Here is a 57,030-nt window from a genome sequence, read left to right on the forward strand (position 1 = left end):
TAAAGGCTTTGCGATTGTATTGATGATTGGTATTGCCTCCTCTTTCTTCTCAGCGGTATTCATCACTCGCGTGATTGTATCCTGGATGACCAAAAAAGGAGATAAGAGCAACATCAATTTCTCTGCTCCATTTGCTAAAAATGCACTTTCTGCCCTACAAGTTGATTTCTTGAGCAAGAGAAAAGTAGCTTACCTGATCTCTACAGGGATTATCATCATCGGTTTGGCTATTGCAGCCATCAATGGATTGAAATTTGGAGTTGACTTCTCCGGAGGTAGATCTTACATCGTAGAGTTCAACCAGCCGATGGTTCCATCCGACTTGAAAGTTGGCTTGGACGGTGAGTTTGACGGCTCTGTGGAAGTAAAAACTTACGGTTCAAACAATGTCCTGAAAGTAACCACCTCTTACCTGATCAATGAAGATGACGACGCTTCCAACTTAGAAGTAGAAAACAAAGTGAAGGAAGGAATCGCCAATGTGACCGGATTTAACTTTATCGAAAACGCTGAATTGTTGGGTGAAAATCAGTTTGCAATCACCGGTTCATCCAAAGTAGGAGCTACTGTAGCAGATGATATCAAGGCTTCCTCCCTGGAAGCCATGATGGTCGCTTTGATTGCGATCTTCCTCTACATCTTGTTGAGATTTAGAAAGTGGCAGTTCTCTTTGGGTTCCATTGTGGCTTTGATTCACGATACCCTATTTGTAATTGCTGCCTTTGCTATCGCCAGTGCATTCGGAGCAACATTTGAGATCGACCAGGTATTCATTGCTGCGGTGTTGACGGTGATCGGTTACTCTATCAACGATACGGTGATCGTATTTGACCGAATCCGGGAAAATATCGAAAACAGAGGCACGCACAAACTGGTGAAAGTATTCAACGATGCGATCAATCAGACTTTGGGCCGTACCTTGATCACTTCCTTCACTACCTTGATCGTGGTGATCGTCTTGTTGATTTTCGGCGGGGAAGTACTGAGAGGTTTCTCTTTCGCCCTGTTTGTAGGTATCGGAGTGGGTACTTACTCCTCTATTTTCATCGCGACTCCAATCGTAGTTGACTTGATGAAAAAGGAAATCGAACAAGAGTCTGGACAAAAAGAAGCTAAGAAAACAGCTTAATCCAAACAAAATACACAAGAAAGGAGCAGACCATCATCTGCTCCTTTTTTTGTGGTATAAAATTCAACTATATTTTGGAATCTAAAACTTAACATCACTTCATCAAGCAACCATGAAAATCAGCAAAGAAGACTTTGAGCAAATGAAAGCCAAGTATGACAAGGAAGTAAAAAAAGGCAAGGCTGGAAAAGACAAGAATAAGGAGATAGATGATCAAACCAACTGGATTTATTATACCAAAGAGGACATCATGGAAGCTTTGGGACAAGAAGGAGCAACAGGAATAAAGTTTCACTTTATTGAATACACCGAAGAAGTCGCTAAAAAATATTATGGCGATGATGCTGACCTCTATGTGGGTAGACTCGGACTGGTATTTTCACCGATTTTCCCGGCCGATTCAAGGGTGAGTTTGCAAAATGGAGACGAATACTTTGACAGAGGAAACATGTGCCCTCCAAAATGCGAATAGACGAACTTTTATATCATGCATTCTTTGAAAGGGACTTCTATTACATAAAGTTGATAGTCTTCTTTGGATTAGTGGGGTTGATTGGCTTTTTGTTTCTAAGTAAAGAAGATAAAACCAATCCTACCCTGCTTTATTCCCTAGGGATCTTGATCCTTACAGCTTTCTATGAATTTTTTGCCAGTATATTAGCCGCTCAGGGAATTGATAATCATTGGGTCTACAACATTTTCAATGGACATATCGGAGCTATTCTCTTTTTGCTTTTGATTCGAAGTTTATTGAAAAAGAAAGCTCACAGAAAGGTTGTTCTGTATTTCAGTGGAGCATTATTGGTGATTTCTGGTGCTCTGCATTTTATTGGAATTGCCTCACTTCATGATGGAGGAGAATACATTGCTTTAGTAAATACCGTGTTTATACTTTCGTCCTGCGGCTTGTATTTTTTCGAATTGATCACCATGGATGAATTTTTGGCTATCAATCCCCTGAAGTCTTTCAGTTTTTGGGTTACCACTACTATATTATTCTATATTTCCTCCTCATTCATGATCTATATATCTTACGTCTACTTGTATACACACCACTTGGAAGTATACTATATGGTGTATGAGATTCCAAGACACATGGCCTTACTTTGTAACCTACTCCTTTGCTTTGGCATTTATTCCTATGTATTAAAGCAAAGATTTGAACTAGAAACCATTCATGTCTGAGCAGGAAAGCCAGTTTATCCTTATCCTTTTTGGAGGAATATTTTTCGCATTTTTCATGTCAGTGTTTGTGGTGGCTATCGTGGTTCTCCACCGACAACGACAGGTTCAAAATCAGGAAAAGCTAAAGCAGCTTAAGGTTGAATACGATAAAATGCTTTCAGATATTGAGATGGAAATTCAGCAAGACACACTGACCCATGTGGGGCGAGAACTTCATGACAATATCGGTCAGCTTCTTTCTTTGGCCAAGCTCAATCTCAACTCCTCCAAACCCGAGCGCCAAGCTGAAGGAAAGGAGTTTTTGAACCAAATCATTCAAGAGGTAAGAAATCTATCCAAATCCCTGAATCTAGACTGGGTGGAATCCATCACGGTAGATGATTTTATTCAAGGCCAATTGGGTAAAATCGAGTCTACTGGCTATTGCAAAACCTCTTTCCACACGGATCAATCTTTTAATCAACTCGCAAAAGACAAAAAACTGGTGCTGATTCGGGTGATTCAGGAATGCCTCAATAATGCCATCAAACACGCCAAGCCTACCGAGCTTAAGATCTTGATTTTTCAAAATGGATCTTCCCGACAAATTGAAATACACGACGACGGGGCTGGTTTTGACACTTCCAAGGCATCTCAGGGAAGTGGGATGTATAACATCAAAAAAAGAATGGAGACCATCGGTGGGAAATTGGATATTGAGTCAAAAATAGGCGCCGGCACCTTGATCCGAATTCAGCTACCCTCCACAGTTTGATTGAAAGCATTTCCTTTCCTTGACGTGGCAAATAGGTTTGATTTTTAATAAATTGAAGTGATTCCTGTTTAGAATTGGAATTCGGGGCTGTTTCTTCCAAATTAGAATTTTATCCGCTCAGCAATTTTGGGCCATTTGAAAAACTCCAAACCATGCGTATCCTTTTTTCTATTCTAGTCATTTTGCATGGACTGATCCATCTTTTGGGCTGGCTCAAAGGATTTGGTCTTAGGGAAATCAAAGAACTAACCCTTCCCATTTCAAAACCTTTGGCTGCTATTTGGCTATTCTCTGCCTTGCTTTTGCTGGTTTATGCGGCATTGTACCTAGTCCAATCCAAATATTCTTGGATTTTCGGAATACTTGCAGCCTTGGTCTCCCAAGTCTTGATCCTGATCTTTTGGAAAGATGCCAAAATAGGCACGATTCCAAATATCCTGATTTTCCTGGTTTCGCTTATGGCTTGGGGACAGCATCGATTTCAGCAAGTCGTGAAACAGGAATCCTCCGAAATCTACAGGAAAAGTATTCAAGGAGAAGCCCCTTTAGTCGAGGAAAAGCAGCTGGAGAAGCTGCCAGGTCCAGTCAAAAATTGGCTTAAACAATCCGGAATGATGGGCAAGCCTTTTCACAAAGGAGCCAAAGTCACCCAATCCGCTGAGATGAAGATGAATCCCGATCAGGAAAAATGGATGAAAGCCTCAGCTTGGCAATACACGAGCATCGATCCTCCTGCCTTCATTTGGACAGTGGATGCTCAAATGAATGCGTTTCTGGGCTTTAAGGGAAAAGACCGCTTTAAAGATGGCAAGGGTCAAATGCTGATTCGTCTCAACTCTCTGATTCCTATCGTGGATGAAACGGGAGAAAAAATGGATGAGGGTTCCATTCAGCGGTTTTTGGGTGAAATGGTCTGGTTTCCTTCTCTTGCACTCAGTCCGTATATCCGTTGGGAACAAATCGACAACATGTCCGCAAAGGCCACTTTGGACTATCAAGGCACCTCCGGAAGTGGTACATTTTTCTTCAATGAAGAAGGAGACGTGATACGTTTCTCTGCACTGAGATATCGAGGAAATGAACCGGATGCCCAGCGACGGGAATGGATCATGGATATTCAGGAATACAGCACCTTCGAAGGAATCCGCGTTCCTTCAAAAATGACCTCCACTTGGAGGCTGGGTTCGGGAGATTGGACCTGGCTGAAACTGGAGGTAAATGACATTAAGTATAATCCTGAAAGAATGGAATTCTGACCGTCAGGAGAAAAAGCAACATGATTCAAATCACTAAAAATCATTAACTTCCCTCTATTCAGGAATGAGAATGATGACTTTTTGCGCTGCTTTCGATTTCCTTTAGTACTGAATTCTCTTTTTTCAAAAACTTAACCTAGCACCTTATGGAAAATAAAGCCTTAGCCTTTGACTATCTGAAAAATCTGATGCTAGTCAACGAAGACGCGGATAAGCTGGCCTTGGAAGACACCAATTTATCAAAAGAAGACAAAGAGACCCTGATTCCGCTGATGACCTTAATCAAAGAAGTTTCGGCAAAAGCCAGGGAAACAGACTATCTGAAGTCGGAAAGTGGAAAAAAGCTCAGCGAAGAACAGGTAAAAGCACAAATCAGAGGCTTTGAACTCAATACCCGAAACATGGAAAACACCTACGACACCATCATGAGTATCAAGAGTTCCCTACAGATGGTCGTCAAGGATGCCACCCGCGCCTATAACTACATCATGGCGATGTACATTACCGCATTTATTTTGGGAATCGGGCTGATCGCTACTTCCATCTACTTTGCAGCACAGGACAAAACCATCTTGGCCATTGCCTTTGGGTCGGTTGGCTTTCTGGATTTGGTCACGACCTTCTTCTTCAAGCCTCCTTTGGAAATCCAAAACAGCCGATCCAATCTGTCCCAACTCATGATCATTATCACCAACTGGTTTGCCGAACTAATGAATATGAACAGCTACATGGGTCAGCGGGGAGCTGAGATTACCTGGCAGGAAATGAAGGATATCTCCGATGCGCTGAATGAAAGCACCAAAAAGATGGTCACATTGATTGAGGAGTATTCAGAGGTTAGAAAGTAGTCGATCTAAAAAATCATTTCCAAATCGTCCTTTTTCCATTTTACCTAGCAAAGGCATGACCAGAAAAGAATTTGTCCGAATCTGTGGTTTCTTGGGATTGTCGCTTCCTTTTCAGCCGATTATTTCTTCCAAGGAACGGGATCAAAACGTATTAATCATAGGTGCCGGGGCCGCAGGCATTACAGCCGGGTATTTATTGGGTCAGCAGGGGATATCGTATCAGATCCTAGAAGCTTCTATGAACTATGGAGGACGAATGAAAACCAACCGTGATTTTACAGATTTCCCAATTCCCTTGGGGGCTGAGTGGATTCATGTCTCAGACAAAGAGCTGGAAAAAATCATCAACAATCCCAACCGGACCATTTCTACGCAACTAAAAAAATACCCAAGAAAGGAACAAGTAGGGTACTATGAGTCTGGTGAAATGACCTATCGGACTATTCCTGCGGTCTTTGGGCCTTTTTACAAAGAACAGAAGTTTGTCAATTCTACCTGGCTGACCTTTTTTGAAGATCATCTTCTTCCCGAAGTCCGGGAAAAAATCAAATATGGCCACCAAATCCTTGAGGTAGACTACTCGGGGAAAAAAGTAAAACTGAGGGATCAAAATGGGACTGTCTTTAATGCAGACCGTGTGATTTTAACCATCCCACTCAAGCAGCTGCAGAAAGGAATGGTCACCTTCTCTCCAAGTCTCCCGGATTACAAAACCCAAGCAATTCAGCGAGCAGAAATTTGGGGCGGAATAAAAATATTTATCAAGTTCTCCGAAAAATTCTACCCGGCTTTTACACTCTTTCCTGATTCGGATGCAAGCAATGGACAAAGGCTTTATTACGATGCTGCCTTCGGCCAAAATAGCAATAGTGCGATTTTAGGTTTGTTTGCCGTCGGAGAACAAGCCAAACCCTACCAATACCAGGTCAATTCAGAGCAGATTAGTTATGTTTTGGATGAATTGGATCAGGTATTTAATGGCAAGGCCTCCGAAAACTACGAGAAGCATATCGTACAGAATTGGGATAGGGAGCCCTTTATCGAGGCGGCCTATCTCTCCGATTATGAATCCAACGGGCTAACCCGAGAACTTTCGCATCCCTTGGAGGATAAAATTTTCTTTGCCGGTACGGCATATACCCGTGAAAACGACTGGGGAAGTGTACACAATGCCACCCGGTCCGCTCATGGCGCAGTCAATGAATTATTGAAAGCCATTTCGGCAAAACCATAAATAATCATGATAAAGTCAGAACTATCATTGACCTCTCCTCCAACTCTTTTGAATCAAAAGTTCCTAGTCCTTCTTCTGGTAATCACTTTTATGGGATGGGCTTGCCAAGAGCCCAAAGATGAGGAGGAAATTAAAAAGCAGATAGAGGAGTTTTATCTCCTTCCTCAGGATATTTACTCGGAAACTCCAAATTCAAATATTCTGTCTAGCGAATTGGTAAGGCGAATAGAAATCGCAAAGGAAGTGACCGAGAAAGACAGAAAACGTATCCAGGAAAGTGACCATCCCACTGACAAGCCTCTTCTCCTCGAAGGCTGTGTTTTTGCCAGTTTATATGATGGTTTTCATACTTTTCATATTAAGGAAATAGCCATTGAAAACGATACTGCAAAAGCGGTAATAAATCTCGAATACGCATCTGATCCTTCCGAAAAATGGTCTGATCTTCTGATCTTGGTAAATGAAGGAGGATGGAAAGTTGATAATGTAATTTTTGCGCCTTCACATACGGGAGATCGGGATCTTTGGCAAAGATTAGATCTAACCCGGTTTTAACGAGAGGCAGAATGTGGATCACACGTAAGTACCCATTGGGCTAATTTTTCTCCCTTCCAACTCATCAGATATTGATCCTTTTGCAAGGGATATCTTTTTGGAATCAGGAGAACTAAATTTTGGAAAACACAAAAAAACCCCGAAATCAATCAGATTTCGAGGTTTTCTGTCCTTGGAAAATTAAAGTTTTCCTACAACAACTCATTCGCAAGATTTGCCAGTTCAGACCGTTCGCCTTTCTCCAGCTTGATATGGGCATAGAGGGGATGGTCCTTTACCCGGTCGATCAGGTAAGAAAGACCATTGGACTGAGAGTCTAGATAAGGCGTATCGATCTGGAAAACGTCACCTGTAAAGATGATTTTGGTGTTTTCACCTGCACGGGAAATGATCGTCTTAATTTCATGCGGAGTCAGGTTTTGCGCCTCATCCACGATAAAGAAGATATTGGAAAGAGACCGTCCCCGGATATAAGCCAAGGGCTGAATCACCAATTTTTCCTGATTGACCAGTTCGGTGATTTTTTGGTACTCCTTATCTGTTTCCTTGTATTGGTTTTGGATAAACTTCAGATTGTCCCAAAGAGGCTCCATATAAGGATTGAGCTTGGATTTGATGTCTCCGGGAAGATATCCGATGTCTTTGTTGGAAAGAGGCACAATAGGTCGGGCCAAAAAGACCTGCTTGTATTCCCGACGCTGTTCAAGTGCACCTGCCAAAGCGAGTAGCGTTTTCCCTGTTCCGGCTACCCCTTGGATAGAAACCAATTTGATCGCCGGATTCATGATCGCATGCAGAGCAAAAGTCTGCTCGGCATTTTTGGGCTTGATATTGTAAGCCAATCGCTTATCTACCCGCTCCAGGACATTTTCTTCTGAATTGTAGAATGCCAGAACGGAGTTTTTGTCACTTTTCAGGATGTAATAGGCATTGGACTTTCGCTTGCGGGTACCCAATACCAGCTTGGCCTCAATATAGCCTTGCTCATACAGCTTGTTGATCGCATCGGGGTCAACCGACTCCATGACGTATTTGCCGGTATTTTCGAGCTCGGTGATATTTTTGATCTTGCCCGTTTCGTAGTCCTCTGCATGGACATTCAGTGACTTGGCTTTGAGGCGAAGATTGATGTCTTTGGATACGAGGATGACTTTTCGGGACTTTTCTGTTTCCTGAAGGTGAACTGCCACATTGAGAATTTTGTGGTCATTCTTTTCCTCCCCGAAGATTTCAATGGCATTCCGCTCATTTTCCGGATGGTTCATCATCACTTTGAAATTGCCCTTGGTTTTTCCATTCAGTGGAGTCCACTGATCGATCCGCTGATCTTGGGACAGCTTATCGAGCAGTCGGATAAACTCCCGGGCTTCAAAGTTTTTGGTGTCATTGCCTTTTTTGAACTGATCCAGTTCCTCCAGCACCGTGATCGGGATGACCACATCGTGCTCGGCAAAGTTCATGATGGAGTTGTGTGCGTAAAGGATCACGGACGTGTCCAGCACAAAGATTTTCCGATCTTTATCGGATTTGGCTCTAGGCATGCGCAGGAAAATTGTAGTGGTGTAGTGCTGAAATAATTTAAAAAATAATCTCGGGGATTAGGCATGCATTGCCAATAAATTATGGTTAAAAATCACGAAAAAGGGGGATAGGCTTGAGAATCAATTTGATAAAAAAGTGGAAAGGTGGTAAAGTTCGAAAGTTGTAAAGTTACGTGAGACCTACCTTGCCACTTTCCAACCTTCCAACTTTAGAACCTTAATCCAGCAGCGCCCGAATATCCTCATTATCCAAGCTCTTCATAAAGCTTTCCTCATTGGAAATGAGTTCTCCGGCAAGGGCAAGCTTCCGGTTTTGGAGAGCCATGATTTTTTCCTCCACAGAGCCCCGGGTGATGAATTTGTAAATGATGACCTTGTTTTCCTGTCCGATTCGGTGTGCCCGATCAATGGCCTGAGCTTCCACAGCCGGATTCCACCATGGATCAAGCAGGAACACATATTCTGCCTTGGTCAGGTTGAGGCCTACGCCACCGGCTTTGAGTGAGATAAGGAATACCTTGATGTTCTCGTCATTTTGGAACTTCTCCACCTGCGCCTGTCGATCCCGGGTGGAACCGTCGAGATAGGCATAAGGGATATTATTTTCCTCCAAAAATGCTCGTACTATACTCAGGTGCCTCACAAATTGACTAAAGACCAGCACTTTGTGATCCTCTGAGATGGTCTCCTGAAGCATGTAGGTAATGTCCTCCAACTTTCCTGATTCCCCTTTGTAGTCTTCCCTCACCAATTTGGGATGGTTGGCGATCTGACGAAGCTGGGTCAAACCCCGGAGTAGGGTGAATTGCTGTGCACCCCTACCCGCACCAGCGAGTTCACCGATGATTTTTTCCCTATAGTAGCTTTTCACTTCCTCATACACCTTTTCCTGCTCGGCTGTCATGTCGGAGTACTTCACATTGGTGAGCTTTTCCGGAAGGTCTTTGGCCACTTGAGATTTGAGTCTTCTTAGGATAAAAGGCTTGATCATCGCATGAAGGCGGGAAGCCTTTTCCTTGTCATTTTGCTTCTCGATGGGCAGCAAAAACTGCTTCTTGAACATATTCTGATTACCCAAAAGCCCGGGATTGACAAAGTTCATCTGAGACCAAAGGTCCATGGTTCCGTTTTCCACAGGAGTACCGGTAAGGATGAGTCGGCGCTTGCTTTTCAGCTTGTTGACCGCTACTGCAATATTGGAAGAGGGATTTTTTATCGCTTGGGATTCATCCAGGATGATGTAATTGAAGTAGAAATCCTTGAGGATATCAATATCCATCCTCACGATCCCATAGGAAGTCAGGACCACATCATAGCCTCTGAATTTCCAGGGATCTTTGATCCGCTGCGTCCCGGAATACACCAAGACTTTGAGTTCAGGGGCAAACTTCCTCGCTTCCAACTCCCAGTTGTAAATCAGGGAAGTCGGCATGACCAGCAGGGAAGCGAAGCCGGGATTTTCTTCTTTTTCGTAGGAGAGCAAAGCCAGGGCCTGTACGGTTTTCCCCAAACCCATATCATCTGCCAAGCATCCACCAAACTGGTATTCATTGAGGAAACGAAGCCAGTTGTACCCTGCCTGCTGATACGGACGAAGTGTCCCATTGAATGAGGCAGGAATTTCGTAATCGTCAATCGCATCAAACTCTCTGAGCCGCTCCAACTTAAGACTTAAGGTCAGCTTGATGAGTTCTCCGTTTTGGAGTTCCTTTGCAAATGCCAGGTGATGCTTGCGAAGCACCAACTCATCAGCAGATCGCTCCTCGATGAAATTGAACAGCTCGGAATAGTTCACAAACCAGGAGGCCGGAATCACGGCAGTTTCCCCGTTGGGCAATTCGAATTCTGTTTTGCCGGAAATAATCAATCGGCGGATTTTGGCAAAAGGAACCAGATAAACTCCAAACTTGATCATGGCCTTGACATCAAACCAGTCAATGTTTTCATTGACTTCAATGGTAATCTGCGCCTTGCCAATATGGTAAGTCTTGCCATTGAGGCTGTTTTTCTGGACGATTTGAATTCGGTTTTCCTCCAGGTAATCTTCATTGGTACCCAGCCACTCAAAGGCCTGTGTTTTGGACAAGCTGAACTTGCCATGAGTGAAGACCATTCCTTTCTTCTTTAGAATCGTCTCGTATTTCTTTTCTACCTGAGAAGTCCTGACGGTCTTATAAAAGGTATAGGTGTCGTTTTTCTCTTCGAGACGGACTGAATTTCCACTGTTTTCTCCTCCTGAGGCCTGGATTCCAAAGTCATAATCTCCGTACTGGAATCGAAGCTCAAAGACGATTTTGCTCTCATCAGGGACTGAGTATTCATTGCCAAAAAGATCCTCTCCGGCGTTGAATTGAAGTTCACTGATCGCGAGCAGGGCCTGTGGAGAAGCTTGCTCGGTTTTGATTTCAAATCCCCTTGCTTCCACCTCAAACTGGGTGATGAGGTTTTTCATAAAACCCCGATAGTATCCGGGTTCTATTCTTTTCTCAATGACGATAAATTTCTTGTTGAGAAAAGCCTGCAGTTTTTTCCCGTCAATTCCCTTTTCGAAGTGAAAAAGTTGCTGATTGACAATCAACCAAGCGGGCTCTTTACAGATGAAGTAGCCGTTCTTATACTGCCAATCCAGCTTTTGATTTTTATGCTTGATCGTGGGCCAATAGTGGGTATTGTCGGGATTTTTATGAAAATGGAACAGAACTGTGGCGGGTTCGGGGTTTACCTGGATTTCCTTCCAGGCCGGATATTTATCCGACCCCATTTCAAAAAGCCGCTTCCCGATCAGTTTGGGAAGGATTTTGGCTCGTTTTATTTCAAGATTTTCTGCCAGAAGCTTTTGAATGTCCAAGTCTTCCGTCTTGGGATCGAAAATCTTTTGAAGGAATTCGGTAGGCTTGATGTTCTTCTTTTTCATGTACTGCTTCGCCACCACCTCAGGCTGCATGGAGTCCATGAGTCGGATCAGTTCATAATCGGTAGCATCCAGACCTGAATCAAATTCGGCAGCATTGGCAGAGCTGATATTCTGATAAGCAAGAGAAAGTCGGTCTTTCTCATCGAGCTGTACTACAAAAGATTCTAAAAGAAGCCCAAGATATTCATGGCTAAAAATAGAATATACTATCTGAAAAGGTTGGTCTGAATTAACTATCATAAGTGATATTATATAGTCTGAGAATAAATTCGAAGACTATATTTTGAAAGATTGGAGGTATGGTTATGAAAACACAATTTGAAAAGTACTAAAAAAGTCCTTCCCTTGGGATAGGCAGGCAGGGATTTTTCAAAAAAAAAGCCTGAATCTTATCCATTCAGGCCGTTTTTCATTTTTTTACTATCGCTATCAGGGGGCAATTTCCTCTTTAGGGGTAGGAGCTTCTTCTTTTTTCTCTGGGAAAAAGCGGTTTTGAAATAGGAGAATTATCGCTACTCCGATAAAAATAGAGGCATCAGCTATATTAAAAATAGGCCAAAGAGCAGTATAACTTCCCCCCCAAAGCGGTACCCAATCCGGAATATATCCTTCCCAGATATCAAAGTAAAACATATCCACTACCTGCCCATGAAACCAAGGTGTAGGAGCGTTGTAAGGGGCATTATCCAACCAAACTCCATAAAAAACAGAGTCTACCAAATTGCCTATCGCCCCGCCCAAAATCATCGAAATACATAAAATATACAGCGGATGATTTTTCTTTTCGATAATATAAGATAGGTAATAACCAATTCCTACCATTGCTACCAAACGGAAGGTAGTCAGGATCATTTTTCCATATTCAGAACCCAGTTCCATCCCAAAGGCCATCCCTGGATTGGTGGTATAATGCAACTTAAACCAGTCTCCGAAAATGGGGATCTGTCCCGGAGTGCCAAAGTCCATCTGGAAATGAACCAGCATTTTTACTGCCTGATCTAGGGCAATGACCAGAAAAGCAATCCCAAAGTATTTTAGGTAATTATTCATTGAATGGGCTTTAGGCCTTTTTTACGTTTACCAGCAGTTCGAAATCATCCATATCCAACAAGGTGCCTTCTGCGATTGACTTTACTTCCAGGGTATTCGCCTGAGTTTCGGATTGAATATAATCCCCAAACGAGCTCACCGAAGCATCTACCAGTTCATTTCCACTCGCCAGGACTATGCTTATTTTGTCCTGCACTTCCAACCCCATTTCTTTTCTGAGGTTTTGGATTCTGTTGACCAGATCCCGGGCTACCCCCTCCTGCTTCAACTCGTCGGTGAGATTCACATCCAGTGCCACAGTGAGACCTTGGTCAGAGGCTACAGACCAACCCGGAATGTCCTGAGTGGTGATCAATACCTCCTCCAGCAGAATGTCCATGGACTCATTTTCCACAGTTATTTCAAGCTTGCCCTCACGCTCGAGCTGGGCGATTTCGGCCTGACTCCATGCGCTGATGGCAGCATTGACCAAACGAAGCTTTGGTCCCAGTTTTTTACCTAAAACAGGCAGATTGGGTTTTACATTTTTTACAAAAATGCCAGAAGCATCATCCAGATACTCTACTTCTTTGATATTGACTTCTGTTTTGATCAAGTCCTCCACATGCTCGATCTGAGCCTGAGTCTTTTTGCTCAATACCGGAATCAAGATGCGCTGAAGAGGCTGACGAACTTTCAGCTTTTCTTTTTTGCGAAGCGAATGAACCAAAGAAGAAATGGTCTGAGCCAAATCCATGCTCTCTTCCAAATCTTTGTTGATCAGGGATTGATCGGCAGAAGCCCAATCCGTCAAATGGATAGATTCTTTGCCGCTTTCCCCTGCCTCAGTCAGGTTTTTGTACAACCAATCGGCATAGAATGGCGCAAAAGAAGACATCAGCTGAGCGATTGAATACAGACATTCGTACAGGGTCTCGTAAGCCGCCTGCTTGTCCGGGTTCATATCTCCTCTCCAGAATCTCTTCCTAGCCAATCTCACGTACCAGTTGGATAGCTGATCCACTGTGAAATTCATGATGGCTCGGGTCGCTCGGGTCGCATCGTAATTGTCCATGGCTTCTTCCACCTCGGCGATCAAGGACTGTAACTTGGACACAATCCACTGATCCAATTCTGCACGCTGATTTACCGGAACCGAGCTAGACTTGTCGTAGACGAAGGCATCCAAATTGGCATAAAGCGCAAAGAAATTATAGGTATTCTGAAGGGTGCCAAAGAAGCGTCGCTGCACTTCAGCTACTCCGTCCAGATTGAATTTCAGGTTGTCCCAAGGATTGGCATTGCTCAGCATGTACCAACGCAAGGCATCAGGGCCGTATTCCTTCAGGGTTTTGAAAGGATCGATCGCATTGCCCAATCGCTTGGACATCTTGTTGCCGTTTTTGTCCAGCACCAATCCATTGGCAATCACATTTTTGAAAGCCACTGAGTCAAAAAGCATGACTGCGATGGCATGCAGTGTAAAGAACCAACCTCGAGTCTGATCTACTCCTTCAGCGATATAATCTGCAGGATAATTGGCTTTGAAAATATCTTGGTTTTCAAATGGATAATGCCACTGCGCATAAGGCATGGCCCCGGAATCAAACCAAACGTCAATCAAGTCCGGTTCGCGGAACATCTTTTCTCCTTTTCCAGAAACCAAAACCACGTCATCCACATAAGGTCGGTGGAGATCGAGTTCCTTTCCTTCGTAAGGGGATTTTTCCATAAAGCCTGCGGAAATGGACTTCTCAATTTCAGCATTCAGTTCGGCAATGGAGCCAATGCATTTTTCCTCAGTTCCATCGCTGGTTCTCCAAATCGGTAGCGGTGTACCCCAGAAGCGCGAACGGCTCAGGTTCCAGTCTACCAGATTTTCCAGCCAGTTGCCAAAGCGACCTGTTCCGGTAGCTTCCGGCTTCCAGTTGATCGTTTTGTTGAGGGCTACCAACTGTTCTTTGTAGGCAGTGGTTTTGATAAACCAGCTTTCCAAAGGATAGTACAAGATCGGCTTGTCTGTTCTCCAGCAGTGAGGGTAGGTATGCTCGTATTTCTCGACCTTGAAGGCCTTGTTTTCATTTTTCAAAATGATGGAAATGATCACGTCCGTGTTTTTGAAATCCGCGGCGCTTTCGTCATCATTTGTGTAATTCTTGACATAAAAATCACTGGTTCCATATTCTTTATGGGCGGTGATTCCATGCTCTTTCATTTTGGCAGCGAGGTATTCACCCACCACGGGAAGGAATTTGCCCTGCTTATCCACCACAGGGATATCATTTCCCAAGTCGTCTTTCACAAAGACACCAGGAACATTGTTTTGCACCAAGGTTCTAAAGTCATCCGCACCAAAGGCTTTGGCCAAATGCACGATACCTGTACCATCTTCGGTAGTCACATAGTCTCCCGCCACCACGGTGAAGGCAGGACTTGGAAGTGCCAAATCAGCAATCGGGAAAAGCTGTTCATACTCCCAGCCCAGCATGGTTTTACCTTTGAATTCCTCGATGACTTCGTAAGGGATCAACTTGTCTCCCGCTTTGTAATCTTCCAGCTTGAGTTCGGCGGCCTTTGGATTGAGGTAAGCCCCCATTCTGGCTTTTGCCAAGATCACAGTGACCGGCTCGTGGGTGTAAGGATTGAAGGTTTTCACCTTTACATAATCCAGATTTTCCCCGATAGCCAAAGCAGAGTTGGAAGGCAAGGTCCAAGGAGTGGTCGTCCAGGCAAGGATGTAGGTGTTTTCTTCTCCTTTCAGCTTAAACTGCGCCGTGATGGAGGTGTCTTTAACGTCCTTATAGGTTCCCGGCTGATTCAATTCATGGGAAGAAAGTCCCGTACCAGCAGCCGGAGAATAAGGCTGGATGGTGTATCCTTTGTAGAGCAGCCCTTTATCGTATAGCTTTTTCAGCAGGTGCCAAAGCGACTCGATGTAGTTGGAATCGAAAGTGATGTACGGATCATCCAAGTCGACCCAATAGCCGATTTTTTCGGTCATGTCATCCCATTCGTTTTTGAATCGCATGACCGTCTCTTTGCAGCGCTTATTGTATTCTTCTACGGAGATTTTCTTGCCGATATCTTCTTTGGTGATGCCGAGTTCCTTCTCGACCTGAAGCTCCACCGGAAGGCCATGGGTATCCCAACCGCCTTTTCGCTTGACTTGAAATCCTCTCAGGGTTTTGTATCGGCAGAAAATATCCTTCAGCGTACGGGCCATCACGTGGTGAATGCCCGGAGTACCATTGGCCGAAGGAGGTCCTTCAAAAAAGGTGAAGGTCTCGGCACCTTCCCGGTTGGCGATGGACTTTTCGAAAATCTGATTTTCTTTCCAATACTGAAGGACGGATTCTCCGATTTGCGGATAATCCACCTGCTTAAATTCCTGATACGTTTTCACAATTTCCTTTCTTAAGGGCAAGTAGGTGAACAAAACAGGAGGAATATTTTTCCAGCCTGCTCAAAACAAGGCACAAAGATAGCAGAATTGGGCTTTGGGGGGAAAGAAAATTGAAATACAGGGGATTTCAGTCAACGGTAATCTTTTTCTCAAAAGTCATAATCTGACTAAGTCACTTAGAATTGACAATTATCGGATTAAAAGCCCAACACAGATTTTATTTTCTTGATTTACCTTCTTTGAAGAATCAAAAAATCATCCGAGTCGATTCGGGTATTTCTCAACTGGATTCGGTTTAAACGGATGAAAACCTGATACCAATCCGCATTCAAGTCTACAAAGGGAGAACCGGATGGAAAAGAAATCCGGACTTCAATCCGTCTGACTGCATTCCCTGAGCTCCAGCTGCCTTGCCCAAGCAGCTGTGTGCCCCGATAAGCCTCTATCTGCCCATTGGGAAAAAAGGAAAAATCCACTCCAGCAAAATCTCCTCCCCTCTCCAAGCCATTCTCTACAAAAGAACTAATTGCCCATTGTCCGGTTGAGAGGTTTTGCACTAGGTTTTCGTCTGTTCGAGAGGGATTTTCCTCTGAGGAACAGGAACAAGAAAAGCAAGCAAGGAGTAGGAAAGCGAGCAGAGACTTCATGTGACTATTTTTCCCAATCAACGGGCGAAAAATTATTTAGTTTAAAAAATGAGGAAATGCCTTTTTTTCTGATTTTTATCTATTAGTTTTCCAACAAAATTAATCATAACATGAAGCGCACATTCGTTTTATTACTTTTCCTTCTGAGTTTTGGAAAGGCCTTCTCACAGGTTCAAGTGGGAGTCTATCATTCTGGAATTTCCTCCCAGATCGGTGTCGGGACTAATATCGAGAAGAAGTTTTTTGGAGAGCTTCGTTTGTGGGCTCCCGATCGATTGGATATCGATCTGGGAATAGAAGCCATTGGGCAATATAATTTTTACCGCTCAGAATGGTACAATCTTCATGGAGGATTGATGATCGGCTACTATGGTGATGGAACTATTGGACTTCCGGTGGGAGCGACAATCAAACCCATTTCTTCTTTTCAAAGGTTTGGACTTTTGATGGAGGCAACGCCCTATATTCTTGGAGACGAATTATTCCTTCGTGCCAATCTCGGCCTTCGCTTGCGGTTGGGAAGGGATTGATTTGAATAATCATCAATCTGTTGATTACCATTTTAAAATAAAGTCTATTTTATTAAGAATAGTGTCCATAGGCAGCGATTACCGTGACCAGCACTTTGTCTTCTTCGATGGAATAAATCAACCTATGCTTATGATTGATTCTTCTGGACCAATAGCCAGCAAAATCATATTTTAATTTTTCTGGTTTGCCCGTTCCGGTTTGCGGATGAACTTGTAACTCTTCGAATAAAGCCCTCAATTTTCGAAGCAAAGGTTTATCTCCCGAATTCTTTAGCTTCTCAATATCCTTCATGGCTTGATCAGTAAAGGCAAGTTCATATTTCATAGCCCAAGTAAAGCATCGATGTCTTCAGGCTTCACTTTGGTAATTCTTCCTGATTGGTAATCAGCTATGCCCTTTTGGATATGAGCCTTGGTTTTTGGGTCCATAAAAAACTCATCCCCTTCCTTCACAGGGGAGAGCACATACGATTTATTTTTCCCTCTTTGAATGATGATATGCTCATCTTGATCAACTAAGTCAAGATACTTTTTTTGATTATCCCTGAATTCTCGAGAACTGATGACTAACATAGATTCAAATTTTTTGTACCATATTGTGTACACAAGTGTACTCAAAAAAGTTCAGATTTTAAAGCAGTCAAACAGTCGCAAAATGATTTACTAAATATCTCACTACCAATACAATTAGCTCCCCTGATTCCTCCTTAAGATCTTTACCACCCGATTGTAGACGATCTCATGCAGATTCCAGGCATAGCCTCCGTTGGTGTTGACAAACTGGACTACCACCGCATCGATATCGGGATGGTACTTGGCGATGCTTTGATAGCCGGGGACTAATCCGGTATGCTCATAGACGTACACGGAGGAGTAGATCTCCTGCTCCTTTTCTGTCAGCAAGGTCCCGTCATTCAAAGCTCTCAGGAAAATCCCGACTTCCTCTGCTGTGGAAATCATCGAGCCTCCGGGGTGGATAAAATCATTTCCTTTGATGTCCAAAGGATAGCCCACAAAATACCCGCTCATCAGTTCCTCCTGATCTACCTCCGAGAGCAGGCTGTAGGTCCGCCTTAAACCCAAGGGTTCCAAAATCTCCCTTCGGATATACTCATGATGCGAATAGCCTAAAGTTTTGTCCAGAATTTCACCGATCAGCAAATAATTCGTGTTGGAATAGGCATATTTCTCATTGGGAGCAAAGTCTGCCGGCAAGTCGTAGATCAATTCCAAAGCTTGTCGATTTTCAGTAAAGGGCTGATCCCAAGGATAATTGGACTGATCAGAATAGTTGGGAATCCCGGAGCGATGCTGGATCAACAGGCGAAGGGTAATTTGATCAGCATTTTCAATATGTTTGGCAACCTCAGGAAGCAATTCTGCAAGGGTATTATCCAAAGAAAGTGCCCCGCTTGCCACGATTGTGCTGGCTGCAGCTGCGATATAGAGCTTGCTAATGCTGGCAATTTTGAAAAGGGAATTTGGGTCGGCAGGGATTTTTTTGTCCCGGTCTTTCCAGCCAGCCGAATAGAATTGAGGTTCTTTTCCACCCTGATCCACATAGACGATGATCCCATCGAGTTTGTAATTGATCGCCATTTCCACTTGCTCCTGAATGGTATCCGGAGTCGGCGCCAGCCACGCCCGCAGGATCAACCAAGGGACGAAATAAATGGTAGCGGAAATTGACACGAGTATAAAAAGGATTCGAAGTATTTTTTTGAGTTTCATTGAGATAAATTTTTAATGTGACTAGGAATCCTTCCGCCCTTCCAAATCAGCCAAATTGCCAATCCAATCTCTGCAAATGCCATGGGTAGTGAAAGAACCTGTTCGACTTGGACTATTTGATGAATCTGTTCTGAGAAAAGGGCTTTCGCCAGATGAATTCCTGAGTAGCAAAAGCCTGCGAAAATCAGGATTCCACCCCAGAAGTTTGGGACAAATCCGGCTTTCCAACAAAGAACGCCCAATCCAATGAGATGCAATCCAAAAAAAATCAATCCGGCGGACCAGATTATTTCGAAAGCTTCCAACTCATATAAAATTTGACTGGATGCTGCCTCCTTGGATACCATAGAAAGCGCTGCCATTTGATGATAAATCGCCACCCCCAATACCGCTGCATACAGAATTCGGAGAGCAGCAGTGACTTGGGAAAGATGAAGGTTCACATTCTTTAGAAATAAATGAAGAGCCCAAGCGACCAGAATATCGAGGATAAAAATCCCGATCCAAGCTGCAATTCCAGACTGAAACGTCTCGATTGATGATTGGATGCTTTCAAGGGTTTTTTGGCCCTCTCCTGGAAAAACCAAAGAACCATAAACAAATCCATAAGCATAGCCAGCCAAAACGGCCATCAGAATCAGTGAGAGTCCAGCGATAATGGCATATTTTCTTTTTGATAAATTCATAGTGCAGTAGAAATAGGTCCGGTTTCCCAGAGCTTTTCAATCGAGGGATGGAACGGAAATAGGATTGATTTTGGGGCTTTTATAATCCCAAGAGAGTCCGAACAGCGGTCTTAGGAAAGGAATTCTTCGAATCAGGAATTCGAAAATGACGAAACAGAATAGTCCTGTAAATCCGATGATAGCCAAAAATTTAAAGAAAATTGGCCAATTCAAAGGTAAAATTACCCAGGCAGCTGCATGCAAACCCACCATGTGGAGAATATAAACCGGATATGCTGCCTGACTCAGATAGGTTAAGGTAGCACTGGGTTTGTTTAGATATTTGTAGCCAAAACCGAAAATCGCCAAGATCCAAGTGACTGATTCCACCGCCATCAAATAGCCGGGAGCGACTAAATCGAAGGAAAACCATCGAGTCAGATACAATCCCAAAGCCAATCCCAAGTAAGCCCAACGCCAGGTCAACGCTGTCTTCCAAAATGACTCACCGCTGTACACCAATAGAAACCCGCAGAAAAAGGCCACAATCCCCAGAAAGAACCCATGCCAGGTCAGGGCATACATCTCAAATACCTGAGGCTTGACTAGCAATACCTCCAAAACAAAAAGCGATGAAAGAGACAAAGGGCCAAGGGGATTACTCATCCATGCGGAGAGCTTTTTCTTAAATGCTCCATTCTTTGACTTTTTCAGGAAGAAGAAAATCGGAGTCAAAATCAGCACATAAGCGAAAATGTTGCCCAGAAACCAGAGATGAGCAGGATGTGGAGAATAAGCAAGCGGCAGATGGTAATAGGCTTGGAAAATCAGAAAGTGAAGCGGTACAATGGCCACAACCCCGAAAAGGAAGGGAATCAGGATTCGCCTGCTTCGCTCTACCAAGAGTTCCTTCCAATTTCGCTTGCGAATGGCGAAATAAACGCCCATTCCAGAGACAAAGAACAAAAATGGAATCCGCCACACATTCAGCAGGGTCATCGGTTTCCAAAGCCCTTCCATAAGCTCATCGCTTTTGATAAAACCGAGAAACATGGCCCAAGGCTGGAATACTATCGCTATGTGATAGATCAGCAGCAGGGCGATTGCAATCACCCGCAGCCAATCGATATCGTATCTTCGTTGAGTTGTCATGATCTGATCAATTGAATTTTCTGATTACTGAAGCATCATGGCGATGACCGGACGGGTCTTTTCCAACTGCTCCATATCCAGTTGGAGTCCCATAGGACCGAGTTGTTGTTGCATCATGTCGTAGATGGGCTTGACTTCAGCAAATGGCCCCATGACGGTCTCCCTTGGGGTAAATCCATAGTTGTTTTTAAGCGATTTGTCCGCACCAGCATCGAGCAGCATTTCCACCATTTCCACTCGGCCAAAAAATGCCGCTGCATGCAAGGGGGTCGTTCCGTCGTTGTTGGCGATAGTCAGGTCAGCATTCGCTTCCGCCAATACTTGAGCGATTTCCTTTTTATCAAATGTGATCGCGGTAATCAGGGGAGTAGATCCGCTGAAAGATTCCTTGACATTGATATCCGAACCTGCTGCGATATGCAGCTTGACTACTTCCAGATTATTGGTAAGGACAGCGGTGTGGATATCCAGTTTAGGGGGTTCCACTTGCTGATCGTTGCTTGCCTTTTCCTGGGCTCTTGTACAAGCGGGTAAAAGAATAATGGCTAATAAAAGGCTAGCCATAATTTTGAGCGAATTGTTTTTCAGTGTTTTCATGATGTTGTTTTTTGTTAGAAAAGGTTTTGAATTTTGTTCGGTACAAAGTTGGGGCGAGCCTCCCGAGTGGATGTAAAAGACAGGATGCCAAAAGCATAAAGTTTCGCTCAGGGATAAAAACTATGACGCAGGGCTATAAACTATGATGCAAAAGCTGATGAACAGCAGGAGAATCTTTGGAAAAAGTGGCTGTCTCTTTGCCTAAATTTTTCTACCTTGAAAATTGATTTTTAGCATGGCAGAAGGTCAAAAACATAGCGAAGACTTCATTTCTCAGGCCACTGCCTTGGTGGTGGAGCGAGCCGCTGATGAACACTTTGGCGTATCTGAACTGGCAGATGCCATGAATATGAGTCGGTCTAATCTCCTCAGAAAAGTACAGGCTGCCACTGGTCTTTCAGCCAGTCTTTTTATCCGTAAGATCCGCTTAGAGATTGCCATGGACCTGTTGAAAGAGGGAAACATGACCGTATCGGAGGTTTCCTATCAAGTAGGTTTCGGAAGTACCTCCTACTTTATCAAATGCTTTCGGGAGCAGTATGGATTTCCTCCCGGTGAAGTCGGGAAGCAAAAAACAGAAGTCAATCCAGAAGAGTCCAAGCCTGTTGTACCATCAAATGAAAAACGAAATTTCAGAATTTGGATTCTTGGTTTTCTGGGTGTTTTGGTGGTGGCCGCGATGGGTTATTTCTTTTGGCCGAAAACATCCTCGGAGCTTTCCTCAGAAGAAAAAACTATTGCTGTATTGCCATTTAAAAACGAAAGTGCTGACTCCAGCAATCTCTACTTCGTCAATGGATTGATGGAGTCCACACTAAACAATCTTCAGAAAATCAATAACCTCCGGGTGATCAGTCGATCCTCGGTGGAAAAGTATCGAAATACCAACAAAAGCATTGCTGAAATGGCCTCAGAGCTCGGAGTAAGCTATTTTGTTTCAGGCAGCGGGCAAAAGGTCGGCAACCAAGTCTTGTTAAATATTCAGCTGATCGATGCTCAAACAGAGCGTCAAATCTGGGCAGAGCAGTACAATCGTCAGTTGGAAGATATTTTTTCCATTCAAAATGAAATCGCTACCCAAATCACCGATGCGATCAAGGTGATCGTCACTCCGACCGAACTCGAGCAAATTGAGAAGCGCCCGGCCAAAAATCTTCTCGCTTACGATTACTATCTGCAGGCTTTGGAGCCGTACCATTCCCGGACAGACGAAGGCCTTCTGAAAGGAATTGAGCTATTTGAAAAGGCTATTGAGCAGGACCCTGAATTTTCTCTAGCCTATGCGCATGTGGCTATTTCTTACTATCTGCTGGAGATGTTTCGAGCCGAAAAGCAGTTTACTGAGAAAATCAATTCCTATGCAGACAAGGCCCTGCTTTTTGATTCCAAATCCGCAGAAAGCCTGACCGCTAAGGCTTTTTATTACATTCAAAGTGAGGAATTTGCGCTAGCAAGGCCGTATTTGGAAAAAGCGCTGGAATACAATCCCAATTCTGCTTTGGCCATTCAGATGCTGGCAGACTTTTACTTTCGCTTGGCGCCTGATACAGAAAAGTATCTGGAATATGCGCTCAAAGCTGTACAACTCCAAGTGACAAGTGGTGACTCCACCACGCAGAGTTACAGTTACCTTCAGCTGGCCAATGCTCTGATGACGGCAGGTTTTGTGGAAGAAGCCAGGAAATTTATCGATCAGTCCCTAGCCTATGATTCTACCAATTACTATGCGCCGCACCTGAGATCCTATATCCTTTTCGCTCAGGAAAAAGACAATGAAAAAATGCGTCAACGCCTAATCAGAGAATGGAAAAAAGATCCCAGTCGTCTGGATATTTTACAGGATATTGGCAAGTTCTATTATTTGGACAAAAAGTACGACAGTGCATTTTTCTATTACAGCCAGTTTGTGGATGCGCGTGAGAGCAACGGGTTAAAAATCTATGAATTGGAAAATGCCAAAATCTCATTGGTTTATGAAGAGAATGGAAAAACTCGGCAGGCTAACCGACTTTTTGAGGAGTTTGCAACTTACGCCGAGGCTGACCAATCCATCTACAGGAATATTGCGTTAGCCACCCAATCTGCGATGAAAGAAGATTGGGAAAAAGCATTGGACCTCTTGGAAGCCTTTGCTGAGGAGGACAACAATCAATTTTGGTTTTTATATCTAAAAGACGAACCGGTATTTGAACCGGTCAATAACTTAGCGAGGTTTAAACTGGCCATGAAGAAGATAGAGACCAGATTTTGGGAGCAACATGCGCGAATAAAAACCAAACTTTCTCGGGAAGGACTGTTGTAAAGTCTCTTCCGGAAAAAAAGAGGACCGCCGTAGCAGCCCCCCTTTCCCAAAAAAATTGACCTAGATTCTTTTAAAAACTCACCTTGTAAATCCCACCCAAAGGTCCGGCTACCTGGACTCCCTGACTGGTCATCGGAGTACTGATGAGAAAATAAATACTCCCGTCTTTGTCCACGCCCAAAATCTTATTGAAGGTTTTTCTGGAGCTCACGTAGTAAGTATTATTCAAGTATTCAAAAGTCTGCTTGATCTTGAAGCCTCCTTTTTTCTGGAAGTTTCCTGCAGCTCCAGGCTGAATCCCTACCGTATACTCGAACTGAGGATAATTGGCCACGTTTCCGGAGGCTCCACCAAACATGCCATAAATATCCCCTCCAGTCTGGTCCAGTCCTACGGGCTGAGTAAGCTGACCTCCGACCTGCATTGCTGAAAGCGTACCACCCATTGCCACTTCGCCGGATGCTTCGGATCCATTGATAGTGTGGTATTTCAGAGAATTTATCGAATTGTCACGAACCAATCTGAAGCTATTGTCCCCCATAGGAATGATAAACGTGGCCAAACCTCCGGTCATCCCCTCGATTAGGGCCTTTCGATTGGATAGGTTTTCGTCATAGGCTGCGAGGTGGTATCCGGAGGCAAATTCCGGAATGTAAATGCTCTTATTGGTACCAACAAAAATTCCATTTACTCCCGCCCCATTGTTGATCTTGGTATTCCCCAGCATGGTAACTGCCTTGGATTCCAAGTCGAGCCTAAAGACATTGTTTGGAGAAAGAGGTACACTTAAAACACTTTTGATCCCATAAAGGTTACCATCCGCCGCAGCGAAAATAGTCTGAGGGATTGTTGCCGCGTTGATGATACCGATTTCACTTCGATAGATTTCGCTGCTGGTGTCTACCACCTTTGTAATAGCCTTGGTGCTCAGATCGATGGACACCAATCCTTTTTCACCCACAGCGTAAAGGATGTTTTTTTCCTTATCTATTTCCAAAGTCCAAAACGGACCATACTCATGACTGTTGACGATTACTTCTTCAAAGCTTAAATCCCCGGAGAGGGTTTCGAAAATAGCATCCACATCGGGACCAACCGCCACAGGTTCTGCAGAGATGGTCAGTTCCGGACCCTCCACCGCAGGTTTGCCTTTGCGAGCCACGGTGATCTTGCCGGATTCTGTCCCTTCGGGGATTTTGAAATTGATTTGGGTCAGACTGGAAGAAAGGATCTCCATGACTTTTTCCCCGACTTTCACCTCCAAAAGAGAGGCATCCGTATCAAAATGCTTTCCAGTGATGACGACTTCTTCCCCTACTTTTGCAGCGCTTTTATCCACAGATTCGATAATCGGCGCATAGAAAAAGAACCCGCTTTCCGCATTGGCCCCCAAAACAGTCAGGGAGAATTTACCATGATTTCCGTTTTCGGGAACAGTTACTTTGAGTTCAGTGGCTGTAGCGCTTGAAGGTTCGCCCAGCACCAAATCGCCCAATTTGAGGGAATTCTCGCTTTTCAGAACACTAAAACCAGTCCCTTTGATGGTAACCTCCGTTCCGGCAGGCCCATAATCCGGACTGATCGAAACAATGGAAAGATTGGAAGCAGGAGGATTGATTTGGGATTTTGGTCGTTGATTGGACTTGAAATCTTTGACCTTTATCGTTCCCTTGGAAGTGAAGGTATTGCCCTGTGCATCCTTGAAGGAAATCTCCCATTCCAAAGTCAGATTGTCTCCGTCGATTTTTACAATCATTTTACCCGATACGGCAAAAAATGTATTGGGAGACTTCGAATACCGCACAAAGGAAGGAGGAACCGCATTCACCTCTTGACCTTCAGTTGTCCCTGTTTTTCTCAATCCAGAAGAACCCAGGTCCATGACTGCAGGAAATTCCTGGGTCAGATTGATCGTGCCTGCCTGAGCATCCTGAAGAAAAAAGGTCAGCCTTTCGCTGTTTGGAAGAGAGGCACTGATTTCAAGCGCTCCGGATGTCTCTCCCTGGTCAGAAAAATAAACCGCCTGAATGCCTGATGAATTGACAGATATATTCTGTCCGGAAATCTCTCCTTCCAGACCTGAAACAAAACTGTCAATAGGATTAGGGTCTTCCGTGTCCTCCCCACAGCCGGTTTGGATCAGAAGTAAAGCCAAAAGAAAGTAAAGTAGATTTTTCATCGTCTTGGGATTTTTATAGCATTCCAGCCTTTATCGCATGATATTGATGTCGGTAAACTTCCCGTTGGTGACATTCACTTCGGGACCTGAACCAGTCATGGGGCGGGCTTTGAAAGAAAATGTCCCGGACACTTTATTGTCTTCCAGCTTGGTGATGGTCAGTGTTCCTGAGGTCGCGTTGTGGACGACTTGGTCCGCGGTAGTCCAGATAGCCGTGCCATTGAGGTCAAAATTTCCTGTGCGCTCGGCATCCAGCGTGATGGCCATGCTTGATCGGTCGGTGGCACCTGCACCAATCGCAAAAACCGTAAATCCGGCTACGGTAGTGATTCGGCTATTGCCGGAAGCTTTCCATTCTTTTCCATCGATAGTGGCTTCTACATTCAGGGAACCCGCAGGGATATCATCATCATCACTTCCTGGACATGCAAAAAACACCAAGGCTAAAAGACTGAGGAGAAGAGATCGTAGTTTCATAGTAAAATATTTTTTTGGCAAATTGCTCTGAAAGCTCAAGCCATAGAATCCCCCGGATTGGGTATATTTTATCCGTGCTACTGGGTAGGGCTTAAAAAAATCGGCCGGCCCATTCAAAAAAGGATTTTGATTTGCCTCCTATATTCACTTTTCCTTAAGTTCACTGAACCAATTCAACCTACCTACCACCCCTTTTCATGAAAATCCTTCTTGTAGATGACCATCGCATTCTTTTGGATGGTTTGAAATTTTTGATTCAGTCTCAACCCGGCATTTCCGAAGTGGACACAGCAGATACAGTGGAAGGTGCTTTAGCGAAAATCCGGTCAGAAATCCCCGATTTGATTATTTCGGACATCTCCATCCCCGAGATCGGAGGGATTGCTTTTGCTCAAAAAGTAAAAAGCCTCTACCCTAAAGTCCGTTTGATTTTCCTGAGTATGCATGATGAACCCTATCGGGTAAAAGAAGCTTTGGCCACCGGGGCGGAAGGGTATGTATTAAAAAAATCTGCCCATTCCGAATTGCTGAAAGCGGTAGAAGAGGTATCCAAAGGTGGGATGTATTTCAGCATGGGAATTCAAAAAATCCTGATTCAGCGAATGCAATTTCCCGAGGATGAGCGGATACTGACAGATCGGGAAAAGGAAGTGCTGAAGCTGATTTTTGATGAGTTTTCAAATAAGGAAATCGGAGAAAAACTTCACATCTCCGAGCGCACCGTGGAAACCCACCGAAAAAACATCTACCAAAAAACAAAGACCAACTCGCTGGTTGGTCTTTTGAAATTTGCTATGGAAAATAACCTGGTAGGGGGATTGTCCTAGTCTTTGGTCATCTCTTGGAAATTGGCCAAACCGGCCTCGATCAAATCATTGATGGTGCCTGAGGCTGCATTGATGTACGCTTCCTTGTTGCACTCGGCGAAATGAGAGGCAACTGTCCGCTGCTCGCCTGAGGTCATGACCAATTGGGAGTACCCAGCCTTGGAAAACATGTCGGACTGGGCCGAGGTAGTTTCCCTGATCTTTTTGTCCTTAAATACTCCTTCAAAAGATACCGCCTTCTTCGGCTCCACTTTGGCGTGGAAGAGGGGATTGTTTCCGATATCCAAACCTGACATAAAGCTCACCTGAGAAAGCAAGTTGGGTCCGCCTCCCAAAGAAGCCTTGTTTTCAGTCGGATCCACGATCGGCTCAATTCGGTAATCGATCTTGGCTTTGACAGAAGTGGAATTGGTCCAGGTATCCGAGTCTGCGTCCAAATTCACGAATGGGAATACAAAGTTTACATCAGCGATAAATACGTTATCCATTTCCTTGGACATTTTTGGAGTATTGTCAAGTAATCCCCCGCCCATTTTTTGCTTTCCGCTTGCAGAGATTTTTTTCACCAGGTATTCAAATCCTACAGGGGTGACCATCACATATCCGGCAGCCTGAGCATCGGAACTCGCACCGCCTTTTACCTTGGTCCATTCTGCAAAGTATTCGTATTTCGAGGCCTCATCAGCGCTCATGATTTCGAAACCTTGGCTAGTCAGCTGCTTCACATAAGTTGCGTAGGCATCATTGATGATTTTTTGAAAGTCGTCCACATCCACACCGGCAATCTGAACGCCCATTTTGGTCATGGTGCCTGAGGTAAAAGTCGTCCGATCCGCGCGGTCTGAGCGTCGGCTTGAAGTCTTGGCCGAAGCCTCCTCATACACCTCAAAAAGTGCATTGAAACTTCGGATAAAAACCTTTTTGGGAGCCTTGCTTCCTTGGTTCTTTTTATTGAAACTGGTGGTTTTGATGTCCTTTTCGGACAAAACTGTAGGGGGTGCGAGCTCCACAAGCAGGAGCAAAAACGCAAGAAATAGAGTTTTCATAATTTTTATTTTTTTGGGAACCTAAAGTTGGATCATTCCAAAAAGTGGTAGAATCCCGGCAAACCCGGTTTTTTTATCCGTGCTAGTACGTAGTTTGGGGTATTAAGTCTCCAAAAAGCCTATCTTTTGCATCTTTTCTTTCCTATACCCGCCTATGTCCAGATTGATTTACCCCTGCTTGTGGTTTGACCACGAAGCGGCTGAAGCAGCTGATTATTATACCTCGGTTTTCCCAAATTCCCGGATTCTGGAAAAGAATCCCATCGCAGTCGAATTTGAGATTTTGGGGACTCCGATGATGGGTTTGAATGGCGGGCCAAAGTATCAGCAGACCGAGGCTTGCTCCTATTTCATCTATTGCGGAGCGGAAGTGGATATCGATAAGTTGTATGGGGATTTGATGGAGGGAGGAAAGGCTATTTTTCCCTTGGGATCTTACCCTTGGAGTCCAAAATATGCTTGGGTGACGGATCGCTTTGGCACCAACTGGCAGCTGGATGCAGACCCGATCCGAAGTCCTCAAAAGATGGTCCCCTGCCTACTTTTTGTCAATGAAAACAGAAGTCGGGCAAGGGAAGCAATGGAGTTTTACCTGGGGATTTTCCCGGAAAGCAATAAGCTGATGGAAGCCCCTCATCCTGGTTCCGAGGACCTGCTGTTTGCCCAAGTGAAGCTGGAAGGCTACCTGGTCAATCTGATGAGCAGCACCGAAACTCATGATTTTGGATTTAGCCCGGGCAATTCCTTGGTAGTCACCTGTGAGGATCAGGAGGAGATAGATTTCTTTTGGGAAAAACTGGGAGCAGGAGGGCATTATGACCGCTGTGGCTGGTTGACCGACCGCTTTGGTCATTCCTGGCAGATTATCCCCAAGGACCTTGGGCAGTGGATCAATGATCCTCAAAAAGGCCAAAAAGCGATGAACGCTCTTTTGAAAATGGATAAGCTTTGCATTGATGACTTGAAAAACCCGGCATAATCTCGAAATAATGGAAATAAAAATCAGCGCGCAAATAAATGCTCCTTTGGAAAACGTCTGGGATTATTGGACCCTAGGAGAACACGTCACCGGATGGAATTTTGCCTCGGACGATTGGCATTGTCCTGACTCGAAAATCGACCTAAGGCCAGGGGGTGAGTTTCATTCCACCATGGCTGCTAAAGATGGGAGTTTCAGCTTTGACTTTTGGGGCACCTATTCTGAAATAATCCCTCAAAAGGAAATCCGAAGTACAATGGGAGATGGCAGAAAACTGGATGTCTTTTTTGAATCCCAAGCAGGCGGAGTTTTGGTGACGGAAATCTTCGAAGCCGAGGATCAAAATCCCATAGAGCTACAGCGGCAGGGTTGGCAGGCGATTCTGGACAATTTCAAGAAGTACTGCGAAAAATAATTCGAGAATTTCTGGAGGATTGTAAACTTTGAAAAGTATCTATCGTAATATTGCAATAAATAATTAGAAAGCATGGGAGTCACTCAGACACATCTTTTCACTGAAGAGCAAAACGAAATCGCCCAATTAGCCAAAGCGATCGCTCATCCTGCCCGAATCGCCATTCTGCAGCACCTCATTAAGACCAAATCCTGCATCAACGGGGACTTGGTTTTGGAAATCGGCCTGGCACAGGCTACCATTTCCCAACACCTTCGGGAGCTCAAGGAAGCTGGCTTGATCCAAGGAACCATCGAAGGCACCCGGGTCAATTACTGCATCAATCCCGAAAAATGGAATGGGCTGAAATCCCTCTTCGAAGAATTCTTCCAAACCTATGCGGATTGCTGCGGTCCTGCCTGCTAAAAAAATTTACATTCAATCATCGTAATAAAGCAATAAATCATGCTACTCTCAGAAGCCAAATCCATTCTCTCCCAATCTGAAACCATCGCTTTCCAACTTCCAAACGGCGACCTGGTTCCGAGCCACTTTCACGTGACCGAAATCGGCCTGGTCGATAAGCATTTCATCGACTGCGGTGGGACCATCCGAAAGGAACAAAAAGTAAATTTCCAGCTTTGGAATGCCGATGACTATGACCATCGCCTCCACCCTGAGAAATTGGTAAGCATCATCGAGCTTTCTGAGCGAGTTCTTGGAATTCCTGACTTGGAAATCGAAGTGGAATACCAAGGGGAGACCATTGGAAAATACGGTTTGGACCATGACGGGAAAAACTTCCTCCTGACCACCAAAATGACCGACTGCCTGGCCAAGGACAACTGTGGCATTCCTGCCCAAAAGCCAAAGGTCCGTCTTTCCCAATTGCAAGCTTCCTCCTGCGCACCAGGCTCAGGTTGCTGCTAAGTCTAATTCCCAGACCTTTTAGGTTTCAAAAACCTGGAAGGTCTTTTTCCATTTAAATCACCAATCCAATGGCTTCATCAAAATCTACCCTTTATCCATTGCTGGCCGAAACCATCAAAAAAGCCGGCGAACTCTTCATACCTCCGGACCGAATGGAAGTATTGCAAGTCCTGATCGACTACATCCAGTCCAAAGTCGATGAAGGGGAAGAGGTGAATTTGAATTTCATCTGTACCCACAATTCCCGCCGAAGTCAGTTTTCCCAGATTTGGGCCAAAACAGCTGCAGATCTTCACGGCATCCCTGCAAATTGCTACTCAGGTGGAGTTGAAGTGACTGCGTTTAATGAACGGGCAGTTAATTCTTTGAAGCGAAGTGGTTTCAGGATTTCTTCTAAAGCCAATGGAAGCAATCCGATTTATTCTGTCTTTTATTCCGAAGAAAGTGCCCCAATTACCGCCTTTTCCAAAACTTACGATGACCCTGCCAATACAGCAAGTCAATTTGCGGCGGTGATGACCTGTGACCATGCGGATGAAAATTGCCCTTTTATCCCCGGTACTGAGCAACGCATCCCAGTAAGATACGAGGATCCGAAGGCCTTTGACGATACGGAATTAGAAGCTGAAATGTATGATAAACGCTCCCATCAGATTGCGTCGGAGATGTTGTATGTATTTTCCCAGATAGCTAGAGGTTAGATTTCAGACACAAGACATTAGACAAAGAGGCTAGACTAAAGATAAAAATGGTTGTTTTTTCCCATCCCTAGACTCTATCCAACCTTTGCGCTGCTTTCGGAAAAGCAACACAAATCCAAGCCAGCGAAATATCTGTGCTTATCTGTGATTTTATCTGCGAATATCTGTGGGAAAATCACTTGGTTTGTCCCGCTTCTCCAGAAGCTGGACTTTTTATTCAATTACTTTGTTTTCTGACTTCGGAAAAGCAGCATAACCCAATCAAGCCAAATCATCAATCGCCACTTTGTAAGTAGGATCTTCTAAGATATTCACTTCGATGATTTCATCAGCTTTAGCCAGAAGTTTTCTGCAATCAGGGCTGAGGTGTCTGAGATGGACTTTTTTACCTACTTTCTGATAGCGCTCGGTGATTTTATTCAGCGCTTCGATGGCAGACATATCGACTACCCGGCTTTCTGCAAAGTCTATAATCACTTCTTCGGGATCATTGAGCACATCGAATTTTTCTCCGAAAGCCGTCACAGAACCGAAAAACAGAGGGCCAAACATTTCGTAGTGTTTGATTCCCTTTTCGTCCACATATTTTCTAGCGCGGATTCGCTTGGCATTATCCCAAGCAAAAAACAAAGCAGCCAAAATCACCCCAATCAATACGGCCAATGCTAGATTGTGAAGAACTGCAGTTATCCCCGTTACCAAAAACATCAGGAAAATATCCTTTTTGGGCATTTTCGTGATCGTCCGCAAACTCGCCCACTCAAAAGTCCCGATCGAAACCATAATCATCAACCCGGTCAGGGCTGCCATCGGAACCTGCTCGATCAGACTGGAACCAAACATGATAAAAACTAACAGCATCACGGAAGCCACAATCCCGGAAAGTCTGGCTCTAGCACCGGAAGAAATATTGATCAAGCTCTGCCCGATCATCGCACAGCCTCCCATGCCGGAGAAAAATCCCGAGGCCACATTGGCCAATCCCTGAGCGACTGCCTCTTTGTTGCTGCGGCCTCTGGTTTCGGTGATTTCATCGACAATATTCAAGGTCAACAGAGACTCAATTAGCCCAACTCCGGCCATAATCAGGGCATAAGGAAAAATAATCTCCAAGGTTTCCCAAGCAAAAGGCACACTCGGGATATGGAAGGGAGGAAAACCTCCTTTGATACTTGCCATATCGCCCACCGTTTTGGTATCCAAACCCAAGGCAGCTACCACTCCAAAAACGACCAAAATAGAGGTCAAGGAGGCTGGAATCGCTTTCGTTAACTTGGGCAGACCCCAAATAATAACCATAGCCAAAAGCACCAAGCCCAAAAACACATACAGGGTCGGACCACTCAGCCATTGCCCATCTTCCCCTTTGAACTGATCCAATTGGGACATGAAAATGATGATGGCCAGGCCATTGACAAAACCAAAAATAACCGGATGGGGAACCAAGCGGATGAATTTCCCCAATTTCAAAGAACCAAAAATCACCTGAAGCAATCCCGAAAGGATCACTGCTGCAAAGACATATTCCACGCCTTGAGTTGCAGCTAAGGTCACGATCACCACCGCTATCGCCCCTGTCGCGCCGGAGATCATTCCCGGTCTACCGCCCAGAATCGAAGTCACCAAACCCATCACAAAAGCAGCATAAAGCCCTGTCAGGGGAGAAAGTCCAGCAATAAAAGCAAAGGCTACTGCCTCCGGAATCAAGGCTAAGGCAACAGTCAGGCCCGATAGGATCTCGATTTTGTAGTCTACTATTTGTCTGAGGTCAAATAGGTTGAAATACTTCTTCATCTGGGAAAATGAAACTTTATGAAAATTGGAGAAAAGAGTAGCCCGAATGACTTATTGAAACATGCCAAACGAATTGACTTTTTCTATGGGGGCTACTTTATCTGAGATGTGCAAAGGTAACCAAAAACCCCTGTTTAGAATAATATTTGGTTTTTACCCATAAAATCAAACAAAGTTTTGAAAAGAAAATCCTCCATTCCAACCCATTCAATCGATAGAGAAGACTTGCAAAAAGTTTTTGAGCCTATGATGTTTTTGTCCAAGTCAGGCAATCGTAGGTCCAAGTCAGGAGACTTGAACCATTAGAGCCTATGATGGTTTGGTCCAAGTCAGGAGACTTGAACCAGTCCGGATAGTTCAAGTCTTAAGACCTGTCTGACGACAAAGGCAGGCTCCAGCTAGTTCAAGTCTTCAGACCAGTCTGACGACATAGGCAGGCTTGGACTTCTTCTTCATGCAGTCTTCAGACTGCTTTTTTGGTTCAGAAAAGTGTTTGATTGGTTCAGCTTGGATCAGGAGATTTGAATTGGTGGGTTAGCGAAGGTGGTCCAAGTCAGGAGACTTGAACCATTCGGTACCGATTAAGCACTGAAGGTGCGTTTTTTACCAACCACAAATTCAATTTGGGGATGCAATCCAAAATGGATTCCCTTGGAGCGCTGAAGGCGCGATCTATACAGGTCGCCCTTTCAGGGCTCTCTATCCGGTCTAAACCTTGGCAAGGCATTTGATGCCTTGCTTTTACAGGACGTGCCTTTGGCACTTAGTCTAAACAATAAGGAAATTGGTCCACGCCCGCCTTCACCGGGCAGTCCCGCCTGGTGCAGACAGGTCAGGAGACTTAAATCAGTTCGAGTTCGTTTAGTGGGTTCGAGTCTGAAGACTTGAACCAATCAATCAAATTTCAAATCACAAATTTTCAATCTAATCTCCTCAGCCTCAAATGGCCTCATTTTTGAGTCTAAAAAAATGAAAATATCCCGGAACCTTTTCGAAGGTTTTGGCTATTTTCAAACCACTCAATCAAAACAACCAAACACCACTTTTATGACCGAACAACAAAAACAAGCACTCGAGGAGGCCATTGCCTCCCTCAAAGGAAAGCTAACCGGCGACATGTTTGCAGATATGGAAGTCCGGGATCAGATTCATAATCTGGAAATGCAGCTTAAGGGTGTAAAGCCCATGGATTCACACTTTGACTGCATAGGCTGCGGAAGTTAATCTCGAAGTTTTGCCTAGATACTTTATCATTTACAAACCATTTGGCGTAGTCAGCCAATTCAGCGGAGAGGGGCCCACATTGGCCTCTCTCGGCGCTTTTCCCAAGGAAGTTTACCCTGTAGGGCGCTTGGACAAGGACAGTGAAGGATTGCTTTTAATCACTGACGACAAATGGCTCAATCATCATCTCCTCAATCCTCGCTTTGGTCATCAACGTACTTATTATGCCCAAGTAGAGGGAATTCCTACACCTGAGGCACTAAAACAATTGCAATCCGGAGTCACGATCAATGTAGATGGCAAAGACTACCTAACCAAATCCGCCATTGCCAAAATCCTTGATCCTGTACCCACTCTTCCCGACCGAAATCCGCCGATTCGGTACCGGGCAAGCATTCCGGATACTTGGGTTTCTCTTACTTTGATCGAAGGGAAAAACAGGCAGGTAAGAAAGATGACCGCAGCAGTAGGCTTTCCTACGCTCAGGCTGGTTCGCTTTTCAATGGAAAAAATCACCATCGAAGGCATGCAATCCGGAGAAGTACGGGAGATGGAACAGGAATCCGTCTACCGAATGCTGGGCCTGACCGGATATGCCAAGACCGGTGCTAACCATAAGAACCGCCGCTCTTAAAAAATCCTAAAAATCTGTTTAGCCCAAGGCTTTTCCGTTCCTACCATTTAAGATTGTGGGTTGGAACAAATTCCCCTATTTTAGGCCTCCCAATCGGGTAATAAATGTCAGATTCATGCATCAGGAAAAAATCGCAGAAGTAATTCAGGAAGTCAAAAAAGTGGTAGTGGGCCAAGACAAAATGGTCAATCGCCTTTTGATCGGTTTGTTTACCAACGGACATATTCTACTTGAAGGGGTTCCGGGTTTGGCAAAAACCCTCACTGTAAACACCCTGGCCAAAGTCCTGCATTTGGACTTCAACCGGATTCAGTTTACTCCCGATTTATTGCCTTCCGACCTGATCGGAACGATGATTTACAATCAACAGACAGCCAATTTTGAGGTGAAAAAAGGACCTATTTTCGCCAATGTGATTTTGGCGGATGAAGTCAACCGATCTCCTGCAAAAGTGCAATCTGCTCTTTTGGAAGCGATGCAGGAAAAGCAAGTAACCATCGGCGAAACTACCTTCCAATTGGATCGCCCATTTTTGGTTTTGGCTACGCAAAACCCTGTAGATCAAGAGGGAACTTATCCCCTTCCTGAAGCTCAGGTGGACCGATTCATGATGAAAGTCCACATCGATTACCCAAGCAAATCCGACGAACTGGAAGTCATGCGCCGCATGTCCAATATGCAATACAGCTCTGAAGTCAAGGCAATCCTTTCCAAGCAGGATATTTTTGATATCAGAAACGAGATCAATGCCATCAAACTGGCCGAACCGCTGGAGAATTACATTATCGAGCTGGTCTTTGCTACGCGTTTTCCACAGCAGTACGGATTGAAGGACGAGGCGAAGTACATCATGTTTGGAGTATCTCCAAGGGCAAGTATCAATTTGAACCTTGCCGCTAAGGCGATCGCCTACATGGATGGACGGGATTATGTGCTGCCAGAGGATATCAAGGAAATCGCCGAAGATGTACTGAACCACCGAATTTTGCTCAATTATGAGGCAGAAGCCGACGGAGTGGACACAAGAAGCCTGGTTCGCACGCTCTTGGAAAAAGTGCCGATCAATAAGGCGGTAACATTAAAATAACATGAAATAACCCTTTAAAAGGCTTCTCGGACGGGAAGCCTTTTTTTATGCATTTTTTGTTAAAGCAATATTAAATTCTGTCTGGTTTTTTAAAAAAAGCATAATTCAAATCATTCTACCAAGCCGGGAAATTGAATTCACCTTTGCATCGAAATACGAGCAAACCATAATTCAATTTATAACACATGAAAAAGTTCAATTACTTATTAATGTTGTTCTCGGCGGTGATTATCACCTTCACTAGCTGTGACGATGATGATCCAACTCCAGATAACGGAGTGACCATTTCTGGAATTCCTGCCACAGCTACCATCCCAGCAGGAGGAACACTAGGACCTGTGACTGCCACAGCGACAGCTCCTGATGGTCTTGCCCAACTTTCAATTACTAAAGATGGAGCTCCTTTGGCCACTGTTCCCTTGAGTGGTACTACTGCTTCTGCTCCGTTTGAATACACTGCCACTCCTGCAGATGCGGGAAAAAATATTGTTTTTGTTTTCACAGTTACCGATGTAGATGGGGATGCAGCTACTGCACAGCACGTATTGACTGTACAGGCTGAAGAGACTACTGTCAGAGTAACTTCCAACATTACAACCAACACAACTTGGGAAACTGGTAAGACATATATCCTTGGAGGTAGAATTTCAGTGACTGCAGGCGCTACTTTAACCATCGAGGAAGGAGTAGTAGTAAAAGGCGAAGTAGGTACCGGTGCTAATGCTTCTGCTTTGGTAATCGCCAGAGGAGCAAAAATCGATGCTCAGGGTACTGCCACCGCTCCTATCATTTTCACGACTATTGCTGACGAAATTGAGCCGGGGATGATCGAATCTCCCAACTTAACTCCTGACTTGAACGGTCTTTGGGGTGGTCTTTTGATCTTGGGTAATGCAAGAGGTTCTTTCGCAGGAAATGTGACTGAAATCCAGATTGAAGGTATTCCACCATCAGACACCAATGGCCTTTACGGCGGTACTAACGACGAAGACAATTCCGGTATTTTGAAATTTGTATCTATCCGTCACGGTGGTGCTAACATCGGAGAAGGTAACGAAATCAACGGTCTTACCCTAGGTGGTGTAGGTTCCGGTACAGTAATCGAAAACGTAGAAGTAATCGGTAACCAAGACGATGGAATCGAGTGGTTTGGTGGTACTGTAAGCGTAACCAACGCTTTGGTATGGAATGCAGGAGATGATGCATTGGATACTGACCAAGCTTGGGCAGGTACTTTGGACAACTTCATCGTATTGTGCGGTGACAATACTGACCATGCACTTGAAATTGACGGACCAGAAGGTTCATATTTAGCAGGACACACTTTAATGAATGGTTCTGTTAAGGGTAACCCTACAGCTGAATTGGGTGACTTCAGAGACGGTGCCCGTGGCATGTTTGAAAAAATCTACTTCTTCGATTTCCCTGCTCCTGCAGCTAGCGACGGAAGAGGTGACTTCTCCCTAAGTGGTGATAAGACCCTTACTGCATTTGCAGATGGTTCATTGAAATTTGCTTCTTTGGAAACGGTATTACCGGAAGGTGCAACTCTAGCCAATGTCTTCAGAAGTGGAACAGATGTACACGCCACTGCTGTAGCAAAAGGTGCAAATACTGTTGGAGCAGACAAAGCTGCTTTTGTAGCTTGGACTTGGGCTGACGTATCCGGCGCTCTTGCTGATTTCTAAATCATAAAGGACTTTTTTAGGAAAGGAAGTGTGCTTGCAAGGCGCCTTCCTTTCCTTCTGTTTAAAAATTGAATTTGCTGTAACAAACAATCTAAAAGTTCATGAAACGAACACTATCCTTTCTGGTATTCCTTTTATTGATCGGAATATCAGGATTCACCCAAGCACAAAATGGCACCATCAGAGGTGCAATCTTCGATGAAAGAACAGGCGAACCCCTTTTCGGCGCCTCTGTTTTAGTCAAAGAAACATCAACCGGTGCCGTCACAGATTTTGACGGAAAATTTGAAATACAAGTCCCTGCTGGAGTTTTTACCCTTCAGATTTCCTATATCTCCTACTCTACCGTAGAATTGACACAGGTAGACGTGAAATCAGGACAGGTGACCGTATTGAATGACATCTTGATGATGGAAGCAGCGGAAGAGTTGGAAACCTTTACTACTACCGCCTCCGCTATCCGTACTACTGAATCTGCTTTGATGTCAGTAAAAAGAAATGCTCCCAATGTCTTGGATGGTATTTCTGCCAGTACATTCCGTCAGATTGGAGATGGAGATGCAGCTTCTGCGGTGAAGCGAGTCACTGGCGTCTCCATCGAAGGAGGCAAATACGTCTATGTGAGAGGACTGGGTGACCGATATACCAAAACTGTATTGAACGGAGTTGATGTACCTGGTTTGGATCCAGACAGAAATGCCCTTCAGATTGATATCTTCCCAACCAATGTGATTGACAATATCCTAGTGGCCAAATCCTTTACTGCTGACCTTCCTGCTGATTTCACAGGTGGTGTGGTGGATATCGAGACCAAAGATTTTCCTGAGGAAAGAGAAATGAGACTCAGTATCTCAGGAGGAATCAACCCATCTATGCACTTCAATTCCAACTACCTCAAATACGACGGTGGATCCACAGATTGGCTTGGTTTTGACGATGGCACAAGAGCTATCCCTACAGACGGAAGAACTGATATCCCACAATATGCACAAGTTGTAGGAAATCCAAATGGACCTCAAGGCCAAGAATATCAGTCTATTTTGAGAGGCTTCAACAAAACACTTGGAGGCTACAGAAACTCAAGTTTGATGGACTTCGGATTGGGTTTTTCACTAGGAAATCAAATCGCTAGAAGCAGAGCTACATGGGGCTACAATTTTGCCTTCACCTACAAGAATGAAACTGAATTTTACAAAGACGCTGAGTTTAACCTTTTTGCAAAACCTGCAAACTCTAATGAAAATGAACTTGAGGCTTTGGAAAGACAAAGAGGAGACTATGGGGTAAACAATGTCCTGCTGGGCGGAATCGCCGGAATCGCTTTGAAGACCCAATCTTCTAAATTCAAACTTAATTTTCTCCACCTTCAAAACGGAGAATCCAAGGCAGGTCAATTCCTGTTTTTGAATACCAACTTAGGGGCCAACTTTGAAGCCACACAATACAATTTGGAATATAGTGAACGAGGATTAAGCAGCATTTTGCTTTCAGGTACTCACTATTTGAATGGAAGAGCGTGGGAAATCAACTGGAAACTTGCTCCGACCCGATCTACCATGGACGATCCGGATATCCGATTTACCCGATTCAGACTTCCTAACAATACGGTAGGTACCGAAGCAGGACTTCCAGCCAGAATCTGGAGATCTTTAGACGAGGTGAATTTGGTAGGTAAGCTCGACTTGTCTAGACAAATCAACCTTTTCCAAAGAGATGGAAAACTGAAATTCGGGGGAGCTTATGTATTTAAAGAAAGAGATTTCTTGATTCAAAGCTTTCAGTTTCCTACCGGAAATGTGCGCTTTGATGGGGATCCAAATACCATCCTAAACGATGAAAATCTCTTCCAGCAGGGAAACATCAACGGAGTAAGATACGACCCGGATTTCATTCCAAACAACCCAAATGCTTTCAATTCAAGCATCAGAAATATTGCAGGATTTGTCTCTACCGAAGTTAATCCTGCCGATAAACTCAAAGCGGTAATTGGGGTGAGAATGGAAAAATATGACCAATTCTACACTGGAACCAACAATACAGGAACCATTTCATTGGATAATGAAAACGTATTGGATGACTTGGACTTCTTCCCAACTGTCAATTTGATTTTCAACATCAAGGAAAACCAAAACCTGAGACTTTCCGGAACCCGAACCATTGCAAGACCTTCCTTCAAGGAATTGTCTTATGCAGAGATTTTGGACCCGATCACCGGTAGAACCTTCGTAGGAGGTCTTTTCCCTGAAACTACCAATGGAGGCACTGAAGTGCTTTGGGATGGTAATCTGAGCCCTACTCGAATCAATAACCTAGACATCCGTTGGGAATTATTCCAAGAAAGAGGTCAGATGTTCTCTTTGAGTGGTTTCTACAAGTCATTTGACAAACCTATCGAAATGGTCCAGTTCCTATCTGACCCGGGAGCATTTCAGCCAAGAAATGTAGGACAAGGTACTGTCCTCGGAGTAGAACTTGAATTTAGAAAAGCACTGACCTTTATCTCTCCTTCTCTTCAAAACTTCCAGTGGAATGCCAACGTGACCTTCACTGAGTCCAGCATCCAAATGTCAGCTACGGAGCTTCGATCCAGACAATTGACTGCAAGAGAAGGACAAGTAATCGAAGATACCCGAGAAATGGCAGGACAAGCACCATACATCATCAATACAGGCATTTCTTACAACAAATTTGAAAGAGGACTGGAGCTAGGTTTGTTCTACAATGTGCAGGGACCAACCTTGAATTTGGTCGGATTTGGAAATAGAACGGATACATTTACTGTACCTTTCCACTCGCTTAACTTCAATCTGAATAAATCATTTGGTGCCGACGAGCGAATCCGCGCTAATTTTGGTGTGGAAAACATCCTCAATTCCAAAAGACAGATTGTATTCAGTTCTTATCAGGCCCAAGATCAATTTTTCACCAATTTGGCACCAGGTACAGAGATTAAATTTGGAGTTTCATTTGCCTTTTAATACCACAATGACCTAAAACTGGAAAAGCCTGCTGGACTCAGCAGGCTTTTTTCGTTTTCAGGAAGTGCCCAAATTCTTCCTTTATTTTTCAGACTATTCGCTACTTTACATCCAATCCATTTTCCCCTACTCTGCATTGGAATGAAAACCCTTAAATTAAACGAACCTGCCTACCTCAAATCCCAACCTATCAAAAGCCTAAAGAAGTATCTCCTGGTATTCCTCTTTTTGAATTTTGGCTTTTCCGGGTTAGCTCAAGAATTATCCTCTTCAGAAGCTTTTTGGAAGAACCTTTCTGCCCATTGTGGAAAAGCCTACGAAGGAAAATTAATCTCGCCGGAAAGTGATTCACGATTTAATGGACGGTTGATCATGCATGTCAGAAGTTGTGAAGAGGGGAAAATCCGGATTCCCTTTTTTGTCGGGGAAGATCGGTCCCGTACTTGGGTTTTGACTCAAGAGGATAATGGGTTGATTCAACTCAAGCATGATCATCGGCATGAAGACGGGAAAGAAGATCGGGTCACCCAATACGGGGGAAAAGCAAGCAATACCGGTTCGGCTACCACTCAGTTTTTCCCCGCAGACCAGTTTACCGCAAATTTGCTTCCCGCTGCTGTGGGAAATGTCTGGTGGATTACCTAGGACGACACGTCTTTTACCTACAACTTGAGAAGACTAGGTTCGGAAACCCTGTTTACCGTAAGATTTGACTTAACTCAAGCCATAGAACCGCCGGCTGCCCCTTGGGGGTGGGTGGACTAAATCGACCAAGCCATGAACAATTCTTTGATTGCCCTTTGGAAAGAAGGGAGAACACGGTTCACCAAGCTTCTTGATGCCACTCAGGAGTCTGACCTATCCAAGCATCTTGGAGAAAGCCCCAATTCAGCGGGCTTTTTGATCCGTCATATTACGGAAGTGGAGCTACTTTTTGCGAAGAATGTCTTTGGATTGGCCGAGGTCAAAATTGTAGCCAAAACCCTGATCGCAGGAAAAGACACCGGTGAATGGACGAATCTTGCCGAACTCAAAGAGATTTCAACCTATGCTGCTGAAATGCTGGAAAAGGCGATTTCTGTGCAGGAAAATTGGGATGAGGTGATCGAAACCAAAGAGTTTGGAAGAAAAACAAAGGCCGAAGCCTTGGGTAGAATCACTACTCACACAGCTTATCACGCCGGGCAACTGGCCTTGATTCTCAAATACGGAAAGTGATAGTTAGGTGAGTTTTTTAATGATTTCCTGAGCATCAGGAAACAAGGGAGAAAGCTCCTCAGCGGTGAAGAGTTCAAAGTCCCGAAAATCAAATCCCGGTGCTACCACGCAGGAGACTAATGCGTAACTATCCGAATCATCCACTGTGCTGCCGAAAATAGTTTGGGCAGGAACCAAGTGCTGAGGTCTGCACCCATCCGAATTCACAGGCCCGAGCTTCAGTTTTTCGTGTCCTTGTTCTGTCAATAAATGAACAGTCAGAGGGCTTCCCTCATGCCAATACCAAAGTTCATCGCTTTGGATTCGGTGAAAATGCGAAACATCTTCAGACCTCAGGAGGAAGTAAATGGAAGTGGTAAGGCTTCTTTCCTCGCCAGATTTTAGGATGGATTGAGGGGATCGGTAGGTTTCGGCATAAAAGCCCCCTTCCGGATGGGCTTTCATGTCTAGGAGGTGAACCAGTTCAGCAATCCGCTTATCTACCAAACTCATGCGTATTGGGCTTCCAAAATATCAACAATCCTTTCGGCTGTTTTTCCATCCCAAAGGGGAATGCCCTGATATTGCTTCCATTCCCCAGCCATGATTTTATCCAGATAAGGCTTCAGCTTCTTCGGGTCTGTTCCTACCAGTTCGTTGGTTCCGAGATGAATCGTCTCTGCCCGCTCAGTATTGTCTCGAAGGGTCACGCAAGGCACATTCATCACTGAAGTCTCTTCAGTCACCCCACCTGAATCAGTGATTACTCCTTTGGCATTTTTGACCAAATAATTGAACTCCAGGTAGCCCAAAGGTTCCACCAAGTGAAGGTTGGTGGCGTTTATACCCAGATTTTGAAGATTTTTTGCGGTACGGGGATGCACCGGAAAAACGATCGGAAGACCACCTGTACCTTCGAGGATGGCATCAATCATGGCCTTGAGGGAATTTTCCTGGTCCACATTGGCCGGGCGATGCATGGTCATCACGAAGTAATTTTGAGGCTCAAGGGTATTGAAAACCTCCCCTTCCGGCTTTTTGAATCGTGGCATTTGGGCCTTCAGGGTATCGATCATCGTATTTCCTACAAAATGAATCTTTTCCTCAGGCACTCCTGCCTTTCTCAAGTTGGTATTGGCAATCTCCGAAGTGGTGAAAAAATGATCCGTAATCGAGTCCGTCACCATTCGATTGATCTCTTCCGGCATACTCAAGTCCCCGGATCGAATTCCTCCCTCCACGTGGGCTACATCGATTCCCAATTTTTTGGCAGCAATGGAGCAAGCCAAAGTGCTCGTCACATCTCCTACTACAATCACCAAGTCTGGGCGATTTTCCATCAATTCTTTTTCAAAAGCTATCATGATGGCTGCTGTCTGTTCGGCTTGGGTTCCCCCTCCACCTCCCAAATTGGCATCAGGCTCCGGGATGTTCAATTGCTCAAAAAAGTCCCCGGACATTTTTTTATCGTAATGCTGACCGGTATGCACCAGTCTATAATGTAAGTCTTTGCCTGATGCTTGTTTTTTTTGAAATGCATGAATGATAGGTGCGATTTTCATAAAATTTGGTCTTGCACCTGCGACCACGGTAAAAATTGCCATGAATAAGAGAGATAAGTTCCCGGCAAAAATAAGGAATCCTGCTTTTAGGCTGGCTAATCTATCCGATCTTTGAGCGGGGTTTGGTCGGTTTTTTGTTTATTTGCTCTGAAATTATTTTTGAGTAAAAATCAATCCATGAGAATAGGTAAGTGGCTGTGGCGTGCAAGCATCGGCCTGATTTTAGGGTTAGTTTGCGCAGTTAGCTCTTGTGTGGAAACCGTTGAAAATCAGATTGTCGTTTATTCCAATGATTTTTCCGATTTGAATTTGGCCGGATTTGAAAACGGGAAATTGTTTATTTGGAGAAATGATACCATCGCAGGGATATATCACAACGAGCAAGTGGCAGTAAATCTGCAAGAACTTCCTGCTCATAATTTCATCAAAGTCACAGTAGAAATCCTGATTCATGATAGCTGGGATGGCAATCCGGACGACGGCATTTCTGGCCCGGATTATTGGTACCTGGGGCTTGACCAGACGGAAACTTTCAGAACTACCTTCTCCAATTCACCCTGTGAGTCTACATTTTGTTTGTACCAGTCTTACCCCAATACCTTTTTCAGACAAAATACCCCGAAAACCGGCGCTATTCAGACCAACCTACCCGGTCTATGTATTTTCGGCGCATTTGCCAACTATACGACCCGATACCAAATCGAGGAATTGATAGAGCATAGCAATCCGTCTGTAAAAGTCTTCATGGGAGCAGAATTGAAACAGGTCAATTCTCCGGATCCCATTTGCGATGAGTCCTGGTCTATTTCAAAAATCATGGTGGAAGCCATCCAAACCAACAGATGATGAGCAGGCTCAGCGGAAAAAATATAGGATTGATTATTCTCGTTCTTTGGGGAATTGGCTTGAGTGTGAGTGCACAAACTATCCCGGTGAGCACACCTGTACTGGACGATTACTTGAGGAGATTGCAGCTGATGGGTGAAGTGGATTCGGCTTCCTCTTTCATGATCAGACCGATTTACCCGGCCGATGCTATGGGAATTGCGCATGGCTTTGACTTGGATAGTTCGGTGGTTGACTTGGACAATTCCTATTTTCACTGGAGATTCGGCAAAGAAGGCAAAGGCAAGTTTCTGACCCTTCCGGGAACCTACCGGGTGCAATTCAATTCTGAGTATGCTTTCGGGGTAAATGACGGGGCCATGATTCCCAACCGGGGGCTTCAGCAAGTCATCAGTCCGGGTGCTTATGTGGAATATGGAAAGGTTTCCCTTCAGTTTCAGCCGGAGATTCTTTTGGCTCAAAACAAAGACTACCTGGGATTCCCAATCGAGCATCAGGCCACGATCCTTTTTTACTATGAGTACATGAACCGAATTGATATGCCGGAGCGATTTGGAGAGGAAGCCTTCAACCGGGTTTATTTGGGTCAGTCCAGCCTTCGGTTCAACCACAAGGAATATTCTATCGGGATTTCTTCAGAGAACCTTTGGTGGGGACCCGGACGGAGAAATTCCCTTTTACTAGGCAACAACGCTCCTGGATTCCTGCATTTCACCCTGAATACCCGAAAACCTGTTCAGACCCTTCTTGGAGGGTTTGAAGGGCAATTGGTCTCCGGATTTCTGAAAAGTACAAACTTCTTACCCCCTTGGCCGGACTATTCCATCCAGCAAAATCCGGTCTACATGCCCAAGCGTGAGGATGGAAACCGCTACCTATCCGGTTTGATTTTGACTTATCAGCCTAAATGGGTACCCGGATTGTTCTTGGGCTATGGCACTGTCAATCATCTCTACCGAAGTGATGTGAGCAGTTTGGGAGATGCTTTACCCCTTTTCAACGGCCGAAAAAAGGCCAAGAATGTGTATGATCCGATCCAGGAGAAAAGACAGCAATTCAGCTCGGGATTTTTCCGCTGGCTCAGTCCTGAAGGAAGATTTGAATTTTACGGAGAATATGGTACACGGGACAACGACAGAAGATTGAACGACTTCCTCACGACACCGGAATCAGGAAGAGCCTTCACTTTTGGCTTTGCTCATTTGGTAGGACTTAAAAACCCCAAACGCTTCCTAGAACTGAGCTCTGAGATGACGCTATCCGGTCAGACTATTCGGGATGACATTCGGCAGCTTCGCACTTGGTACATTCATGACCATGTCAGACACGGATATACCCATCAGGGACAGGTCCTGGGCATCGGCAATGGTCCTGCAAGTAATCAGTTGTTTTTTGGTGTGGCTTGGGTAGAAGGGCTTAAGAAAATCGGGTTTCAATTCGAGCGAATTGAATACAACAACGACTTCTACTACTACCGATATGAGGCCTCCAAGGATTTCCGAAATAAATATGTCGATCTGGTATTCTCCTTGACTCCGGAGTGGAAGTTTGGCAATTTCCTGTTGGCAGGTAAATTCCAATATGTCAATACGCTCAACTACAAGTGGTTTTTGGAAAATGATCCCAACCAATACTTTGTGCCCGGGTATGACCGGAAAAACTTTGTCGGTCAGATCGGACTCACCTATTTATTTCAATAATCTCAGCCCATTTACCCTATGAAAGCAGAAAAAGACAAAGTCGTAGCTGTAGCCTATACCCTAAAAGTGGATGATGGAGAGTCAGGGCAGGAGCTATTTGAGACGGTATCAGAGGAAAATCCATTTTACTTTCTTTTTGGCTACCAAAACGTGTTACCCTTATTTGAACAGGCCATCGCAGGCAAGGAGGCAGGGGACACTTTTTCAGTATTTATAGACTTCGAAAATGGATACGGTGACTACGACGAGAATAAAAAAGTCATTATCCCAAAGGCCAATTTCAAAGAAGAAGGAAAAAAGAACAAAGATCTACTCCGGGTAGGGAAGGTCATTCCTATGCAGGACGATAAAGGAAATCAGATGCGTGGGGAAATCACCAAAGTGGACTATCGAGGGGTTCACATGGATTTTAATCCTCCCTTGGCAGGATTTGACCTCTATTTTGAGGGAAAGGTGATGCTGGTACGGGATGCCGAACCGGTTGAAATCGAGCATGGGCATGCTCATGGCCCCGATGGCCATCATCATCACTGATTATTTTCCAACTATTTCAAAAATGCCCTAGAATCTAGGGCATTTGCCTTATGGACTGGAAGTAAAGGGTCCGGTAATTTTGGTAAGAAATCTTTTACTACCAAACCTTTTACTGAAATGAAAACAATCGAAATTTTAAGAAAATTAGCCCTTTTGGCTTTTGTATTGGCTTTTATGGCTTGCTCCAGCGATGATGAAGTCCCTCAAGGTGCACTGAATGTGGAAATGACTATCGATGGAGTAGCCTGGAAGGGTGCCGGAAACAGCAGAATTGAAAATGTAGCCGGATTTACAGCTTTTGCAATCGGTGCGGGAGCTACTGACCGATCCAGCTTGGCATTGACCATGACCGAAGAGCGGACAGGAAATTTCAACCTTGCAGGAAATGCAGTTTGGATTACCTCTGATCAAGTGGTTCACAATGCTATTTCAGGAACCTTGACTATTACTAAGTTGGAAAACAACAAGGTGTCCGGTACATTCTCCTTCAAGGCGAGACCCGCACTGGGTGGTGGCACAGAAGTAAATATTACCAATGGTAGCTTTACGGATGTCAACATCATGAGGTAATCCCCTCAGAAAAATAGATTTTTTCAGACTTACTCAATTGGGGTGATTGAGCAAAAGCAGGCCTCCTGAGAATTCAGGAGGCCATTTTTTATTTTCTCAGATCGTAGCCGTAGGATTTGTAGGCCAAGTCGATACTTAGATCCCGAAGTCCGTCAATCCGATCTGAGGGGTACAGCAAATACGCCTTGGAAAGCTGATCGACGGCCTTTCCATAAGCCTGCTTGTTGAAATGCACAATGGCATCATTGTAGTATTGTAGTCCGGCCAGCTCTTTCAAAGTCACTATTCTAAAAGTAGAGTTGTCAGAATAGTCCACTACAGGTCCTGCAATGGTTTGGTTCAAGTTATATCGTTGGGCGTTTTTCTCAGGTTGGTAGGCGTTGAGGTAGTTTTGAACCTCCGTAGGAGTAGTGATCATCCCTCCCACAGGAAGGGTACTTTCCAGGACAATTTTCTTCCCTTCCAGATTGACCACCAAGAAGACGTGATAATCGGTCTCTACGATATCGAATTCAAAACCGTAGCGCTCCAAAAGCAAGCCCAAAGCTGCAGATCCGCTGACACAATCGTACTTTCCTGCGGAAAGCATCGCATTGAAGGTGGAATGCTGCTCGTATTTTTTGAGAAGCTTCTGATGGGTTTTTTGAAAAATCTGTCTCAGCAGGGCTAGCTGATCCCCACTTTTTTGAGCTTTGGAATCCAGCTCCTCTACTAAATCCACCCAACTATCAGAAGAAAACTCAGGCTTGGCCTGTACCGCTCTAAATAGTTGAAAAAGGTTGGATTCACCTTCAGTCCATAGCGCTTTTTCAGCATCTGTAGAAAAAACCAACCCCTCACTTGTACCCACCAATTCCTGGGTCTTGCCCTGAAGGACAAGTCCGGAAAGGATAAGCAATGTGAGTAGTAAGTTCTTCATTGGTCATGAAGCTAATGTTAATGAATAGAATCAAAATTAACAATTTGTTAACATTAACAAAACAAATGGGGAAAATGTTGGTGGTCAAAGGGTTAAAATTTATGTGATTATCCTCTTACCTCCTCTGCCAAAAATAAAGGCAAATCCGGATGCCGATCGACGCTTGGTGAGCCGGTCGTACCAAGTCAATGCCATTTTGACCCGCTGGCATCGTTGCCGATAATCATAAGAATTTACTTATGATGGTAGGGTTCATTCCGGAGAATGGTCATGCCCCGGTAGAGTTGCTCAATAAAAAACGGCCGGATCATCTGATGGGAAAAAGTCATTTTGGAAAGAGCTACTTTTCCATTGGCTCGCGCATAGACTGCATCTGAAAAGCCATAGGGGCCCCCGATGACGAAGATGAGCTGACGCAGACCGGAGTTCATTTTCTTCTGCAAAAAGTCCGCAAATTCCTCTGAAGTGAAGCTTTTCCCTTTTTCATCCAAAAGAATCACCTCATCCGAAGCTTGGATTTTTTTGAGAATCAGTTCCCCTTCCTTCTCTTTTTGGCTTGCTTCCGAAAGGGATTTGGTATTCTTCAAGTCGGGGATTTGCTCAAAATCAAATCGGATGTAATGACCCAAGCGTGTAGAATACTCCTTCTCCAAAGTCTGTAGGGCCGCATGGTCGGTCTTTCTGATGGCGATCAGTTTGATTTGCATGGAATAAATATCCGAAATTCTTCAAAAGGACAAGGTTTTCCTCCGAAAATCTCCGTCAATCCCCAAAATACCCCGACTCTACCTTCATTTTTCCATTCGAATTACTTAACGGAGACTGGAAAAACATTCGTCTTAAACAGCCTGTTCGAAACACACTAACCAAAAATATTTCTACCCATGAAAAAATTACTTTCCACTCTAATGGTGCTTACCGTAGTGTTGGCATCTTCTTTCACCAACAAATCAACTCAAGTACATGAGGTTGAGGCTGATATTGTCGACTTGGCGGTTCAGACTGAGTTTCTATCCACCTTGGTAGCAGCTGTGAAGGCTGGCGATTTGGTGGATGTATTGAAGGGAGACGGACCATTTACCGTATTCGCTCCTACCAATGATGCTTTTGCAAAACTGCCTGCAGGTACTGTAGAAAACCTATTGAAGCCTGAAAACAAGGCTCAATTGGTTGCAGTATTGACTTACCATGTGGTACCAGGCAAAGTAATGTCTTCTACCTTGAAAGATGGCATGAAGGCTAAAACTGTACAAGGCCAGGAAGTGACTATCTCTTTGAAAGACGGAAAAGCAATGGTGAACAATGCCACTGTGACTGCTGCTGATATCGAGGCGAGCAACGGAGTCGTTCACGTGATCGATACCGTGATTCTTCCTTCCATGTAATTGAAACAATACAAAAAGAGGCCCTTGAAACGAAATCAAGGGCCTCTTTTTTTATTTGATCAGTTCCTTTCTCTTCAGGATGGTCTCGAGAAACTTTTTCTCGTTGTCAGAGTTGAAAATTCGAAAAGGCAGGTGAATGAATTGAGCCTTGGAAAGATAAAGGACGAATGCATCTTTGGTCATTTCTGCCTTTTTGATCATGTTCCACTGCACCGGCATTCCTTCGCGGGCATTGATCTTCATCAGGATTTGACGGCTGTCAATTTCATAGCCCATCTTCTGGAAAATCGGTTTATTCTGCTCCATTTGAGTCACTCCGGTAAACTGAATGGCCCAAAACAACACATAAAGGCCATAAGCAATCAGTGCACCGATAATCCACCAAATGGAAGCAATCCAAAAATATCCACAGCAAATCGCCAAAGCGATCAAAATGACCCACCACTGTTCCTTAAGAATGGATACAAGGCCCATTTTGATATAGGTACCGGTTTCTAATTGGTATTTTTTGGTTTTAATTATCATCAGTCGAGAATTTGAGTCCGCAAATATCCACCTATCTTGGAGATTAAGCAAGTTGACTCCATTCATTATCAGGCAAAAGCCAAAAACAAAAATGCCAAACCATTGACTTAAAAGCAGTATTGATTTATCTTATAAAAAATTTTTAGCCATGAATAGTCTTGTGATTGATCTCTTCTTGTGCGGTGTGGCTTATGTCATCCTGATTTATTTTGTTGCTACCATGACCAAAAATTCCCTGAGAAAGGGTAAGAGCAACAACGATGATGGAGATGGAGGAATAGAGAATTTCACACCACCTAAAATTGACTTGCCCCCGGGAGTAATTTGGCCTTCCGATTCACCAAAGAAAACCAAAACGCCAGAACCGGTGGATTATTAGTGGCACTTGTCGCAGACACCCTGCACCAATAGGCTCATTTCTTTTTTCTCGAATCCCTTGGGCAAATAGACCTGCGGCAAATCAATATCATCCAGACAAGTCGTCTCTCCACAAACTTCACATTTGAAGTGCACATGCTCATGGCTATGGTCATGCTCATTTTCTCCATGGGCACAAAGGGCATATTTGGTCGCGCCACCATCGTCCAGGACCTTATGAATTAGATCCTTGTCCAGAAAGGTCTTCAACGTTCTGTAAATCGTCACCCGGTCAAAATTATCCTTCAGCATCTCCTCGAGATCTGCATGGGAAAGGGCAATGTTTTTATCCAAAAATTCCTGAATGATTTCCAGCCTGCAGTCTGTAATTCGCAGCTGATGGCTTTTCAATATTTTTTCGGGACTACTCATGATTCTGATTTGACCTCAAATTAACTCAAAATTTGAAAGCATAAAAAAGGGTGCCTGTTTCGGCACCCTTTCCTGATTTATTCTCCGGAATACTCTGCGAGGATTTTATTGATTCGATCTACCGCTTCTTCCAAGTGAAGCTTGCTCATTCGGTCGCTGGTACGTCCGATTGCACCTCGGATTTGAGTTCTCAAGGTCTTCAATTCGCCCAAAGCCATTGGACGGATATCGGATTGAGAGGCATTGATCTGAGGTCCTGCAAAAGCTCTAAACTGAGCTGGCAAGTTCGGCTCATTTCCTGTCAAGAGAAGCTCGAGTCTTTCAATGTGTGCTCTCTGAAGCGCTCTTCTGTGGACATCGATTGATCTTCCGGAGGAAAGTTCCGTCCAGATGCCTTTTCTCAAGTCATCAAAAAGCTCGGTGATTTTATAGGCATCATTTCCATTGATCGCCTCATTTTCGATCACTCTGCCCAGACGGCCCCACTCCAAGATTCCATTCAAGGTACCTACCTGAATGCCACGGATTCTCTCCAGTGCACCAAAGTCACCGATTCTGGCGATGATGCTCTCATCCATCAGCCAAGAAGGAGTAGCGAAAAGCTGCTTGTTGAGGAAGTCCACGGCAGACTTCTGCATTTCTTTGGAATTGTGCGTGTAGACCGCTTCATTTTGCCCGGAAGACTTGTAGACTTCCATCACACCGCCGACATGTGTGCGCACGTGACCCATGTATCGGTTAAACTGACCAATGACTTGGCCATACATTTCATTCAGGTCTGCATAATCCTTGTAAGGCTTGTCTGCTTCTGCAGTCCATTCGATCAGATTAGGGACAATTCGCTGAAGGTTTTTGATACCATATTCCGAAGCCTTCATGGAGTTGTCACCCAAGTCTTCAGACTGAGTAGTCGGATCGTAGCTATTGCCCTGACGGCCGTAGCGATAGACAGGATCTCCTTTTTTGTCCAAAATCCACTGGTTCAAGGTAGCCAATTCCTCCTCTGGAGTAGAAGCTTCCGGAATCGGTCTGTATCCCCAAGCAATGGCATATTTGTCGTAAGGACCTACGTCTGGCATCAAGCTTACGCCCTTGTCCTCAGGCTGCGCAATGTAGTTGAATCGAGCATAGTCCATGATTGATGGAGCAGTACCCATTTCCTTGGTGAAGGCAGCATCTCGAAGTTTTTCCACCGGATAGGCATGGGAAGAGGCAAAGTTGTGGGGAAGCCCCAATGTATGTCCTACTTCGTGAGCCGACACGAATCGGATCAATCTACCCATCACCTCATCGTCAAACTTCACGCTTCTGGCATCCGGATTGACCGCAGCAGTCTGGATGAAGAACCAGTTTCTCAGCAGGTTCATTACGTTGTGATACCATCCGATATCGGATTCGATGATTTCTCCGGAGCGAGGGTCAGACACGTGAGGTCCGTAGGCATTCTGAATATCAGAAGCAAAATATCGGATCACAGAGTAACGGGCATCTTCAGGACTCCAAGTAGGGTCTTCTTCTGGGCTAGGAGCCTCTTTGGCGATAATCGCATTTTTGAAACCGGCGGCTTCGAAGGCCTTCTGCCAGTCTTCTACCCCTTGCTTCAGATAAGGAACCCACTTCTTAGGGGTAGCAGGATCGATGTAATAAACAATCGGCTTCACCGGCTCTACCAATTCACCTCTTTTGAATTTCTCCATATCCTCCGGCTTCACTTCCAGTCTCCAACGGTCTAGATAGCGTCTGGAAGAAGCTTTTTGCTCATCGGCGCCATAGTCCACATAGGACCTGGCAAACCAACCCACTCTGCGGTCTGCCAATCGCTGCATCATCGGCTCCTTAGGAAGGAGAATCATAGATGCATTCATTTCCAAAGTGATCAAACCGGTGGCGCTGTTTGATGGAGGCTCAGCCGCTGCATAGGTCAGGACATATCTGGACTCGATATTGATCGGGTAGGAATTGATGTGAGAAATGTAAGATCGGTCGGTATCCAGTCGGGATACTTTGTATTGAGTTCTTCTGTTTCTCTGCAAGCCCAAAGCCTGATTGTCTTTGCTGAACAGATCAGTCACTTCGATCACCGTTCCTGTGGAGTCAGTACCTTTGGATTTGATGGCAAACTTCTGAAGAATGGGCTCCAGATTGGAAGCCTTTACTGCTAGGGAGATGGGAAGGGAATCCGCCGCATAGTTGTTGACAGACACCACTTTCAAAAGCACATCGTCGTTGTTTTTCTCCCAACGCACCATCAGATTGTTGGTGTTTTCTCCACCGTAACCAATCCCGTCAGCAGTTTTGGCAATTCTTACGACCATCAGCATGTCTCTTCCCATAAGGGAATCCTGAATTTCGTAGAAGTACTTGCCTTCGATTTCGTGGACTTTGAAAAGCCCATCCTTGGTTTTGGCCTTATTGGTGATGACCTCTTTGTAAGGCTTAGGACCGTTGTTGTTTCCCCCGTTTTGGGGTCTTGCCGGCGTAGCTGGGGCTGCTGCTGCTGGCTTAGAATCGTCTTTCTTCTTTTTCTTCTGAGCAAAGGTATCCTCCGAACTAATCAGAGCACCCATCACTCCGAAGACAAAAGCCGTTCTCCTCAGTAATTTGGGTAGTGTTTTATTCATGGTTTGATAATTGATTTGTCGAATTAAAGTAACTTCCATTCGAGTAGATTAGAGCGTAGGGAAACTTATTTTTTTATAAGCGGTTGAATCAACAAATTAAAGGCATTCCGTGAAGTCAGAATTTGAAATTGCAGTCATAGGAGGAGGCCTGGCAGGCTTGGTTTCAGCATATCTTTTATCCAAAAGCGGACATGAGGTCGTTTTGATCGAGAAAAAGACCTATCCTTTTCACCGGGTCTGCGGAGAATACCTGTCCAATGAAGCCCTGGGGTTTCTCCAAAGCCATGGACTTCTGCCGGATGGGATGGAGCTTCCCCAAATCCAAACCTTTGAGTTCAGTGATACTTCCGGTCAGCGCGTGCAGATTCCTTTGGATTTGGGAGGATTTGGGATCAGTCGGTTTGTGCTGGACGATTGGATCTTTCAGCAAATCCAGCAGCAGGGAACCCATTGTCTGACTGGCCTGCAGGTGGAAGAGCTGGAGTTTTTGGAAAAAGAGGACCGATTCAGACTTGTGCTTTCCAATCACAGCGAGCTCCAGGCAAAGCAGGTAATCGGCGCCTTTGGCAAAAGAAGCAAATTGGACAAGAAGCTCGGAAGGCCATTTATCGATAAAAGAAGCCCGTATCTGGGAGTCAAATACCATATCCGGACAGACTACGTGAGAGATGCTGTCGCCCTGCACAACTTCCGTGGGGGATATTGCGGGCTGAATGCCATTGAGGAGGGGAAGTTTAATCTCTGCTACCTCGGTGATCGGGAGCAGCTGAGAACCTACGGCAGCATAGAGGCGATGGAGGAGGAAGTCCTTTGGAAAAATCCCATCCTGAGAAAAGTCTGGGCCGAAAGTGAGTTTCTTTTTGACAAACCGGAGGTGATCACCGAAATCAACTTTGAGCCCAAAAAGCCGGTAGAGAACCACATCCTGATGGCGGGAGATTCAGCGGGTCTGATCACGCCTCTTTGCGGCAATGGGATGGCCATGGCTATTCACGCCGGAATCTTGGCGGCTCAGGCCATTCAATCCGGCAAATCCCGCCAAGAAATCGAAACTACCTATGAAAGGCTTTGGAGAGGGGAATTCGAAAAGCGGCTTTGGGTAGGCCGACAGGTACAGCGACTTTTTGGTTCGGGAGGCTCTTCCGTCTTCGCCCGGAAACTTATCCAACACGTCCCTCCTATAGCCCGATTGATAATTAAAAATACCCACGGCCAGCCTTTTTGAAAAGTTTGACTTCACCTTCGATTTTGGAGATAGCTGGCAAAATGGGAGTAGGGAGAAATTGCAAAATCTATACAGCCTCTCTTTTAGGTTCATTGGTACTAAGGAGATTCTACTTTTAGAGGAGGAAAATGAAACCATGGGATAAGGAAGTGAGGAAAATCCCCAATCTGAATCAGGAAGTAACTAAAGGTCTAGAATTTGACAATATAAGCAATCTATTTAGACTAGTTGTTAATGTAAAAGAAAGGGCCAAGATGAATTGATTTGCTTTTTTTAGTCGATAACAAACGTTTACAAACGCTTACAATCGGATATAAGCGTTTAACTACCGACTTGAATTGGGTGAATAATTCAATTTTCTACCAAAAAGATGGAAAAGATTGTTTTGTATCTCCCAAGACAAAAGTCAGGCAGATTTAAGGTGTATATCCCTTATTCACTAAAAGCAGAGCGGGAAGCATTCAAAAAGCTCAATACAAGTTTCTACCATGCTTCTCAGAAACTTTGGAGTCTGGTAAATACACCAGAAAACATTAAAAATGTCAAGGTACTATTTGGTGAAAAGCTTATCGAGGAGACTAGCGAAAATCGCGAATATGCCCAACCCAAGTTTTCCCTGTCAGAGAAAAGCGAGGAAGCCCTACGCCAGCTTCGCCAAAAACTTACGCTAAAGGCCTACAGTCCTTCCACCTTGGGGAATTATGCCACAGCCTTTGCCAAGTTTTTGAGATTTTTTGAGCAAAGGGAGTTGACCTCCATCACCAAAGAGGAAATAGAGGGTTTTGTTTACCATCAAATCAACAAGTATAAAATTTCTGAATCAGCTCAGAATAGCCTAATCAATGCCATCAAGGCATACTATGAACATGTCTTGGGAAAGCCCAGAGAATACTATGAGATTCAGCGCCCCAAGGCTTCCCAAACGCTTCCCAACATTCTAAGCAAGGAAGAAATCGCAGGAATCATCCAAGCCACATCCAATCTGAAGCATAAAACAATTTTACTTACAATCTATAGTGCCGGACTCCGGATCAGCGAGGCTGTTCGACTTCGGATAAGGGATGTTCATTCGGACGAAGGCTACCTTTTTATCAAGGGATCGAAGAATAAAAAGGACCGAAAAACAGTCTTATCTCCTATTTTGCTAGGAGAACTCAGAAGGTATTACAGACAATACAAACCTTCCTATTGGTTATTTGAAGGACAAGAGGGAGGACAATATTCGGTCAAGAGTATTCAGAATATTTTCAGGGTCGCTGTTCAAAAGAGCGGAGCCAATCCTTGGGCCACAGTCCATACACTCAGACATAGCTTTGCTACTCACTTATTGCAGAGTGGGACCAATCTGAGGATGATTCAGGTCTTGCTTGGTCATGCCAGTAGCAAGACGACAGAAATCTACAGCCATGTGCTGGCAGTATCAAATAAAAATGTGGTATCCCCCCTTGATCAGATCACCGAATTGATTAATTTGACCTCAGAAACAGCCAGAAAATCCAGCTCGTACATAAGGGATATACACGAAACTGCGAGATAAGATGGGATTTATCGGGATGTTATGTGCTATGCTAAAACGACAACGTACCGATGACAATAGACAATATTCTTGACAATATTTATCCGCTCACCGAAACTTCTAAACAGACACTCAAAAAGTACATTGACGAAGTAAGTTATCCAAAAGGATATATTTTGTTACGGGCTGACAGAATAGAAAAGAACATTTATTTTATCAAACAAGGAATTGTTCGGGCTTACACCAAAACAGCCGACAACGAGATAACTTTTTGGTTTGGTAAAGAGGGTGACGCCATTATTTCTATGAAAAGTTATGTTGCCAATCAAAAAGGATATGAAGACATTGAGCTGCTGGAGAATTGTAAACTTTATGAATTGAAAACCCAAAATCTTCGGAAACTTTTTGACGAAGACATACACATTGCAAATTGGGGACGAAGATACCTAGAACAGGAATTTATGAAAATGGAAGAACAGCTTATTTCCCGACAATTCCGAACCGCAAAAGAACGTTACAAGCAACTTTTAAAAGATAATCCCAGCTTAATTCAGCGAGTACAACTAGGACACATCGCTTCATATTTAGGAATAACACAAGTAAGCCTAAGTAGAATAAGGGGAGAAATATAGTAACCATCCATTTTTTATCATTTGTAAAATTTTTTCTTGATTCAATTTTTTAACTTTGCGTAAACAAAAAAAAAGATTATGAATTGGATTGCATTGATTCTTGCAGGTATTTTTGAAATCGGTTGGCCACTAGGTTTAAAAATGGCTCAGAATGGCGATGGGTATAAATTTGGATGGATAACTCTAGCCATAGCATCTATGGTAGTTAGCGGTGTATTATTGTTTTATGCCCAAAAAACAATTCCAATTGGCACCGCATATGCTATATGGACAGGTATCGGGGCTGTTGGAACATTACTAATTGGCATATTCTTCTTTGGTGATTCGGCTAATATATTTAGACTATTGTCGGCAACGCTCATCATCGTTGGAATAGTTGGATTAAAAGTATTTTAACTGCCCTGTGAAGTTGTTAAAATGCACAGCACATAACAACTAAGCTTTCGTGCGGCTTGCAAAGCCAAGCATGAAAGCGCTGTTGCACGAAACCGGTGAGGTTCTTATGGGGATTGAATCGGAATTTCAGTTGGATTTGTAGGACTTGATAGCTGAAAAAGTCTCCTCAGAATTGCTCGTCACGTTTGAAAAGCCATCTAATT

55 protein-coding genes (1 of these 55 cut by a window edge) are annotated in these 57,030 nt (G+C 44.4%); 33 read left to right on the forward strand and 22 right to left on the reverse strand.

Going from position 1 to position 57,030, the window contains the following annotated elements; genetic code table 11:
• The 8 genes from secDF to AAA938_RS11750 form a co-directional block, all read left to right on the forward strand.
• Positions 1-1,129: the end of a protein translocase subunit SecDF gene (gene secDF / locus AAA938_RS11715; protein ID WP_338228921.1), read on the forward strand. The gene continues 1,838 nt to the left of window position 1, outside the view; the window shows 1,129 of its 2,967 coding nt (coding positions 1,839-2,967); the start codon falls outside the window, past its left edge; its stop codon occupies positions 1,127-1,129.
• 112 nt (positions 1,130-1,241) lie between these two features.
• A complete protein-coding gene (locus tag AAA938_RS11720) occupies positions 1,242-1,601 on the forward strand; it encodes a molecular chaperone DnaK (RefSeq protein WP_338228922.1) in 360 nt (119 codons plus the stop codon).
• Complete coding sequence (locus AAA938_RS11725) at positions 1,592-2,314, forward strand: hypothetical protein (RefSeq protein ID WP_338228923.1); 723 nt, start codon at positions 1,592-1,594, stop codon at positions 2,312-2,314. Before AAA938_RS11720 ends, AAA938_RS11725 begins: the two co-directional genes overlap by 10 nt.
• Positions 2,307-3,068: a sensor histidine kinase gene (locus AAA938_RS11730; RefSeq protein ID WP_338228924.1), complete on the forward strand. Its 762-nt coding sequence runs from the start codon at positions 2,307-2,309 to the stop codon at positions 3,066-3,068. The genes AAA938_RS11725 and AAA938_RS11730 overlap by 8 nt, the downstream gene beginning before the upstream one ends.
• A gap of 152 nt (positions 3,069-3,220) precedes the next feature.
• Positions 3,221-4,324 (forward strand): DUF6544 family protein, encoded by a 1,104-nt coding sequence (locus AAA938_RS11735; RefSeq protein WP_338228925.1) that lies wholly within the window; start codon positions 3,221-3,223, stop codon positions 4,322-4,324.
• A 146-nt stretch (positions 4,325-4,470) separates the two neighbouring features.
• Positions 4,471-5,172: a hypothetical protein gene (locus AAA938_RS11740; RefSeq protein ID WP_338228926.1), complete on the forward strand. Its 702-nt coding sequence runs from the start codon at positions 4,471-4,473 to the stop codon at positions 5,170-5,172.
• Between the two features lie 55 nt (positions 5,173-5,227).
• Positions 5,228-6,406, forward strand: coding sequence for a flavin monoamine oxidase family protein (locus tag AAA938_RS11745; protein WP_338228927.1), 1,179 nt, complete (start codon positions 5,228-5,230; stop codon positions 6,404-6,406).
• Between the two features lie 6 nt (positions 6,407-6,412).
• Entirely contained in the window at positions 6,413-6,961 is a 549-nt protein-coding gene (locus AAA938_RS11750; RefSeq protein WP_338228928.1) for a hypothetical protein, read from the forward strand.
• A 191-nt stretch (positions 6,962-7,152) separates the two neighbouring features.
• Here the strand turns inward: AAA938_RS11750 and AAA938_RS11755 are convergent, their stop codons facing one another.
• The 5 genes from AAA938_RS11755 to AAA938_RS11775 form a co-directional block, all read right to left on the reverse strand.
• Positions 7,153-8,502: a PhoH family protein gene (locus AAA938_RS11755; RefSeq protein ID WP_338228929.1), complete on the reverse strand. Its 1,350-nt coding sequence runs from the start codon at positions 8,500-8,502 to the stop codon at positions 7,153-7,155.
• Between the two features lie 217 nt (positions 8,503-8,719).
• Complete coding sequence (locus tag AAA938_RS11760) at positions 8,720-11,656, reverse strand: DEAD/DEAH box helicase (protein ID WP_338228930.1); 2,937 nt, start codon at positions 11,654-11,656, stop codon at positions 8,720-8,722.
• A gap of 189 nt (positions 11,657-11,845) precedes the next feature.
• Positions 11,846-12,466 (reverse strand): lipoprotein signal peptidase, encoded by a 621-nt coding sequence (locus tag AAA938_RS11765; RefSeq protein WP_338228931.1) that lies wholly within the window; start codon positions 12,464-12,466, stop codon positions 11,846-11,848.
• Positions 12,467-12,476: 10 nt separating this feature from the next.
• A complete protein-coding gene (gene ileS, locus AAA938_RS11770; protein WP_338228932.1) occupies positions 12,477-15,848 on the reverse strand; it encodes an isoleucine--tRNA ligase in 3,372 nt (1,123 codons plus the stop codon).
• A gap of 230 nt (positions 15,849-16,078) precedes the next feature.
• Positions 16,079-16,495: a hypothetical protein gene (locus AAA938_RS11775; protein ID WP_338228933.1), complete on the reverse strand. Its 417-nt coding sequence runs from the start codon at positions 16,493-16,495 to the stop codon at positions 16,079-16,081.
• A gap of 110 nt (positions 16,496-16,605) precedes the next feature.
• Between AAA938_RS11775 and AAA938_RS11780 the strand changes: the two genes are divergently transcribed.
• Positions 16,606-17,025: a hypothetical protein gene (locus AAA938_RS11780; RefSeq protein WP_338228934.1), complete on the forward strand. Its 420-nt coding sequence runs from the start codon at positions 16,606-16,608 to the stop codon at positions 17,023-17,025.
• 52 nt (positions 17,026-17,077) lie between these two features.
• Here AAA938_RS11780 and AAA938_RS11785 read toward each other — a convergent pair whose 3' ends face one another.
• The 6 genes from AAA938_RS11785 to AAA938_RS11810 form a co-directional block, all read right to left on the reverse strand.
• Positions 17,078-17,350, reverse strand: coding sequence for a Txe/YoeB family addiction module toxin (locus tag AAA938_RS11785; RefSeq protein ID WP_338228935.1), 273 nt, complete (start codon positions 17,348-17,350; stop codon positions 17,078-17,080).
• Positions 17,347-17,598 (reverse strand): type II toxin-antitoxin system Phd/YefM family antitoxin, encoded by a 252-nt coding sequence (locus AAA938_RS11790; protein ID WP_338228936.1) that lies wholly within the window; start codon positions 17,596-17,598, stop codon positions 17,347-17,349. Before AAA938_RS11790 ends, AAA938_RS11785 begins: the two co-directional genes overlap by 4 nt.
• 114 nt (positions 17,599-17,712) lie before the next feature.
• The gene (locus AAA938_RS11795) at positions 17,713-18,756 is read right to left on the reverse strand and encodes a serine hydrolase domain-containing protein (RefSeq protein ID WP_338228937.1); all 1,044 of its coding nucleotides are present in this window, start codon (positions 18,754-18,756) and stop codon (positions 17,713-17,715) included.
• Entirely contained in the window at positions 18,753-19,442 is a 690-nt protein-coding gene (locus tag AAA938_RS11800) for a DUF4386 domain-containing protein (protein WP_338228938.1), read from the reverse strand. The genes AAA938_RS11795 and AAA938_RS11800 overlap by 4 nt, the downstream gene beginning before the upstream one ends.
• A gap of 36 nt (positions 19,443-19,478) precedes the next feature.
• Positions 19,479-20,573 carry an acyltransferase family protein gene (locus tag AAA938_RS11805; protein WP_338228939.1) on the reverse strand — a complete coding sequence of 365 codons (1,095 nt, stop codon included), beginning with the start codon at positions 20,571-20,573 and terminating at the stop codon, positions 19,479-19,481.
• A 24-nt stretch (positions 20,574-20,597) separates the two neighbouring features.
• Positions 20,598-21,170, reverse strand: coding sequence for an ankyrin repeat domain-containing protein (locus AAA938_RS11810; protein WP_338228940.1), 573 nt, complete (start codon positions 21,168-21,170; stop codon positions 20,598-20,600).
• Between the two features lie 235 nt (positions 21,171-21,405).
• Between AAA938_RS11810 and AAA938_RS11815 the strand changes: the two genes are divergently transcribed.
• A complete protein-coding gene (locus AAA938_RS11815; RefSeq protein ID WP_338228941.1) occupies positions 21,406-23,472 on the forward strand; it encodes a helix-turn-helix domain-containing protein in 2,067 nt (688 codons plus the stop codon).
• Positions 23,473-23,542: 70 nt separating this feature from the next.
• Here AAA938_RS11815 and AAA938_RS11820 read toward each other — a convergent pair whose 3' ends face one another.
• Together AAA938_RS11820 and AAA938_RS11825 are read right to left on the reverse strand one after the other, a co-directional pair.
• A complete protein-coding gene (locus AAA938_RS11820) occupies positions 23,543-25,651 on the reverse strand; it encodes an IPT/TIG domain-containing protein (protein ID WP_338228942.1) in 2,109 nt (702 codons plus the stop codon).
• Positions 25,652-25,681: 30 nt separating this feature from the next.
• Positions 25,682-26,128, reverse strand: coding sequence for a DUF6252 domain-containing protein (locus tag AAA938_RS11825; RefSeq protein ID WP_338228943.1), 447 nt, complete (start codon positions 26,126-26,128; stop codon positions 25,682-25,684).
• 197 nt (positions 26,129-26,325) lie between these two features.
• Here AAA938_RS11825 and AAA938_RS11830 point away from each other — a divergent pair, with 197 nt between their 5' ends.
• Positions 26,326-26,955: a response regulator gene (locus AAA938_RS11830; RefSeq protein ID WP_338228944.1), complete on the forward strand. Its 630-nt coding sequence runs from the start codon at positions 26,326-26,328 to the stop codon at positions 26,953-26,955.
• Here the strand turns inward: AAA938_RS11830 and AAA938_RS11835 are convergent.
• Positions 26,952-28,001 carry a hypothetical protein gene (locus tag AAA938_RS11835; protein ID WP_338228945.1) on the reverse strand — a complete coding sequence of 350 codons (1,050 nt, stop codon included), beginning with the start codon at positions 27,999-28,001 and terminating at the stop codon, positions 26,952-26,954. The genes AAA938_RS11830 and AAA938_RS11835 overlap by 4 nt on opposite strands.
• 154 nt (positions 28,002-28,155) lie before the next feature.
• Between AAA938_RS11835 and AAA938_RS11840 the strand changes: the two genes are divergently transcribed.
• From AAA938_RS11840 to AAA938_RS11860, 5 genes are all read left to right on the forward strand, one after another.
• Complete coding sequence (locus AAA938_RS11840) at positions 28,156-28,980, forward strand: VOC family protein (RefSeq protein ID WP_338228946.1); 825 nt, start codon at positions 28,156-28,158, stop codon at positions 28,978-28,980.
• A gap of 10 nt (positions 28,981-28,990) precedes the next feature.
• Positions 28,991-29,395: an SRPBCC domain-containing protein gene (locus tag AAA938_RS11845; protein WP_338228947.1), complete on the forward strand. Its 405-nt coding sequence runs from the start codon at positions 28,991-28,993 to the stop codon at positions 29,393-29,395.
• 72 nt (positions 29,396-29,467) lie between these two features.
• A complete protein-coding gene (locus AAA938_RS11850) occupies positions 29,468-29,800 on the forward strand; it encodes an ArsR/SmtB family transcription factor (RefSeq protein ID WP_338228948.1) in 333 nt (110 codons plus the stop codon).
• 39 nt (positions 29,801-29,839) lie between these two features.
• Positions 29,840-30,304 (forward strand): DUF6428 family protein, encoded by a 465-nt coding sequence (locus AAA938_RS11855; protein ID WP_338228949.1) that lies wholly within the window; start codon positions 29,840-29,842, stop codon positions 30,302-30,304.
• A gap of 68 nt (positions 30,305-30,372) precedes the next feature.
• Positions 30,373-31,005: a low molecular weight phosphatase family protein gene (locus AAA938_RS11860; RefSeq protein WP_338228950.1), complete on the forward strand. Its 633-nt coding sequence runs from the start codon at positions 30,373-30,375 to the stop codon at positions 31,003-31,005.
• 261 nt (positions 31,006-31,266) lie between these two features.
• Here AAA938_RS11860 and AAA938_RS11865 read toward each other — a convergent pair whose 3' ends face one another.
• Positions 31,267-32,799 carry a SulP family inorganic anion transporter gene (locus AAA938_RS11865; protein ID WP_338228951.1) on the reverse strand — a complete coding sequence of 511 codons (1,533 nt, stop codon included), beginning with the start codon at positions 32,797-32,799 and terminating at the stop codon, positions 31,267-31,269.
• 1,047 nt (positions 32,800-33,846) lie between these two features.
• Between AAA938_RS11865 and AAA938_RS11870 the strand changes: the two genes are divergently transcribed.
• From AAA938_RS11870 to AAA938_RS11900, 7 genes are all read left to right on the forward strand, one after another.
• On the forward strand, positions 33,847-34,023 hold the full coding sequence (locus AAA938_RS11870; RefSeq protein ID WP_338220555.1) for a hypothetical protein: 177 nt from the start codon (positions 33,847-33,849) through the stop codon (positions 34,021-34,023).
• 10 nt (positions 34,024-34,033) lie between these two features.
• A complete protein-coding gene (locus AAA938_RS11875) occupies positions 34,034-34,657 on the forward strand; it encodes a pseudouridine synthase (protein WP_338228952.1) in 624 nt (207 codons plus the stop codon).
• 115 nt (positions 34,658-34,772) lie between these two features.
• Positions 34,773-35,744, forward strand: coding sequence for an AAA family ATPase (locus AAA938_RS11880; RefSeq protein ID WP_338228953.1), 972 nt, complete (start codon positions 34,773-34,775; stop codon positions 35,742-35,744).
• A 185-nt stretch (positions 35,745-35,929) separates the two neighbouring features.
• Positions 35,930-37,432 carry a hypothetical protein gene (locus AAA938_RS11885; RefSeq protein ID WP_338228954.1) on the forward strand — a complete coding sequence of 501 codons (1,503 nt, stop codon included), beginning with the start codon at positions 35,930-35,932 and terminating at the stop codon, positions 37,430-37,432.
• Positions 37,433-37,533: 101 nt separating this feature from the next.
• Positions 37,534-40,410 carry a TonB-dependent receptor gene (locus AAA938_RS11890; protein WP_338228955.1) on the forward strand — a complete coding sequence of 959 codons (2,877 nt, stop codon included), beginning with the start codon at positions 37,534-37,536 and terminating at the stop codon, positions 40,408-40,410.
• A gap of 141 nt (positions 40,411-40,551) precedes the next feature.
• A complete protein-coding gene (locus AAA938_RS11895; RefSeq protein ID WP_338228956.1) occupies positions 40,552-41,055 on the forward strand; it encodes a hypothetical protein in 504 nt (167 codons plus the stop codon).
• Positions 41,056-41,187: 132 nt separating this feature from the next.
• Entirely contained in the window at positions 41,188-41,628 is a 441-nt protein-coding gene (locus tag AAA938_RS11900; protein WP_338228957.1) for a DinB family protein, read from the forward strand.
• A 3-nt stretch (positions 41,629-41,631) separates the two neighbouring features.
• Here the strand turns inward: AAA938_RS11900 and AAA938_RS11905 are convergent, their stop codons facing one another.
• Together AAA938_RS11905 and wecB are read right to left on the reverse strand one after the other, a co-directional pair.
• Entirely contained in the window at positions 41,632-42,120 is a 489-nt protein-coding gene (locus AAA938_RS11905; protein ID WP_338228958.1) for a cupin domain-containing protein, read from the reverse strand.
• A complete protein-coding gene (wecB, locus tag AAA938_RS11910) occupies positions 42,117-43,211 on the reverse strand; it encodes a non-hydrolyzing UDP-N-acetylglucosamine 2-epimerase (protein ID WP_338228960.1) in 1,095 nt (364 codons plus the stop codon). Before wecB ends, AAA938_RS11905 begins: the two co-directional genes overlap by 4 nt.
• 135 nt (positions 43,212-43,346) lie before the next feature.
• Between wecB and AAA938_RS11915 the strand changes: the two genes are divergently transcribed.
• The 4 genes from AAA938_RS11915 to AAA938_RS11930 all read left to right on the forward strand — a co-directional run bounded on the left by AAA938_RS11915 (position 43,347) and on the right by AAA938_RS11930 (position 46,819).
• Positions 43,347-44,015, forward strand: a complete 669-nt coding sequence (locus AAA938_RS11915) for a hypothetical protein (RefSeq protein ID WP_338228961.1) — start codon at positions 43,347-43,349, stop codon at positions 44,013-44,015.
• Positions 44,012-45,715, forward strand: coding sequence for a capsule assembly Wzi family protein (locus AAA938_RS11920; RefSeq protein ID WP_338228962.1), 1,704 nt, complete (start codon positions 44,012-44,014; stop codon positions 45,713-45,715). Before AAA938_RS11915 ends, AAA938_RS11920 begins: the two co-directional genes overlap by 4 nt.
• 18 nt (positions 45,716-45,733) lie before the next feature.
• Complete coding sequence (locus tag AAA938_RS11925; protein WP_338228963.1) at positions 45,734-46,249, forward strand: FKBP-type peptidyl-prolyl cis-trans isomerase; 516 nt, start codon at positions 45,734-45,736, stop codon at positions 46,247-46,249.
• 117 nt (positions 46,250-46,366) lie between these two features.
• Positions 46,367-46,819: a DUF6252 domain-containing protein gene (locus AAA938_RS11930; RefSeq protein WP_338220544.1), complete on the forward strand. Its 453-nt coding sequence runs from the start codon at positions 46,367-46,369 to the stop codon at positions 46,817-46,819.
• Between the two features lie 88 nt (positions 46,820-46,907).
• Here AAA938_RS11930 and AAA938_RS11935 read toward each other — a convergent pair whose 3' ends face one another.
• Positions 46,908-47,738, reverse strand: a complete 831-nt coding sequence (locus AAA938_RS11935) for a hypothetical protein (RefSeq protein WP_338228964.1) — start codon at positions 47,736-47,738, stop codon at positions 46,908-46,910.
• Between the two features lie 233 nt (positions 47,739-47,971).
• A complete protein-coding gene (rlmH, locus tag AAA938_RS11940) occupies positions 47,972-48,445 on the reverse strand; it encodes a 23S rRNA (pseudouridine(1915)-N(3))-methyltransferase RlmH (RefSeq protein ID WP_338228965.1) in 474 nt (157 codons plus the stop codon).
• Positions 48,446-48,622: 177 nt separating this feature from the next.
• On the opposite strand from rlmH, the gene AAA938_RS11945 reads away from it, so the two are divergent.
• Positions 48,623-49,123 (forward strand): fasciclin domain-containing protein, encoded by a 501-nt coding sequence (locus tag AAA938_RS11945; RefSeq protein WP_338228966.1) that lies wholly within the window; start codon positions 48,623-48,625, stop codon positions 49,121-49,123.
• Between the two features lie 51 nt (positions 49,124-49,174).
• Here the strand turns inward: AAA938_RS11945 and AAA938_RS11950 are convergent, their stop codons facing one another.
• Complete coding sequence (locus tag AAA938_RS11950) at positions 49,175-49,648, reverse strand: YcxB family protein (protein WP_338228967.1); 474 nt, start codon at positions 49,646-49,648, stop codon at positions 49,175-49,177.
• A gap of 148 nt (positions 49,649-49,796) precedes the next feature.
• Here AAA938_RS11950 and AAA938_RS11955 point away from each other — a divergent pair, with 148 nt between their 5' ends.
• Entirely contained in the window at positions 49,797-50,027 is a 231-nt protein-coding gene (locus AAA938_RS11955) for a hypothetical protein (RefSeq protein WP_338220538.1), read from the forward strand.
• On the opposite strand, the gene AAA938_RS11960 is transcribed toward AAA938_RS11955, so the two are convergent.
• Together AAA938_RS11960 and AAA938_RS11965 are read right to left on the reverse strand one after the other, a co-directional pair.
• Positions 50,024-50,437 (reverse strand): Fur family transcriptional regulator, encoded by a 414-nt coding sequence (locus AAA938_RS11960; protein WP_338228968.1) that lies wholly within the window; start codon positions 50,435-50,437, stop codon positions 50,024-50,026. The two genes, AAA938_RS11955 and AAA938_RS11960, sit on opposite strands and share 4 nt — an antisense overlap.
• A 77-nt stretch (positions 50,438-50,514) precedes the next feature.
• Entirely contained in the window at positions 50,515-53,004 is a 2,490-nt protein-coding gene (locus AAA938_RS11965; RefSeq protein WP_420915740.1) for a zinc-dependent metalloprotease, read from the reverse strand.
• 163 nt (positions 53,005-53,167) lie between these two features.
• On the opposite strand from AAA938_RS11965, the gene AAA938_RS11970 reads away from it, so the two are divergent.
• The 4 genes from AAA938_RS11970 (at position 53,168) to AAA938_RS11985 (ending at position 56,827) form a co-directional block, all read left to right on the forward strand.
• The gene (locus AAA938_RS11970) at positions 53,168-54,283 is read left to right on the forward strand and encodes an NAD(P)/FAD-dependent oxidoreductase (protein WP_338228970.1); all 1,116 of its coding nucleotides are present in this window, start codon (positions 53,168-53,170) and stop codon (positions 54,281-54,283) included.
• 370 nt (positions 54,284-54,653) lie between these two features.
• Positions 54,654-55,820, forward strand: coding sequence for a tyrosine-type recombinase/integrase (locus tag AAA938_RS11975; RefSeq protein ID WP_338228971.1), 1,167 nt, complete (start codon positions 54,654-54,656; stop codon positions 55,818-55,820).
• Between the two features lie 50 nt (positions 55,821-55,870).
• Positions 55,871-56,431 carry a Crp/Fnr family transcriptional regulator gene (locus AAA938_RS11980; RefSeq protein ID WP_312324583.1) on the forward strand — a complete coding sequence of 187 codons (561 nt, stop codon included), beginning with the start codon at positions 55,871-55,873 and terminating at the stop codon, positions 56,429-56,431.
• 78 nt (positions 56,432-56,509) lie between these two features.
• Positions 56,510-56,827 (forward strand): DMT family transporter, encoded by a 318-nt coding sequence (locus AAA938_RS11985; protein ID WP_312324582.1) that lies wholly within the window; start codon positions 56,510-56,512, stop codon positions 56,825-56,827.
• Positions 56,828-57,030 lie beyond the last annotated feature (203 nt).

Origin of the sequence: Algoriphagus taiwanensis (assembly GCF_036245645.1) — a bacterium.
Lineage (GTDB): Bacteria > Bacteroidota > Bacteroidia > Cytophagales > Cyclobacteriaceae > Algoriphagus > Algoriphagus taiwanensis.

Excerpts from the sequence above, each read along its gene's own strand:
- AAA938_RS11790 (WP_338228936.1), bottom strand. The coding sequence starts at position 17,598 with ATGTTAGTCATCAGTTCTCGAGAATTCAGGGATAATCAAAAAAAGTAT.
- AAA938_RS11895 (WP_338228956.1), top strand. The coding sequence starts at position 40,552 with ATGAAAACCCTTAAATTAAACGAACCTGCCTACCTCAAATCCCAACCT.
- rlmH (WP_338228965.1), bottom strand. The coding sequence starts at position 48,445 with ATGCAAATCAAACTGATCGCCATCAGAAAGACCGACCATGCGGCCCTA.
- AAA938_RS11805 (WP_338228939.1), bottom strand. The coding sequence starts at position 20,573 with ATGACAACTCAACGAAGATACGATATCGATTGGCTGCGGGTGATTGCA.
- AAA938_RS11775 (WP_338228933.1), bottom strand. The coding sequence starts at position 16,495 with ATGAAGTCTCTGCTCGCTTTCCTACTCCTTGCTTGCTTTTCTTGTTCC.
- AAA938_RS11880 (WP_338228953.1), top strand. The coding sequence starts at position 34,773 with ATGCATCAGGAAAAAATCGCAGAAGTAATTCAGGAAGTCAAAAAAGTG.
- AAA938_RS11725 (WP_338228923.1), top strand. The coding sequence starts at position 1,592 with ATGCGAATAGACGAACTTTTATATCATGCATTCTTTGAAAGGGACTTC.
- AAA938_RS11795 (WP_338228937.1), bottom strand. The coding sequence starts at position 18,756 with ATGAAACTCAAAAAAATACTTCGAATCCTTTTTATACTCGTGTCAATT.
- AAA938_RS11780 (WP_338228934.1), top strand. The coding sequence starts at position 16,606 with ATGAAGCGCACATTCGTTTTATTACTTTTCCTTCTGAGTTTTGGAAAG.
- AAA938_RS11945 (WP_338228966.1), top strand. The coding sequence starts at position 48,623 with ATGAAAAAATTACTTTCCACTCTAATGGTGCTTACCGTAGTGTTGGCA.
- AAA938_RS11965 (WP_420915740.1), bottom strand. The coding sequence starts at position 53,004 with ATGGGTGCTCTGATTAGTTCGGAGGATACCTTTGCTCAGAAGAAAAAG.
- AAA938_RS11900 (WP_338228957.1), top strand. The coding sequence starts at position 41,188 with ATGAACAATTCTTTGATTGCCCTTTGGAAAGAAGGGAGAACACGGTTC.
- AAA938_RS11830 (WP_338228944.1), top strand. The coding sequence starts at position 26,326 with ATGAAAATCCTTCTTGTAGATGACCATCGCATTCTTTTGGATGGTTTG.
- AAA938_RS11765 (WP_338228931.1), bottom strand. The coding sequence starts at position 12,466 with ATGAATAATTACCTAAAATACTTTGGGATTGCTTTTCTGGTCATTGCC.
- AAA938_RS11905 (WP_338228958.1), bottom strand. The coding sequence starts at position 42,120 with ATGAGTTTGGTAGATAAGCGGATTGCTGAACTGGTTCACCTCCTAGAC.
- AAA938_RS11955 (WP_338220538.1), top strand. The coding sequence starts at position 49,797 with ATGAATAGTCTTGTGATTGATCTCTTCTTGTGCGGTGTGGCTTATGTC.
- AAA938_RS11930 (WP_338220544.1), top strand. The coding sequence starts at position 46,367 with ATGAAAACAATCGAAATTTTAAGAAAATTAGCCCTTTTGGCTTTTGTA.
- AAA938_RS11815 (WP_338228941.1), top strand. The coding sequence starts at position 21,406 with ATGGCAGAAGGTCAAAAACATAGCGAAGACTTCATTTCTCAGGCCACT.
- AAA938_RS11850 (WP_338228948.1), top strand. The coding sequence starts at position 29,468 with ATGGGAGTCACTCAGACACATCTTTTCACTGAAGAGCAAAACGAAATC.
- AAA938_RS11735 (WP_338228925.1), top strand. The coding sequence starts at position 3,221 with ATGCGTATCCTTTTTTCTATTCTAGTCATTTTGCATGGACTGATCCAT.
- AAA938_RS11845 (WP_338228947.1), top strand. The coding sequence starts at position 28,991 with ATGGAAATAAAAATCAGCGCGCAAATAAATGCTCCTTTGGAAAACGTC.
- AAA938_RS11985 (WP_312324582.1), top strand. The coding sequence starts at position 56,510 with ATGAATTGGATTGCATTGATTCTTGCAGGTATTTTTGAAATCGGTTGG.
- AAA938_RS11915 (WP_338228961.1), top strand. The coding sequence starts at position 43,347 with ATGAGAATAGGTAAGTGGCTGTGGCGTGCAAGCATCGGCCTGATTTTA.
- AAA938_RS11925 (WP_338228963.1), top strand. The coding sequence starts at position 45,734 with ATGAAAGCAGAAAAAGACAAAGTCGTAGCTGTAGCCTATACCCTAAAA.
- AAA938_RS11935 (WP_338228964.1), bottom strand. The coding sequence starts at position 47,738 with ATGAAGAACTTACTACTCACATTGCTTATCCTTTCCGGACTTGTCCTT.
- AAA938_RS11865 (WP_338228951.1), bottom strand. The coding sequence starts at position 32,799 with ATGAAGAAGTATTTCAACCTATTTGACCTCAGACAAATAGTAGACTAC.
- AAA938_RS11860 (WP_338228950.1), top strand. The coding sequence starts at position 30,373 with ATGGCTTCATCAAAATCTACCCTTTATCCATTGCTGGCCGAAACCATC.
- AAA938_RS11730 (WP_338228924.1), top strand. The coding sequence starts at position 2,307 with ATGTCTGAGCAGGAAAGCCAGTTTATCCTTATCCTTTTTGGAGGAATA.
- AAA938_RS11810 (WP_338228940.1), bottom strand. The coding sequence starts at position 21,170 with ATGAAAACACTGAAAAACAATTCGCTCAAAATTATGGCTAGCCTTTTA.
- AAA938_RS11960 (WP_338228968.1), bottom strand. The coding sequence starts at position 50,437 with ATGAGTAGTCCCGAAAAAATATTGAAAAGCCATCAGCTGCGAATTACA.
- AAA938_RS11950 (WP_338228967.1), bottom strand. The coding sequence starts at position 49,648 with ATGATAATTAAAACCAAAAAATACCAATTAGAAACCGGTACCTATATC.
- wecB (WP_338228960.1), bottom strand. The coding sequence starts at position 43,211 with ATGGCAATTTTTACCGTGGTCGCAGGTGCAAGACCAAATTTTATGAAA.
- AAA938_RS11750 (WP_338228928.1), top strand. The coding sequence starts at position 6,413 with ATGATAAAGTCAGAACTATCATTGACCTCTCCTCCAACTCTTTTGAAT.
- AAA938_RS11825 (WP_338228943.1), bottom strand. The coding sequence starts at position 26,128 with ATGAAACTACGATCTCTTCTCCTCAGTCTTTTAGCCTTGGTGTTTTTT.
- AAA938_RS11890 (WP_338228955.1), top strand. The coding sequence starts at position 37,534 with ATGAAACGAACACTATCCTTTCTGGTATTCCTTTTATTGATCGGAATA.
- AAA938_RS11740 (WP_338228926.1), top strand. The coding sequence starts at position 4,471 with ATGGAAAATAAAGCCTTAGCCTTTGACTATCTGAAAAATCTGATGCTA.
- AAA938_RS11820 (WP_338228942.1), bottom strand. The coding sequence starts at position 25,651 with ATGAAAAATCTACTTTACTTTCTTTTGGCTTTACTTCTGATCCAAACC.
- AAA938_RS11920 (WP_338228962.1), top strand. The coding sequence starts at position 44,012 with ATGATGAGCAGGCTCAGCGGAAAAAATATAGGATTGATTATTCTCGTT.
- AAA938_RS11720 (WP_338228922.1), top strand. The coding sequence starts at position 1,242 with ATGAAAATCAGCAAAGAAGACTTTGAGCAAATGAAAGCCAAGTATGAC.
- AAA938_RS11855 (WP_338228949.1), top strand. The coding sequence starts at position 29,840 with ATGCTACTCTCAGAAGCCAAATCCATTCTCTCCCAATCTGAAACCATC.
- AAA938_RS11975 (WP_338228971.1), top strand. The coding sequence starts at position 54,654 with ATGGAAAAGATTGTTTTGTATCTCCCAAGACAAAAGTCAGGCAGATTT.
- AAA938_RS11835 (WP_338228945.1), bottom strand. The coding sequence starts at position 28,001 with ATGAAAACTCTATTTCTTGCGTTTTTGCTCCTGCTTGTGGAGCTCGCA.
- AAA938_RS11755 (WP_338228929.1), bottom strand. The coding sequence starts at position 8,502 with ATGCCTAGAGCCAAATCCGATAAAGATCGGAAAATCTTTGTGCTGGAC.
- AAA938_RS11785 (WP_338228935.1), bottom strand. The coding sequence starts at position 17,350 with ATGAAATATGAACTTGCCTTTACTGATCAAGCCATGAAGGATATTGAG.
- AAA938_RS11745 (WP_338228927.1), top strand. The coding sequence starts at position 5,228 with ATGACCAGAAAAGAATTTGTCCGAATCTGTGGTTTCTTGGGATTGTCG.
- AAA938_RS11870 (WP_338220555.1), top strand. The coding sequence starts at position 33,847 with ATGACCGAACAACAAAAACAAGCACTCGAGGAGGCCATTGCCTCCCTC.
- AAA938_RS11980 (WP_312324583.1), top strand. The coding sequence starts at position 55,871 with ATGACAATAGACAATATTCTTGACAATATTTATCCGCTCACCGAAACT.
- AAA938_RS11800 (WP_338228938.1), bottom strand. The coding sequence starts at position 19,442 with ATGAATTTATCAAAAAGAAAATATGCCATTATCGCTGGACTCTCACTG.
- AAA938_RS11840 (WP_338228946.1), top strand. The coding sequence starts at position 28,156 with ATGTCCAGATTGATTTACCCCTGCTTGTGGTTTGACCACGAAGCGGCT.
- AAA938_RS11760 (WP_338228930.1), bottom strand. The coding sequence starts at position 11,656 with ATGATAGTTAATTCAGACCAACCTTTTCAGATAGTATATTCTATTTTT.
- AAA938_RS11885 (WP_338228954.1), top strand. The coding sequence starts at position 35,930 with ATGAAAAAGTTCAATTACTTATTAATGTTGTTCTCGGCGGTGATTATC.